This is a genomic window from Nocardioides sp. P4_G10, assembly GCF_056401175.1.
On sequence record NZ_JBFUJV010000001.1, the window covers coordinates 451,335 to 508,272 of the forward strand.

A 56,938-nucleotide genomic window follows, 5' to 3' on the forward strand; every position below is an offset into this window, starting at 1 on the left:
GACGTACGCCTCGACGTGGCCGTGGCGCTGGCCGACCGGGCGACACCCGGGCTGCTCACCGACTTCGTGGACCGGGTCTAGAACCAGGCGTCGCGCATCTCCAGCGTGGTGGTGTCACCGGAGGCGAGCAGGTCGAGCATCGGGCCCACCTTGGGCAGCTCCCAGCGGAAGAAGTAGCGCGCCGCGGCCCGCTTGCCGTCGTAGAAGTCCCCCGTCCGGTCCCCGACCGCGACGAGCTGCTCGAGCCACATCCACGCGACCACGACGTGGCCGGCTGCCTCGAGGTAGACGGTGGCGTTGGCCATCGTCCGCTCCGGGTCACCGAGCCCGGCCAGCGCGAGCGTCACCTCGCCCAGCCGGTCGACCGCCGACTGGAGCGCCTCGGCGTGGGCGGCGGGCTCCCCGCCCAGGTCGCGGGCCCGGGTGACGGTCTCACCGATCCGGGCGGCGAGCGCCATGAGCGAGGCGCCACCTCCGCCGAGGACCTTGCGCCCGAGGAGGTCGAGCGCCTGGATGCCGTGGGTGCCCTCGTGGATGGGGTTCAGCCGCTGGTCGCGCCAGTGCGCCTCGACGTCGTAGTCGCGGGTGTAGCCCGAGCCGCCGAGCACCTGGATCGCCAGGCTGTTGCTCTCCTGCCCCCACTGCGACGGCCAGGACTTCGCGATCGGCGTCAGCAGGTCGAGCAGCCGCCCGGTCTCGGTGCGCTCCTCCTCGTCGCGCGCGGTCGCCTGGACGTCGAGCAGGCGCGAGCAGTAGAGGTTGAGCGCCAGCGCGCCCTCGACGTACGACTTCTGCGCCAGCAGCATGCGGCGCACGTCGGCGTGCTCGATGATCGGCACCTGCGGCGCGCTCGGGTCGGCCGCCCCCAGCCGGCGGCCCTGCGGGCGGGAGCGGGCGTACTCCAGCGACTTGAGGTAGGCGGTGTAGGCCGTGGTGGTCGCGGACATCCCGACCCCGAGGCGCGCCGCGTTCATCATGTGGAACATGTAGGACAGGCCCTTGCCGGGCTCGCCGACGAGGTGGCCGACGGCACCCGCAGCGCCACCGGGCGTGAAGGCTCCGCCACCGAACACCGGTGCGGTGTTGACCGTCCCCCGGCTGCCGAGCTTGTGGTTGATGCCGGCGAGGGCGACGTCGTTGCGCTCGCCGATGGAGCCGTCCTCCCCGACGAGGTGCTTGGGGACGACGAACAGCGAGATGCCCCGCGTCCCGGGCGCCGCGTCGGGCAGCTTGGCCAGGACGAGGTGGACGATGTTGTCGCCCATCTCGTGGTCGCCGCCGGAGATCCACATCTTGCTGCCGAAGATCCGGTAGGTGCCGTCGTCGGCGGGGACGGCCCGCGTGACGACGTCGCCGAGACTGGAGCCGGCGTGCGGCTCGGAGAGCGTCATCGTCCCGAAGAAGCGCCCCTCGAGCATCGGCGTCACGAAGCGCTCGACCTGTTCGGGCGTGCCGTGGGCGAGCAGCAGCCCTGCGTTCGCGACGGTGAGGAACGAGTACGCCGCGGTGCCGATGTTGGCGGCGGTGAACCACGCCATGCACGCCGACGCCACCACGTGCGGGACCTGCTGCCCGCCGACCTCCTCGTCGAGGGTCAGCGTGAGCAGGTCGGCCTTGGCGAAGGCCTCCAGCGCCGTCGCGATCTCCGGGATGAGCAGCACCTTCTCACCGTCGAAGACCGGCTCCTCGGTGTCGCTGCGGCGGTAGTGCGGGGCGAAGTGCTCGGTGGCCAGCTGCTCGCACAGCGCCAGCAGCGCGTCGTACGTGTCGCGGTCGTGCTGGGCGAACCGGGGCCGCTCGGCCAGCTGCTCCACGTCGAGCCACTCGAAGAGCATGAACTGCAGGTCGCGCGCGGAGAGGATGGTCGACGGCGAGGCGGTGGTGGACACGCGCCGACGCTACCCGGACGCGACCGGGGATCCGGTGCGGCGGTCCGGACGGGCCGAACGCCCCCTCCGCTCGGGACGGAAGGGGCGCTCGGGGCTGTCACCAGCCTAGGCGATCAGGAGCCGTAGAGGGTGACTGCGCCCTGGCGGTCCGTCGCCGTCATGCTGAGGTTGCTCGAGGTGCCGTTGCACTGGGGGTAGTGCATGATCGAGGACGAGTCGTACGGCGTCAGCGGGCGCCAGTTGTTGTCCTCGAAGCAGGTGCCGGCCTCGGGCCGCGTGTGCTCGTGACGGAAGCCGAGCGTGTGGCCGAGCTCGTGGCCCAGGATGTTGCCCGGGGTCCACGACCCGGAGTTCATCAGCGACGAGGCGTTGACCAGGATGTTGCGGCTGCGCTTGCTGGTGCTCGGGAAGAACGCGCGGGCGATGTACTGCGTGGTGCTGGTGGGCTCGACGGAGAAGAGCACCGAGTTGTTGCGCACCGTGCAGCTGGCGTCCTGGGCGGGCACGTAGGTGAAGTTCACCTTCGAGGTGGCGCCCTCCCACAGCGCGGCGCCCTGGTTCATCGCGTTGACCACGTTGGTCTTCGACGTGCCGAACTTGTTGCTCACGCAGTAGGTCAGGTTGAGGGCCTGGCTGGCCGACCACTTGTCGTCGGCGCCGCCGACGGTGTTGACGATGAGGCCTTCCTGCATGGTCTCGGGCGCGACCATCGAGTCGTAGAACTCGCGGAGCTGGCCGGTGTCGGCGACGGGCTCGTCACCGTTGACGACGTACTGCTGGTCCGCGTCCTTGAACGTGGATGCGTGGAACTCCTGGAACGTCGGGATCTCCGAGTCCGTGGCGGCCAGTGCCGGTGAGGCGAGGGCCGCGCCGAGGAGTGCTGCGGAGCTGAGGGCGATCGCCCCGAGTCGACTGCGCTGCATGTGGGTTCTTCTCTCCTGATGGGGGATTTGGCACACGCCATCTCGGAGTCCTGAGCAGCGCCGGACGTGGCCTGGAGCTGATGTGGTCACGGTCCGACAAGGGTCCAGCAGGTTTGCACACGTTCCCGAGACAGGTGCGTGCCGATGAACTTCGCGCACGAGGCCCCGATCTGTAAAGACTTTCCTGCGCAAAGAGTTCCTCGCCCCACGGCATGCGCCACCAACTGCCTTCCTTAGGGTGGACGGGTGCGCATCGCGACCTGGAACGTCAACTCCCTCCGATCCCGCATCGACCGCGTCGAGGCGTTCGTGCAGCGACACGACATCGACGTGCTCGCCCTGCAGGAGACCAAGGCCCGTGAGGACCAGCTGCCGCTGATGGGCCTGCAGGCCCTCGGCTACGACATCGCCGTCGCCGGGCTGAACCAGTGGAACGGCGTCGCGCTGCTGTCGCGCGTCGGTCTCGAGGACGTCGAGGTCGGCTTCCCCGACATGCCCGGGTGGGGCGACCCCGTGGCCGCCGAGTCCCGCGCGATCGGCGCCACCTGCGGCGGGGTGCGCATCTGGTCGCTCTACATCCCCAACGGCCGCAAGCCCGACGACCCGCACTACGCCTACAAGCTCGACTGGCTGGCCCGCCTGCGCGCGACCGCGAGCGGCTGGCTCGACGGCGAGACGGCGCTCGTCGGCGACTGGAACATCTGCCCCACCGACGACGACGTCTTCGACGTCAAGCAGTTCGCGAAGTCGACCCACGTGACGCCGCCCGAGCGGGCCGCCTTCCAGGGGTTCCTCGACGACGGCTACGCCGAGGTGACCCGCGCCCACGACGCCGGCTACACCTACTGGGACTACTACCGCCAGCGCTTCGAGCGCGACCGCGGCCTCAAGATCGACTTCGTCCTCGCCTCCCCCACGCTCGCCTCGCGGGTCAGCGGCGCCTTCATCGACCGCGACGAGCGCGACCCCGCGCAGGGCGCGGGCTCGCCGTCGGACCACGCGCCGGTCGTCGTCGACCTCGACTGAGGGCTCACATCACGCCGGTGGTCGGCGCTGCCACGGCGGGCTGCGGCGTGCGTCGGATGGCGTACGACATCAGCGCGGCGAGGGCGCAGAGACCGGCCGCGGCGTAGAAGGCGGGGTCGTAGCCGCCGGTGACGTCGCGGACCACGCCGGCGGCCGTTGCCGCGACGGCCGCGCCCACCTGGTGGCTGGCGAAGACCCAGCCGAAGACGATCGGGCCGGACGCCGCGCCGAACCACTCCCGGCACAGCGCGACGGTGGGCGGCACGGTCGCGACCCAGTCGAGGCCGTAGACGATGATGAAGACCCACATGCTGGGCTCCACGTGCGGCGACATCAGCGCGGGCAGCGCCATCAGGCCGACCCCGCGCAGCACGTAGTAGGCCACCAGCAGCAGCCGCGGGTCGACCTTGTCGGTGAGCCAGCCCGAGGCGATCGTGCCGACGACGTCGAAGATGCCGACGACCGCGAGCAGCGAGGCGGCGGTGGTGGCCGGCATGCCGTGATCGTGGGCAGCCGGGACGAAGTGCGTCGCGATGAGGCCGTTGGTCGTCATCCCGCAGATGGCGAACCCGCCGGAGAGGAGCCAGAAGGTCCGACTGCGGGCGGCGTCGCGCAGCACCGCGAGGGCGCGCCCCGCGCTGGAGCCGACGTGCTGGTGGGGCGGCGGGCCGGGGTCCGCCTCGGTCGCGCCGAACGCCTGCAGCCCGAGGTCGGCCGGGTGGTTGCGGAGGAGCAGGAGCACCAGCGGTACGACGGCGAGGGCGGCCGCGGCGGCCAGCAGTGCCGCCGTACGCCAGCCGTGGTGGGTGGCCAGCCAGGCCACCACCGGCAGGAAGATCAGCTGGCCGGTGGCGTTGCCGGCGGTGAGGATGCCGCTGACCAGTCCGCGGCGGGCGACGAACCAGCGGCTGGTGATCGTCGCGACGAAGGCCATCGACATCGAGCCGGTGCCGATGCCGACGAGCAGGCCCCAGCACAGGATGAGCTGCCAGGGCTCGGTCATGAAGACCGTCAGGCCGCTGCCGACCGCGACCATCAGCAGCGCGAACGTGACGACCGGCCGGACGCCGAACCGGTCCATCAGGGCGGCTGCGAAGGGCGAGATCAACCCGAAGAGCATGAGGTTGAGCGAGACCGCGGAGCCGATCAGCCCGTGCGACCAGCCGAACTCCTCGTGCAGCGGCTCGATCAGCACGCCCGGCACGGACCGGAAGGCGGCCGCGCCGACGAGCGTCACGAAGGACACCGCGGCCACCACCCACGCCCAGTGCAGCCGCTGCGGCCGCGCGAGGGTCGGCTCGGAAGGAGTCGTCATCGTCACCGGGACAGTCTCCCGACAACCGGCGCCGTCCGACGAGTGGCCGAAATGCCAACATGTGCAAGAATCCGGCCATGTCGTCGCCCTACTCGTCGTCGTCGTCGTCGGCCGAGCCGCACCGCGTGGTCGTCCTCGCCGTCGCGCCGGTCATCGGCTACGACCTGACGATCCCGCCTCAGGTTCTCGGCGAGGCCCGCGACGCCGACGGGAGCCCGCTCTACGACGTGGCGGTGGTGACCCTCGACGGGCACCCCGTGGCGGCGACCCGCGGCTACGCCATCGCCCCGTCGACCGGGCCCGAGGCGCTCGCCAGGGCGCAGACCGTGATCGTGCCCGGCACCCAGGTCGCCGGTCCGCGACGTGACGGGACGATCGACGACGACCTCCGCGCCGCGCTGGCCTCCGTCCCCGCCGACGCGCGCTGGGTCTCGATCTGCACCGGGGCCTTCGTGCTGGCCGCGGCCGGGATCCTCGACGGCCACCGCGCCACGACGCACTGGAAGTACGCCGACGACTTCCGCCGCCTCTACCCCGACATCGCCGTCGACGAGGACGTCCTCTTCACCGACGACGGCCGGGTGCTCACCTCCGCCGGGCTCAGCGCCGGCATCGACCTCTGCCTCCACCTGGTGCGCAGCGACCACGGCACCGCTGTCGCCAACGCGGTCGCCCGCCACATGGTGGTGCCCCCGTGGCGCGACGGCGGGCAGGCGCAGTTCATCGAGCGGCACGTCCCGCGGCGCGCCGACGAGACCACCAGCGACGTACGCGCGTGGGCGCAGGCCCACCTGGACCGGACCCTCGACGTCGCGACCCTCGCCCGGCGGGCGTCGATGAGCGTGCGCACCTTCACCCGGCGCTTCCGGGAGGAGACCGGCCAGTCCCCCGGCGCGTGGGTCACCCAGCAGCGGGTCCGGCACGCCCAGCACCTCCTCGAGGCGACCGACCTGACCGTCGACGACGTCGCGACCCGTGCCGGGATGGGCACCGCCGCCTCGCTGCGCCAGCACCTGCACGCGTCCCTCGGCGTCTCGCCCTCGGCCTACCGGCGCACCTTCCGCGGTGACGCCGAACCGGGCCGAGTGCGCTCGCGGTAGTGCTCGACACGGGGCCGCGCACGCGACGCGGTTCGGATGTTCTGTCGGTGGGTCGGTCCATGCTGGATCCATGGACACCTTCCCCCTCGTGCTGACCCTGGCGGCCGTCCTCGCCGTCGGGCTGGCCCTCGGTGCCGTGATCGGCGTGCTGTGGGCACGCAGCCGGCCGGGCGACGACACCGCGATCGCCGCGCTGCAGCAGCGGGTCGCCGACCACGCGGTCGTCCAGGACGGGCTCGAGCGGTTGCAGGACCAGCTGAGCGACCTGGCCCACGACCGCACGGCCTGGCAGGCCCAGCTCCACCAGCAGGTGACCGACGTACGCCACTCGACCGACGTGCTGCGCCACGAGACCCACACGCTCGCGACCGCCCTGCGCAAGCCGCAGGTGCGCGGGCAGTGGGGCGAGCTCCACCTGCGCCGGACCGTCGAGCTCGCGGGGCTGGTCGACCACTGCGACTTCGCCGAGCAGACGCGCCTCGACGACGGCCGCCTGCGCCCCGACCTCGTCGTCACGCTCGCCGGCGGACGCACCATCGCGGTCGACGCGAAGGCGCCGCTCGCCGCCTTCCTCGACCTCACCGGGGCCGACGACCCCGCCGAGCACGAGCGGGCGCTGACCCGGCTCGGCGAGCACGTCCGCAAGCACGTCGCCGACCTGGGCTCCCGGCGCTACTGGGAGGCGTTGACCGGCACCCCGGAGTTCGTGGTGCTGTTCCTCCCGGGCGAGGCGATCCTCCAGGCCGCGCTGCAGGCCGTGCCCGACCTCGTCGAGCAGGCCGCCGCCCGCAACGTCGTGCTGGCCACCCCCTCCACGCTGATCGCGCTGCTGCGCACCGTCGCCCAGGGGTGGCAGCACGAGGTGCTCAACGCCCAGGCGCAGGAGGTGCAGCGCCTCGGGCAGGAGCTGCACGCCCGGCTGGGCTCGATGGCCGGCCACCTCGACAAGGTGGGTCGCTCGCTCAACGCCAGCGTCGTCGCCTACAACCAGGCGATGGGCTCGCTCGAGGGGCGGGTGCTGGTGTCCGCGCGCCGCTTCGCCGACCTCGGCGTCACCAACGACCAGCTCGAGGGCCCCCGCCAGGTGGAGACGGTGCCCCGCTCGGCTGCCGCGACCGAGCTCGACGTCCTCGACGACGTCCCGGGCGCGACGGGCGACCCGACGCTCGACGACCTGCTCGACCAGCACCCCGGCTCGGCGCCCGCCGCGGCGCGCCGCGCGCGGGGCGCCTGAGCCCGGCCCTAGGTTGAGCCTCGTGACACAGGCCGACACGCGGTGGCAGGCCGGGCGGGAGCCGGGCCTGCAGGTGGTGTCCCTGGGCGTCGCCCTCACGTTGACCGCCGTCGCCCTCGACGTGCTCCTGGTCGGCAGCCTCACGCTGTTCTTCGACCTGTGCTTCGTGGCGCTGTGCCTGGGACTGGCGGCGCTCGTGCGGCGCCAGGACTTCTACCTCGTCGCGCTGCTGCCGCCGGTCCTGATGGTCGTGGTCTTCGGCTTCGTCGCCGTCGTCGCACGCGACGCGATCGCCGACCCGCGCGACAGCCTGCTGCAGGCCGTCGTCTCCGGGGTGGCCACCCACGGCGTCGCCCTCTTCGTCGGCTACGCGCTGTGCCTGGGCTGGCTCGGCTGGCGCCTGCACCGCCAGGGCGACCTCGCCTCCGAGCTCGAGCGCGAGCTGGGTCAGCCGACCGGCTGACCCCGGTCGGTCACTCCTCGAAGCGCGACACGTCGCCCGCCCCACGGCGTACGACGACGGGCTCGGCGTCGGACCAGTCGATCACCGACGTGGGCTCGGCGGTGACCTCGCCCGACTCGACCACGATGTCGACGACGTGGTCGAGGTCCTCCTTGATCTCCCAGCCCATCGTCCTGGCCTCGGTCTCGCCGGGGAGGATCAGCGTGCTGGTGAGGATCGGCTCGCCGAGCTCCTCGAGCAGGGCACACACGAGCAGGTGGTCGGGGATCCGGACGCCGACGGTGCGCTTCTTCGGGTGCATCAGCCGCTTCGGCACCTCGCCGGTCGCGGGGAGGATGAACGTGTAGGGGCCCGGCGTCGTGGCCTTGATGGCGCGGAACGCGTTGTTGTCGACGTGGACGAACTGCCCGAGCTGCGAGAAGTCCTTGCACATCAGCGTGAAGTGGTGGCGGTCGTCGAGCTCGCGGATCTTGAGGATCCGGTCGCGGCCGTCCCGGTTGCCGAGCTGCGCGCCGAGGGCGTAGCCGGAGTCGGTCGGGTAGGCGATGAGCTGGTCGTCACGCAGCGCCTCGACGACCTGGGAGACGAGCCGCGGCTGCGGGTTGTCCGGGTGGATGTCGAGGTAGCGGGCCATCTCGCGCTCCCGTCAGGCCTTCTGCGCCGCGCGCAGGTCGCGTCGCAGCTCCGGCGGCAGCGCGAAGATCAGCGACTCCTCGGCCGAGTGCACCGCACGGGCGTCGGGGTAGCCGCGCTCGGAGAGGAAGGCGAGCACGCCCTCGACGAGATCCTCGGGCACCGACGCGCCGGAGGTGACCGACACGGTCTCGACGCCGTCGAGCCACGCCTCGTCGATCTCGGTGTGGTCGTCGACGAGGTACGACGCCTTGGCGCCGGCCTCGAGGGCCACCTCGACGAGCCGCACGGAGTTGGAGGAGTTGCGCGAGCCGACCACGATCACCAGGTCGGCGGCCGAGGAGATCTCCTTGACCGCGAGCTGGCGGTTCTGGGTGGCGTAGCAGATGTCGTCGCTCGGCGGGTCGAGCAGCAGCGGGAACTTCTCCCGGATCGCGGCGACCGTCTCGAGGGTCTCGTCGACGCTGAGCGTGGTCTGCGAGAGCCAGGCCACCTTCCCCGGGTCGCGGACCTCGATGCGCGCGACGTCGGCCGGGCTCTCGACGAGCTGGATGTGGTCGGGCGCCTCACCCGCCGTGCCCTCGACCTCCTCGTGGCCGGCGTGGCCGATGAGGAGGATGTCGTAGTCGTCGGAGGCGAACCGCTTCGCCTCGTGGTGGACCTTCGTCACCAGCGGGCAGGTGGCGTCGATGGTCTTGAGGCCGCGCTCGGCCGCCTGCTCGTGGACCGCCGGCGAGACGCCGTGGGCGGAGAAGACCACCGTCCGGCCCTCGGGCACCTCGTCGAGCTCCTCGACGAAGATCGCGCCGCGCGACTCGAGGTTGGCCACCACGTGCTTGTTGTGCACGATCTGCTTGCGGACGTAGACCGGGGCGCCGTAGAGGTCGAGTGCCTTCTCGACCGTGATCACGGCGCGGTCCACGCCGGCGCAGTAGCCGCGGGGGGCCGCGAGCAGGACGTTCTTGGCGGTCTCGGGGTCGAGGACCGGAGGAAGGCCGAGGTCGGTGCTCATGGGCCGAGTCTACGGTCCTGTCCGCGCCCTCCCCTATCCTCGCCGCGTGCCCTCACTCCGCGATGCCACGGCCGAGTCGCCGGCCCCGGTGCGGGCCGTCGCCAACGCCGTCTCGCAGTGGATCGACAAGCTCGGCGGCGTGTGGGTCGAGGGACAGATCGCGCAGGTCAACCGGCGCCCCGGCATGCAGACCGTCTTCATGACGCTCCGCGACACGGTCGCCGACATCTCGGTGACGCTGACGTGCTCCCGGTCGCTCGTCGACTCGATGAACCCGCCCCTCGTCGAGGGGGCCAGCGTCGTCGTGCACGCCCGGCCCAGCTTCTACGCCAACCGGGGGTCGTTCTCGCTGGCTGCCCGCGAGATCCGCATGGTCGGTCTCGGCGAGCTGCTCGCCCGGCTCGAGCGCCGCCGCCAGCTGCTCGCCGCAGAGGGCCTGTTCGCCCCCGAGCTCAAGCGCGACCTGCCGTTCCTCCCCGGCCGGGTCGGCCTGGTGACCGCGCCCAACAGCGCCGCCGAGCGCGACGTCCTCGAGAATGCGCGCCGCCGCTGGCCCGCCGTGCAGTTCGAGGTGGCCTACGCCGCCATGCAGGGCACCCGCTCGGCGAGCGAGGTGATGGAGGCCCTCGACAAGCTCGAGCGCAACGCCGACGTCGACGTCGTCGTGGTCGCACGTGGCGGCGGCTCGATCGAGGACCTGCTGCCGTTCTCCGACGAGGCGCTGGTCAGGGCGGTGCACCGGATGYGCACACCCGTCGTGTCCGCGATCGGCCACGAGCCCGACCAGCCGCTGCTCGACCTCGTCGCCGACGTGCGTGCCTCCACGCCCACCGACGCCGCCAAGCTCGTCGTCCCCGACATGGCCGAAGAGGTCCAGGGCGTCATGTGGGCGCGCGACCGGCTCCGCCAGGTCATCACGCAGCGCATCGCGCGCGAGCAGGACTGGCTGGCCCAGGTGCGCTCGCGCCCGGCCATGGCCGATCCCCGCAACCTGCTCGCCGCCCGCTCCGACGAGCTCGACGACCTGCTCGCGCGCGCCCGCCGTACGCTCTCGCACCGCCTCGACCGGGCCGCCGACGACATCGGCCACCAGCGCGCCCGGGCGCAGGCGCTCTCGCCGCTCGCCACGCTCCAGCGCGGCTACGCCGTGCTCCAGGACGCCGACGGCCACGTCGTGACGTCCGTCGCGCAGGCTGCGGTGGGCGCCGCCGTCTCCGTCCGGGTCGCGGACGGACGCATCCACGCCACGACAGACCGCATCGATGAAGCCACCCTGGTCGAGGAGGACCCCGATGAGTGACGCCACCACGGAGCAGCCCAGCTACGAAGAGGCCCGCGAGGAGCTCATCGAGGTCGTCCGCACCCTCGAGGCCGGCGGCACCACCCTCGAGGAGTCGCTCGCGCTCTGGGAGCGGGGCGAGGCGCTCGCCAAGGTCTGCCAGCAGTGGCTCGACGGCGCCCGCAAGCGCCTCGACGACGCGATGGGCCCCGACGCCGAGGACTGACGCCGACGACTGACCGCATCCGCTGGTCGAGGAGGGACGAAGTCCCGTCACGAGACCCCTCGGCGAATGCTGCTTCTCGGCTGTCCGGATCTCGACTCGCTCGTGCGACTTCGTTCCTCAGTCGCGTCGCTTGCTCGATCTGGCCGCCCCCACGCCGCGGCCTCGTGCCTCGGCCGCGACTGGGCGTCTCACCGGGTCAGCAGCCCGATGTAGGTCTCGATGTCCTCGGCCGGGGCCGAGCCGTAGACGAGGAGCGCCTCGTCRCCGAGCTCGGTGGAGTAGCCCACGTCGCCGCCCTCGTCGGACCAGGTCTGCCAGGTGTCGGTGATGTCGGACGGCACGGTGGCGTCGTCGCCGGCCGTGGCGTCCTCGTCGACGTAGAGCTCGACGAGGTCGGTGACCGACGTGTCCTGCTGCCGGATCCCGACGAAGCGACCGTCGTCGGTGAGCACGCCGAGGCTCCACCGCGGGTCGTCGCCGGCGGCGAGCTCGGTGCTGGTGGCCGTCCACCCGGCCGGCAGCTCGAGGGGGTGGACGACCCGGAGGTCTGCCTGCTGCGCGAGCTCGACGCGCGCCTGCCAGTCCACGGATTCCGGTTCGTTGTCCACGTCGCCGCGCCACAACCCACGCCACGCGACGAACGCCAGCACCGCGAGCACCGTGACGATCAGGGCGCCGGTCATCCCGTTGAACGAGCGCGTGTAACGACTCGGCTGTCCCTGCCCACTCACGCGGGCCATCCTCCCAGCCGGCCCGAAGCGGGTTGCACGGGGGCCGAGCCCGCGGCCACCACCCGCCGATAACATGCGCGGCATGAGCTCCAGCGCGCCGCAGCCCGAACGCAACCTCGCCCTCGAGCTGGTGCGCGTCACCGAGGCGGCCGCCATGGCGGCCGGGCGCTGGGTGGGTCGCGGCGACAAGAACGACGCCGACGGCGTCGCGGTCGAGGCGATGCGCTACATGATCTCGACCGTCGAGATGCGCGGCACCGTGGTGATCGGCGAGGGCGAGAAGGACAACGCGCCGATGCTCTTCAACGGCGAGGAGGTCGGCGACGGCTCCGGCCCCGAGTGCGACGTCGCCGTGGACCCGATCGACGGCACGACGCTGACCGCCAAGGGCATGAGCAACGCCGTCTCGGTGCTGGCGGTCTCACCGCGCGGCTCGATGTACGACCCGAGCGCGGTGTTCTACATGGACAAGCTCGCCACCGGTCCCGAGGCCGCCGACCACGTCGACATCCGGCTGCCGGTCAAGGAGAACATCGCCCGCGTCGCCAAGGCCAAGGGCATCTCCATCCACGACGTCACCGTGGTGCTCCTCGACCGGCCGCGCCACGCCCAGCTGGTCGAGGACATCCGCGCGACGGGCGCCCGCATCAAGTACATCACCGACGGCGACGTCGCCGGCGCGATCATGGCGGCCCGCCCCGACACCGGCGTCGACCTGATGCTCGGTGTCGGCGGCACCCCCGAGGGCATCATCGCGGCGTGCGCGATGAAGTGCATCGGCGGCAAGATCCAGGGCCAGCTCTGGCCGCAGGACGATGACGAGCGGCAGCGCGCCCTCGACGCCGGCCACGACCTCGACCGCGACTTCGTGCTCGGCACCGACGACCTGGTCACCGGTGACGACGCGTTCTTCGTCGCCACCGGCATCACCGACGGCGAGCTCATGCGGGGAGTGCGCTACCGCGGCGACGGCGTGACCACGCACTCGCTGGTGATGCGCTCGCGCAGCGGCACCGTCCGCTCGATCACCGCCGAGCACCGGCTCTCGAAGCTACGCAATCTCTCCACGATCGACTTCGACAACTGACGTCGGCACCGGCGGCCGCAGCGCGGCCGAGACTGCGGTGATGACGAGGGGGTCGAATGCCATCCCCACGTGCGACGAGCGCACCTCCACCGGCCGTGCGGCCGGATCGACGCATGCGCGCCAATCGACGATGCCGTCGCGCCGGGAGAAGATCGCGGTGAAGTCCATGCCCTCGGGGAGCGGCGCGCGCGCCTGGTCGAAGCTCTCCTTGGCGCAGTGGCCGGCGACGCAGTCCTCGGCCATCAGGCCGCGCATCCCGGCGCGGTTGAGCCGCACGAGCAGGTCGACGCTGCGGGCCAGCGAGACGTGGTGCGCTCCCGGCGCGAGCATCGGGCTGCCCATCGTGACGATGCCCGCGACGAGGTCGGGCCGTCGGGCTGCGACGCCGCGGGCCAGCATCCCGCCGAGGCTGTGGCCAACGATGCGCACGCGCGACCCGCGCCGCTGCGAGATCTCCTCGAGCCGCTCCTCGAGCTGCGCGGCGGCTGACAGCGTGCAGCCGACGTTGGCGCGGATGTCGGCGCGGTAGGTCCTGAAGCCCTGGTGGCGCAGCGTCCGGCTCATCGGCCCCAGCGACGAGTCACCGGCGAGGAACCCCGGCACCAGCAGCACCGGCTCGCCGACCCGCATCGGGCGCGCGCCCAGCGGCGTACGACGTCGCGCGCCGCGCGAGCCGAAGGCCGAGACGGCGTAGCGGCCGGCCTCGGTGAGGACCGACCCTTCGCGCAGCACCGCCACCACGGAGGGCTGTGAAAAGCCCTCCGGAGTCAGGAATGCGGCCATTGTGCGCTGCGTCACAATCATCGAACCTAGCCCAGAACCCGCTCCCCACCGGGGATGTGGGCCACTTTGCGTTTATTTGGGGACGACTGTCGTGTTCACTGGTGACATGCCCGCGCCCCACCGAGACAGCAGCCAGCCTCCCGTCGCGTCCGACGAGCTCCGCGCGCCGGTCGGCAACCAGGTCGAGCTCTGCTACCAGACCTTCGGCGACCCCGACGACGAGCCGTTGCTCCTCGTGATGGGGCTGAGCGGCCCGATGACGTGGTGGGACCAGGCGTTCTGCGAGCAGCTGGCAGGCGCCGGCTTCCACGTCGTGCGCTACGACAACCGCGACACCGGCCGGTCGTCCCGGGTCGCAGCACCGGTCCGCCGCGACCAGCTGGTGCGCGCCTTCGCGACCGGTCGCGCGCGGACGCCGTACACGATGTCCGACCTGGCCGGCGACGCCGTCGCGCTGCTCGACCACCTCGGCCTGGAGTCCGCGCACCTCGTCGGCGTGTCGATGGGCGGCATGATCGCCCAGACGATCGCCGTCGAGCACCCGACGCGGGTGCGGTCGCTGACCAGCATCAGCTCGACGACCGGACGACGCACCGTCGGCTGGCAGCACCCCTCCCTCCTCCCGCGGCTGATCGGGCCGCGCAAGGCCGGCCGGGACGCCTACATCGACAGCAGCGTCGCCATGTGGGCGCTGATCGGCTCCGCCGCCTACCCCTCCGCCCCCGACGCCCTGCGCACCCGCGCCGGCGAGACCTTCGACCGCGGCGTCAGCGCCAGCGGCGTCGTGCGCCAGATGCTCGCCATCCTCACGCAGGGCGACCGCACCCCGCGGCTGCGCAGCCTCCGCATCCCCGCGCTCGTCATCCACGGCAACGCCGACAAGATGGTCCACGTCAGCGGCGGGCGCTCGACCGCCGCCGCCATCCCCGGCGCCGAGCTGGTCACCATCGACGGCATGGGCCACGACCTGCCGCCCGAGCTCTTCGGCACCTTCGTCGAGGCGATCCGGCGGACGGCCGACCGGGCCTCCTAGCCCCTGGCCGGGCTGGTCAGCGGTCGACGGAGTGCGCGCCCTGCGACGGCTCGGCCGTGAAGAGGTCGGGCTCGCCGAAGCCGGCGTCCGCGAAGGCACGGCGTACGGCGTCACCCGCCGGGTCCACGGACTCCTCGGGCACCAGCCCGATGACGCAGCCGCCGAAGCCGCCGCCGGTCATCCGGGCACCCAGCGCACCCGCCTCCAGCAGCGCGTCGACGGCGGTGTCGACCTCGGGGACGGTGATCTGGAAGTCGTCGCGCATCGAGCGGTGCGACGCGGTCAGCAGTGGTCCGATGTCGGCGAGCCGGCTGTCGTCGAGCAGCCGCACCACCGAGAGCACGCGGTCGTCCTCGGTGACGACGTGCCGCACGTAGCGGCGCAGCTCCTCGTCGTCGAGGCGCTCGAGCGCGGCGTCGAGGTCGTCGGCGGTCACGTCGCGCAGCGCGGGAACGCCCAGGCGGCGAGCCGCCTCCTCGCAGCCGCGGCGCCGGGCGCCGTACTCGCCGTCGGAGTGACGGTGGGGGGCGCGGGTGTCGGCCACCAGCACCGCCAGCCCGCTGCCACCGAGGTCGAGCGGGACCGAGCGGGTCTCGTGGCTGCGCATGTCGCAGAACAGCGCGTGGCCGGCCTCGCCGCGCAGGCTGACCAGCTGGTCCATACCACCGGTCGGCGCGCCCACGGCGTCGTTCTCGATGTCGCGGGTCAGCGCGAAGAGGGCGTCGTCGTCGAGCCCGAGGCCGAGGTGGTCGTCGACGGCCCGCGCGACCGAGCAGACGAGCGCGGCTGACGACGACAGCCCGGCGCCCGACGGCACGTCGGAGTCGACCTCGACCTCGAGGGGCGGGACGTCGATCCCGCGGTCGGTGAGCAGCCAGAGCGCACCCAGCACGTAGCGCGACCACTCGGGAACGCCTTGCAGGTCCGCGGCCGCCAGCCCCGAGCGTCGTACGACGACCGGGTCGGGCTGCTGGACGGATCGCACCGTCCAGGCTGCGGAGCCCTCGGCGCTGCCGGCCGAGCCCGCCTCGACGGCCGAGACCGTCGCCGTGCACCCGACGGCCAGCGCGAACGGCAGGACGAAGCCGGCGTTGTAGTCGGTGTGCTCACCGATCAGGTTGATGCGACCGGGCGCGAACCAGCTCGTCACAGGGGCCTCTCTCGTCACGGTCTTCCTCTGGGTGAGGCGCTGTTGCCAAACATAGCCACAGCCGATAGACCAGTGATCCACGTCATATCTAGGAGGGGCGCATGGCACCACGTTCATCGACCCGCTCGCGCGGTCGCCCAGGGGCTCGTCGGGTCGCTGGCTCGTTCGCCAGTCTGGCCCTTGCCAGTGCCCTGCTGGCCGCGTGCAGCAGCGACAGCGGCACGACCGAGCTGACCTGGTACATCAACCCCGACACCGGGGGCCAGGCAGCCATCGCCGAGAAGTGCTCGACCGACGAGTACACCATTGCGACCCAGGTGCTCCCCCAGAGCTCGAGCGAGCAGCGCATCCAGCTGTCGCGACGTCTCGCGGCCGAGGATCCCGAGATCGACCTGATGTCGCTCGACCCGCCGTTCACCGCGGAGTTCGCCGCCGCCGGCTTCCTCGCCGAGGTCCCGCAGGACGCCAAGGCACAGCTCGAGAAGCAGGGCACCTTCAAGGGCGCGATGGACGCAGCGACATGGGAGGACAAGCTCGTCGTCTTCCCGTTCTGGTCCAACACCCAGGTCCTCTGGTACCGCAAGTCCTTCGTGGAGAAGGCCGGCATCGACATGTCCCAGCCGGTCACCTGGGACCAGATCATCCAGGCCGCTGCGGACAACGGCGGACAGATCGGGGTGCAGGCGAACAAGTACGAGGGCTACAGCGTCTGGATCAACGCGCTCATCGAGGGCGCGGGCGGGCAGCTGGTGGAGAACGCCGACAAGGGCGTCGACCTCGACCTGACCATCGACAGCCCGCAGGGCGAGGACGCGGCCAAGGTCATCGAGGAGCTCGCGACCTCCGAGGCCGCTCCCGCCGACCTCAGCGTGTCCAACGAGGGCACGGCCGGGTCGACCTTCGGAGGGGACAACGGCTCCTTCATGGTCAACTGGACCTACATCTTCCACAACTACGACGAGACGGCCCCCGACGTCGCCAAGGACATCGGCTACACCCGCTACCCCCAGACGGTCGAGGGCGAGGAGTCCCGACCGCCCTACGGCGGCATCGGCATCGCCGTCAGTGAGTTCTCCGACCACAAGGACCTCGCGCTGGAGGCCGCCGCCTGCCTGGTGGAGCCGGAGAACCAGGGCATCAACGCCGAGATGACCGGCAACATGCCGGCCAGCACTGCAGGCTACGAATATCCCGCACTTGCAGACATCTACCCCGCGGACCTCCTGAAGCTCTTCCAGGAGAGCGTCGACACCTCGGCCCCGCGCTCGGTCACTCCCTACTGGAGCGACATCTCCAGCTCGCTGCAGAACACCTGGCACCCGCCGGCCAACGTGAACCAGGACACGCCCCCGGAGTCCCAGGACTTCACCCAGCAGATCCTGGAAGGAGGGAGATTGCTGTGAGCACCACCCTGCAACGCCCACCCGCCGACGTGTCCACCAAGGCTGTGGCGAGCGATCGGTCCAAGGCCGAGAACAGGCTCGGCCTCAAGCTGGTGGCACCCGCCGTGGTGATGATGCTGCTGGTCACCGCCTGGCCGATGATCCAGGCGCTCTACCTGTCGCTCTTCCGGTACCGGCTGACGGCACCTGACGACCGCGAGTTCATCGGCATCGACAACTACGTCACCGTCCTCACCGACAGCCTCTTCTGGAAGGACACGTGGAACACCGTCCTGATCATGATCGTGACGGTCGCGGTCGAGCTGGTCATCGGCTTCGCGTTCGCGATGGTGATGCACCGCATCGTGTTCGCCCGCGGAGTGATGCGGACCTCGATCCTCATCCCCTACGGCATCATCACCGTGGTCTCCGCCTTCGCCTGGCAGTTCGCGTTCTCGCTCAACAACGGCTTCGTCAACGCGTGGTTCCACTGGCTGCCGTGGATCGCCGAGGACACCAACTGGTTCGGCGACCACTGGCACGCGATGTTCGCGATCATGGTCTCCGAGATCTGGAAGACCACGCCCTTCATGGCCCTGCTGTTGCTGGCCGGCCTCTCCCAGGTCAGCGAGGACATGCTGGAGGCGGCCCAGGTCGACGGTGCCACCTGGTGGCAGCGGCTGTGGAAGGTGATCCTGCCCAACATGCGGGCCGCCATCATGGTCGCGGTCCTCTTCCGGGCCCTCGACGCCTACCGCATCTTCGACAACATCTACATCATGACCAGGGGCGCCCAGGACACCGAGTCGATCTCGTTCCTCACCTACCGGCAGGTGATCGAGCAGATGCAACTGGGGCTCGGGTCGGCACTCTCGGTGGTGCTGTTCATCTCGGTGCTGCTGCTGGCGTGGCTGATCGTGAAGCTGTTCAAGGTGGACCTGGCGTCTGCGAGAGGTGAGGGCTGATGAAGGGCAAGACCAAGATCGGCACCTGGATCGGCTTCCTGCTGATCCTGGTGTGGTGCCTGTTCCCCGTGGCGTGGATCCTCTCGCTCTCGTTCAAGTCCGAGGGCGAGACGGYGGTCGGCAGTCCGCAGTTCCTGCCCAAGGACCCCACGTTCGACAACTACAAGGCGCTGTGGGACTGGCCCTTTGTCGGCGCCGACCCCACCGGGGTGGAGAAGGACTTCCAGAAGGCCCTCTTCAACTCGTTCGGCATCTCCATCATCGCCACCGTGCTCTCGGTGATCCTCGCGACCCTCGCGGCCTACGCCATCGCCCGGCTGGAGTTCAGGGGCAAGCGCCTGGTGCTCTCGCTGGCGCTGGCGATCGCGATGTTCCCGGTGGTCGCACTGGTGGGTCCACTGTTCGACCTGTGGACCAGGTTCGGCCTGTTCAACACCTGGCCCGGCCTGATCATCCCCTACATGTCGTTCACGTTGCCGCTGGCGATCTGGACCCTGTCGGCGTTCTTCCGCGAGATCCCGTGGGAGATGGAGCAGGCGGCCCAGGTGGACGGCGCCACGTCGTGGCAGGCGTTCCGCAAGGTGATCGTCCCGCTCGCCGCCCCGGGTGTGTTCACCGCGGCGATCCTGACGTTCTTCTTCGCGTGGAACGAGTTCGTGCTCGCGATCTCGCTGACCTCGACGACCGCGTCGCGCACCGTGCCCGCACAGATGTCGTTCTTCGTCGGACCAGACCCGTTCAACCCACCGTACGCACAGCTGTCGACCGCCTCGGTCATCGTCACGCTGCCGGTGATCATCATCGTCCTGTTGTTCCAGCGCAAGATCGTCGCCGGCCTGACCTCCGGCGCAGTGAAGGGGTGAGGCCGCCATGGCTGCCATCGAGATGAAGAACATCGTCAAGCAGTACGGCGACGGCTTCCCTGCCGTCAACGACATCAGCATCGACGTCGCCGACGGGGAGTTCCTGATCCTGGTCGGGCCCTCCGGCTGCGGGAAGTCGACGCTGCTCCGGATGATCGTGGGGCTGGAGGACATCACCAGCGGCGACATGGTGATCGGCGGGAAGAAGGTCAACGACCTCGCCCCGCGCGACCGCAACCTGGCCATGGTCTTCCAGAACTACGCGCTCTACCCCCACCTCACCGTCTACGAGAACATCGCCTTCCCGCTCCGGCTGGCCGGCGCGTCGGACTCCGAGGTGGACGAGAAGGTGCGCAACGCGTCGAAGACCCTCGAGCTCGACGAGCACCTCGAGCGCAAGCCGGGCAACCTCTCGGGAGGCCAGCGCCAGCGGGTCGCCATGGGGCGTGCGATCGTCCGCCAGGCCGAGGCGTTCCTGTTCGACGAGCCGCTGTCCAACCTCGACGCCAAGCTGCGCGGACAGATGCGCACGGAGATCTCCCGTCTGCAGAAGCGGCTCGGCATCACCACGGTCTACGTCACCCACGACCAGACCGAGGCCATGACGCTCGGCGACCGGGTCGCGGTGCTGAAGCGGGGAATCCTGCAGCAGCTCGCCACCCCCCGCGAGCTCTACGAGAACCCGGCCAACCTCTTCGTCGCCGGATTCATCGGCTCCCCGCCGATGAACTTCCTGCCGGCGGAGGTCAAGGGCAACCAGGTGGAGCTGCCGTTCGGGACCGTCACGATCCCGGAGGACAGGGCGGCGAAGGCACAGGGCAAGGGTCTGCTGATGGCGGGGATCCGACCCGAGCACTTCGAGGACGCCAGCGTCGTCGACGAGGACAAGGTGACCGACGAGGCGACGTTCAACGCCACGGTCGACGTCGTGGAGTGGCTGGGCAACGAGGCCTACGCCTACATCCCCTTCGAGGCGCCGCCCGAGGTCGCCGAGCAGCTCCACCAGCTGGAGCGCGACCTCGACGGCGAGTCGCTGCGCACCCAGCTGGTGATCAGCCTCGACGGTGCGAGCCGGATCAGCGAGGGCGACGACGCCACCATCTGGGTCGACGCCCGCAAGATCCACCTCTTCGACCCGGCCACGGGCGAGAACCTCACGATGGACGCCTCCAAGGCCGGAGTCATCCCCGGTGGCAACGCCATGGCGAAGGCCGAGGAGGTCGGGCGCGAGCAGGACGAGGTCCAGCCGGGCTCGGACACGGCCACCACCTGACCCACGGTCGTCCGGCGCTGCACGTCGGCGTGGAACGAGGCCCCGGGAGCTTCAGCTCCCGGGGCCTCGCCACGTCCGGAGCATCCTCGCGACGGCCTCAGCCGGGCGACGGGGACGACGCGTGCAGCCACACCGACGCGTAGGGCTCGAGCCGCACCGCGCCGTCGCGGAGGTCCGGCGCGGCGCCGGTGAGGGCGTCGACCAGGTCGTCGGAGTGCAGGCCCAGCCAGTGCAGGACGTCGGCGGCCACCCACGCCTCCCGGTCGGTGACGTTGGCGGCGGCGAGGAGCGGGCCGTCGGGGTGCCGCCGGACGACGAGCAGCGCGCCGGGGTCGCGCGGGTCCCACACCTCGGTGGGCGAGGCCGCGTGCAGGTGCGGCAGTGATCGTCGTACGTCGATCAGGTGCCGCAGGCCCGACGTGATGCCGTGCGGGTCGGGGTCGGCCTCGACGTCGTCCCAGGGCATCCGCGGCCGGTGCACCCACCGGTTGTCGGCGGCGTGGTCGGGGTCGTCGGCCCAACAGTGGTCGTTGAGCAACCCGACCTCGTCGCCCATCCAGATCACCGGCAGGCCGCCGAAGGACAGGATGATCGCGTGCGCGAGCAGGATGCGCGCGGCGGCGTGCGGGTCGCCCACCTCGAGACCGGCGAGCGAGGCGAGCGAGCCGGAGATCCGCCGGTCCCCCGTCTGCTCGTTGTGCTGGAAGACCAGCCCCCGCGCCCACGAGCCGGGGAAGGACCCGGCGTAGAAGTCGGACAGGAACCGCCGGTGAGCCGCCGCGTCGAGACCCACCGCACGGGCGTCCTCGTCGGAGATGGCCCACCCGATGTCGTCGTGGCAGCGCACGTAGGTGATCCAGGCCGTCGTCGACGGCGGCTGCGGCAGCTGTTGGAGGGCGTACGTCGCCAGGCGGGCGTCGCGCGAGGCGAGCATCGACCAGACCTGCACCATCAGCCCGTTGTGGTAGGCGAGGTCGCTGACCCGGCCCGCCTGCTCACCCACGCCGAGGTAGGCCGGGAGGTCCGCCGGGCCGACGATCGCCTCGGCCTTGAACAGGACCGCGGGGGCCGCGATGCGGGCGACGGTGCGGAGGGCGCGGGTGAGGTCGTGCACCTCGGGCTGGTTCTGACAGTCGGTGCCGAGGCGCTTCCAGATGAACGCGATCGCGTCGAGGCGGAACACCTCCACGCCCAGGTTGGCCAGCGACAGGATGATGTCGGCGAACTCGCGGAGGACGGCGGGGTTCGACCAGTCGAGGTCCCACTGGTAGTCGTTGAACGTCGTCCAGACCCAGCCCGACAGCTCGTCGTCCCAGGTGAAGCTGCCCGGCGCGAAGTCGGGGAACACCTCCGGCAGCGTCGCCTCGTAGGCGTCGGGCACCTCGCGGTCGCGATGCACGTGGAAGAAGGCCCGCCGGTCCGGGTCGCCCGCGCGCGCCGCGAGGGCCCACTCGTGCTCGCGCGCGACGTGGTTGAGCACGAGGTCGAGGCAGAGGCTGATGCCCTCGCCGCGCAGGGTGGTCGCGAGGTCGCGCAGGTCGTCGACCGTGCCGAGGTCGGGCCGCACGGAGCGGTAGTCCATGACCGCGTAGCCGCCGTCGTTGGGCGCCGGCCGCGGCGTCAGGAGCGGCATCAGGTGGAGGTAGCCGACCCCCAGCTCACGCAGGTACGCCCCGCGCTCCCCCACCCCGCGCAGCGTCCCGGCGAAGCGGTCCGCGTAGGCGGCGTAGCCCACCATCGAGGACCGCTGGAACCAGTCGGGCTCGCGCAGCCTCCGCTCGTCGAGCGCGCGCAGCTCGGCCGGCCGGGCCGCGTGCGCCGCCCGGGCGACCGCGACCAGGGACCGGGTGACCTCGGACGCCGCGTCGGCGCCGTAGACCCGCGACACGGTGTCGCGCAGGTCGGGCTCCAGGGCGGCCAGCCGCTGCTCGAAACCGGTGTCGGACCTCACGCGCCCAGTATGGCGAATGACGCCGGGGACGGCTGAGCCCCCGGGAGCAGGGCTCCCGGGGGCTCATGCCGTGCTGGGCGGTGCGGTCGGWGGACTCAGTCGGAGAGGCGCTCGCCCGTCTCGGTGTCGAAGACGTGGACGTTCTGCGGGTCGGTGGTGACGTGGAGCGTCTCGCCCTTCTGCGGGTGCTGGCGTCCGGCGACGCGGACGATCACGTTGGAGGGCGTGCCCTCCACGTCGCAGGTGCCGTAGACGAAGCTGTCGGCGCCGAGCTCCTCGACGACCGTGACCTTGACGGGCAGGCCACCCTCCTCGGCGGTGACGATGCGCCAGCTCTCCGGACGCACGCCGACGGTGACCCGGCCCGACATCTTGCGCTCGGCGGTGGGGTCGACCGGCACCGTGTACTTGCCGACCTTGACGTCGCCGTCGACCGCCGTGCCCTCCATGAGGTTCATCTGCGGCGACCCGATGAAGCCGGCGACGAAGAGGTTGGCGGGCTTGTCGTAGAGCTTGAGCGGGGTGTCGACCTGCTGCAGCACGCCGAGCTTCATCACCGCGACCCGGTCGCCCATCGTCATCGCCTCGACCTGGTCGTGCGTGACGTAGACGGTCGTGACGCCGAGGTCCTGCTGCAGGCGCGCGATGTCGGTGCGGGTCTGCACCCGCATCTTGGCGTCGAGGTTGGACAGCGGCTCGTCCATGCAGAAGACCTGCGGGTTGCGGACGATCGCGCGACCCATCGCCACGCGCTGACGCTGACCGCCCGAGAGCGCCTTGGGCTTGCGCTCCAGGAACTCCTCGAGGCCGAGGATGCGAGCCGCCTCGGCGACGCGCTTCTTCCGCTCCTCGGTGGGTACCTTGGCCATCTTGAGCGAGAAGGCCATGTTCTCCTCGACCGACATGTGCGGGTAGAGCGCGTAGTTCTGGAAGACCATCGCGATGTCGCGGTCCTTGGGGGGCACGTTGGTGACCTCCCGGTCACCGATGAAGATGCGCCCGTCGTTGACCTCCTCGAGCCCTGCGAGCATCCGCAGGGTCGTGGACTTGCCGCAGCCGGAGGGGCCGACGAGCACCATGAACTCGCCGTCCTTGATCTCCAGGTCGATGCCGGGCACGGCCGGCTCGTCGGTGCCGGGATACCACCGCTGCGCCTTCTCGAAAGTCACTGATGCCATGTTCTGCTCCTTCACCGGCAGGTACGTGCCGGACGATCCGTAGTGAAGTGACCCGGGTCACAGTAGGGCCCCGGGGTGGGTGCAGCAATCAGCGCCCGACCCGTGGTCGCGCCACGGCGGCGCGGGGTCGAGCGGAGCGGCAGGTCGCGCGTCTCGTCAGTAGGTGCCGAGGTACTTCTTCGGCGTGCCGGGCGCGGGCTGGCGCTGCACCGTGACCGACCCCATCAGGGCCATCCCGCGGATGCGCACGACCGGGGAGCCGGGGCCGACCTCGGCGGGCACCTTGTCCTTCGCCTGGCTGAACTCGCCCATGATCGGGGTGCCGTCCATGACCACGTGCATGTCGGCCGGGACGATCACCTTCACCTCGCCCATGATCGCGCTGGCGTTGAGGAGGGTCTCGTGGGCCGAGAGCTGCGCCTGGCGGAGGTCGATGACCACTCCACCCATCATCGCGAAGGCGCTGTGGTGCTCGGGCACCGACCAGACGCCCTGGCGCTTGCACTCGCTCATGATCGCGACGGACGAGTTGTGCCCGACCGCGGGCACCGCTGACGGCGTACGACGCACCGGCGGGCCGGTGGGTGGGGCGGCAGGGCCCGGCGCCTGCAGGTCGAGCGTGATCGGCACCAGCTCGCCGTAGGTCTTGGCCTGCCAGGTCAGCTCCAGCCGCTCCTCGAGCTCGTCGAGGTCGATGCGGCCGTCCCCGGCAGCGTCGCGCAGCACGTCGGCGACGCGCTGGCGGTCTGCGTCGGAGATGCGCATCTGCGACGGGTCGTGCGGGCGGTTCTCGATCTCCCCCATGGCTCCAGCCTAGCGAGGAGCGGGAGTCCCCGCCCGTGACGGGCGTCAGGGGCGTGGACCGCGGGACGGGACGCCGCCCGGCCAGCGAAATTGCATGGACACGACGGGTCGCGCGGCGGATGGTGGGGAACGACGTCTCGGGCACTGCACCAGCGGCTGTCGGAGGTGACATGGGCGCACTACCCAGTCCGGTCCTGCCGCCGGGCGCCCACCACGACCTGGTCCGAGCCCTGCACGAGCTGCACCACCGGGCCGGCTGGCCCAGCCTCCGTTCGCTCGCGCGCGACACCGGGGTCTCCCACACCACGGTCTCGAAGGCGCTCTCCAGCAGCGTCCTCCCACCGTGGGGGACCGTGGAGCTCCTCGTGGAGGCGATGGGCGGCAGCCGGCCGGAGTTCCACGCCCTCTGGCTCGCCGCGTCGTCGGCGGACGACGACGCGGCTCCCGCGCCGTCTCCCGAGATCGCCGGTCGTCGGGACGAGCTCGCCGTCGTGCGCGACCACCTGGACGGGCACGGCGGCCTCCTGGTGGTGACCGGCGAGGCCGGCATCGGCAAGTCGACGCTCGTCGACGCGGCGGCGGTCCTCACCGAGACCCGCGTGGCTGTCGGGCGCTGCCTCCCGCTCTCCACCGACGTCCCGCTCATGCCTGTGGTGGAGCTGCTCCGGTCGATCCACGACGCGGACGAGGGCCGGTGGATCGGCGAGGCGTTGTCCGACTGCCCGGCCTACGCGCGTGAGGCGCTCGCCCGGCTCCTGCCCGAGCTGGGTGCCGCCGCGGCGTCGACCGACGACGTCGACTTCGCCCAGCAACACCTCTACGCCGCCGTCGCGGCAGTGCTCGCCAGGCTCGCGGCGACGCGCCCCCTCGCCGTGGTGGTGGAGGACCTGCACGTGTCGGACGCGACCACCCTCGACCTGCTCGAGTACGTCCTGTCGCGTGACGTGGACGTGCCCGTCACGGTGACGTGGCGCCTGGACCACCAGAGGGTCCAGCGGTGGCGCAGCGAGTGGCTCGCACGCGTGCAGGCACTGCCCGGAGTCCGCACGATGAGCCTGGGTCCGCTCACCCTGGAGGAGACGCGCGACCAGCTGCGACTGGCCGGTTGGCTCGACGGCACCACCAGCGACCGCGCCCGGCGGATCCACGAGCGGTCACGCGGGCACCCCCTCTTCACCGCGCACCTCGCCATCCAGGGGGACGACCCGACCCTCCCACCGGTGCTGGCCGACCTCCTGGACCGGCGCCTCGGCGACCTCTCACCCGACCAGGGCCGGGTGGCCACCGCGCTCGGCGTGGCCGACGGGCCGGTCGGCGTCGAGCTGGTGACCGCCGCCACCGGCCTCGACGACCACGCTGTGCTCGACGCGTTGAGACACCTCGCAGCGCGGCACCTGGTGAGCGTGGGCGCCACGGACACGGTGCGACTGGCGCACCCCCTCCTCGCCGACGCCGCTCGCCGACGGCTGCTCCCGGGCGAGGTACGCCGGCTCCACCGCACGTTCGCCGAGCTGCTCGGGCGCGACGGCGGCGCGGACCCGGCCGTGGTCGCCGAGCACTGGCGGCTCGCCGGTGGGACCACGGAGGAGGCCCGGTGGCGGGCCGCCGCTGCCCGTCAGGCACGCCGTCGCACCGACCCGCGCTCGGAGGCCGAGCACTGGTTGCGGATCCTCGAGCTGGGTCGCCAGCACGCCGTTTCGCCCGAGGGCCTCGTCACGGCGTGGCTGTCCGCGTTCGACGCCTTGCAGCTGTCGGGCCGGCTCGAGGCCTGCGCGGCCCTGGTCGACGAGGAGCAGCCCGACGTGGACGCGCTGCCCGACGAGCAGGCAGCGAGGGTGATCCGCCGCGCGGCGCAGGTCGCCTGGCTGGTCAAGGACGACCCCGAGGGGTCCGTCGTGCTGGCCGACCGCGCGCTCGACCGCCTGGCCGAGCACGCTGTCGGCCCCGACCTCGTCCGCGTCCTGGACCAGCGCGCGGACGCGTTGATGGACCTGGCCCGCTACGACGAGGCGACACGCGACCTGCAGAGCGCTCTCGACGCGTGCGCGGAGCTCGACGACGACGCGTTGTACCTCGAGACGGCCGCCACCCTGGGCTGGCTCGTGGGTCACCTCGGCGACCTCGCCGCGGCGCTCGACCTGTTCCGCCGGGCGCGCAGCCGGGTGTCCGGAACGGCCGGACCGTGGCGGGAGGCCAACCTGGCGATGATGCACACCGACGTGCTCCTGCAGCACCACCGCCCGCCCCACGAGGTCGAGGAGGCCGCCCGGCGGGTGCTCGACCTCGGGCGGGAGTGGCAGCTCGACTTCCACCTCCTCACGCTGGTCAAGGCCAACGTGGTCGAGGCCTACCTCGACGCGGGCCGGACCGGCGACGCGGCCGCCCGCCTGGTCGACGTGCCCCGGTCGTACAGCTACGACGACTGGCCGGGGCAGTGGGTCTCGGCGCGCCTCGACATCGTCCAGGGCCGTACGGACGACGCGATCAGGACCATGCGCGGACTGGTGAAGACCGGCGGGAGCACGCGCAACCGGCTGAACCGTGCGGTGTGGGAGGCCACGGCCCTGTTGTGGCAGGAGGAGCCGACAGAGGCGTGGGTCGCCCTGCGCGACCCGCTCGAGGCGTTCCTCGACTCCCCCGGGATCGTCGACTACTGGATGGCGTTCCTGGTGCTCGCCCGTGCTGTGGCCGACATGCGGACCCCTCCGGGAGATCGCCCGTCCGACGAGGACACCGCGGCGCTCGAGGACCTGGAGGACCTGCGCCGAGGGGCCCGGCTCGACCCGCTCGACCCGCAGCGGTCCTCGGCAGGGGTCGCTGCCGGCGTGACCTGGGAGGCCGAGCTCGTCCGGGCCAGCGGCACCGACACGGTGGACCAGTGGTCACGCGCCGCGGTCGCCTGGGGCCACCTCGGCCGACCCCACGCGGCGGCGTACTGCCGCTGGCGCGCGGCGCAGGTCGCGCTCCGCGAGGGCCGCGGAGCCGTCGCCGAGCGGCTGCTCCGGCGGGCCGCCGCCGACGCCCGTGAGCACGTCCCCCTGTCCCGGGTGATCGCGGAGTCGTCAGGGCGACGGGTGGGGAGCGACTGACCCAAAGATGGATCCCTGCTCCGGGAGGGGCAGGGATCCATCGGGCGGGCGCGGCCAAGGGACGAGGACCGGACGCCCCCCGCCGGCGTCCGACCCAGCCCTCACAGGCCGTTGTCCCGGAAGTTCATCCGGTTGAGGCTTCGCCCCTGGTCCGGGCTGGGCTTGGGCGTTGCCCGCTTGCCGTACTCGTCACCGAACTCCTTGCGGTTGCCCGAGGCGTGGTCGGGGACGGTGGTCGTCTTGTCGGTCTTGTGCCGGTTGATGTTCTGGGCCGGCGGGTCGAGGTCGGCTCCACAGGCGGCGAACGTGGGCAGGACGACGGCCGCGACCGCACAGGCGGCGATGCGCCGGCGGACGGAATGGGTGTTGGTGTTCATGGTGTGTCCCTTCGTGGTGCCGGACCCGGATGGACCGGCCGTTCCTCCACGGTGGGACCGCCGCCACGACGGTTGACAAGGGTTGACAGACGCTGACACCCCGACCTCGAGCGGTCTGGACCACCCGCGGGTCGCACACCGGATCGGCGATCCTTGTGCGATGGGCGCGCTCCCGCGACCCGAGGTGCCTCCCGGTCCCCACCGGGAGCTCGTCGACGTGCTCCACGACCTGCACCACCGAGCGGGCTGGCCCAGCCTGCGGAGGCTCGCCGAGCAGACGGGGGTCTCGCACACCACCGTCTCGAAGGCGCTGTCGTCGACGGCTCTCCCCAGCTGGGGGACGGTCGAGCTGTTGGTCGAGGTGATGGGCGGCGACGTCCCGGAGGCGCGCGAGCTGTGGCTGGCTGCCTCGGCACCGTCGGGTGATCGCCTCACCGGGCGCGGCGCCACCCGGATCGCAGGTCGCGTCGCCGAGCTGAGGGTCGTACGACACCACCTCACGTCGGGCACCGGCCTGCTGCTGGTCACGGGCGAGGCGGGCATCGGCAAGTCGGCCCTCGTGGGCGCGGCCGTGGCCTCGACGGACGTCTTCGTCGCCGTCGGTCGCTGCCTGCACCTCTCACGCGAGATGCCCCTCATGCCGGTGGCCGATGCCCTCCGGGCGGTGCTCGATCACGACGGGGGTCGGTGGATTGCGGACGCGCTCGCGACCTGCCCCCGCTACGTCGCCACGTCTCTCGCGCGGTTGCTGCCCGAGCTGGAGGACGGCTCGGGAGCCCCGGCGAGCGACGACCTCTGGGGCCTCGAGAGGCTCTTCGCGTCGGTGGTCAGCACGCTGCGCGCGCTGGACGGCGTGCGTCCCCTCGCGGTGCACCTCGAGGACTGTCACTGGGCCGACCGGAGCACCCTCGACCTGCTCACCCGCGTCACCAGCGGTCCGTCGCGTCCACCGGTCATCGCGACATGGCGCTCGGACGACCCCGACGTGTCGGACGCGCACACGGACTGGCTCAGCCGCGCTCGCTGGACGCCCGGGGTCGCTGCCGTCGACCTGCCACCGCTCACCCCGGCCGAGACGGTCGAGCAGTTGCGCCTGCTCACGGGCACCGGGGCGACCCACGACCTCGCCCGGCGGATCCACCCCCGCAGTCGGGGTCTGCCGCTGTACACGGCGCAGCTCGCCGCGAGCCCGGACGACGACGCGCTACCCCGCGCCCTCGCCGACCTCCTCGACCGGCGCATCGGGGACCTCGACGACGTCTCGTGGCGAGTCGTGCGGGTGCTGGGGGTCGCTCAACGAGCGATGCCGCCCGCCATGCTCCGGGGCGCGACGGGACTGCCGCAGGACGCGATGGACGAGGCGTTGCACCTGCTGGCCGAGCGTCGCCTCCTCCGACCGGGCACGGCTGACGACGTCGAGCTCGCCCACCCCCTCTTCGTCGAGGCCGTCGCGCGACGGCTGGTGCCGGGAGAGGCCGCGGAGGTGCACGCACGCCTCGCCGAGACGATGGACGGGGCGCCCACCGCCGAGCCGGCCGAGGTCGCCGATCACTGGATGGCTGCCGGACGCTCCGACCAGGAGGTCTCCGCGCGGGTAGATGCGGCCATCGCGGCAGCCGCCCGCTTCGCCTACGAGAAGGAGCTCGCCACGTGGCTGCGCGTCCTGGCCCTGTGGGACGAGGGCCACCAGCCCGGCGACGTCGACCTGTGGGAGGTGCTGGTGAGGGCGATCGACGCCGCCGTCGAGGCGGGTGACGTCGAGACGGGCCACGACCTGGCCGGCCGCGCCGGTCGGCTGCGGCTCGAGGAGCTCCCCGTTCGGGCACGTGCGCAGGTCCTGCACCGGATCGGGTCCCAGCGCTACGAGGAGGGCGACGGCGCCGGGGCGGAGGAGCTGATGGAGCAAGCGATGCGGCTGCTCGACCCGCTGACGCCCTCGCCGGAGCTCTTCCGGCTGCTCGAGGACCGCACGGGACTCCTCTTGCAGATGGGGAGGGACAACGAGGCACTCGCCGCGCTCCGGCGGTCGGCCGAGCTCCTCGACGTCGCGGACGCCCGGTTCCGCCGGCGTCATCGGGCGTGGCTGGTCGCGCACGCCCGCCAGGCCGCGGGGGACGCCGGGGACGCCGAGGCGGTGGTCGAGGAGGTGGTCGAGGAGGCCCTCCGGGCACTGCAGGACGAGGAGGACCCGGACCCTGTCGCCGACCTGATGATCGCCGCCAACGCGACGGACGTGCTGCTCGGCACCTCTGCCTCGGCGGCGCGCGCCGAGGAGATCGCGCAGGCACCTCTCGCCACAGCAGCCGCCTGGGACCTCGAGCAGTCCTACCCGGGCGCCCTCGTCCGCACCAACGTGTGCTGGGCGCACCTGCTCGAGGGCAACACCCGTTCGGCTCGCGCGTGGATCGAGCCGATCACACGCTCGGGCCCGACCACCAACACCGCGTTCGCCCACGTCATGCTGGCGGCCGTCGAGCTGCGCGAGGGGCAGGTGTCCGCCGCCCTCCACCGCAGTCGGGCAGCCGACGAGCACATCCGCATCCACGACCAGAACTGGACGCAGTGCCTGCGCTGGGCGGCGGAGATCGAGCTCTGGGCGGGCCGGGCGTCCGACACGTGCACACGTCTCGCGGACGTGGTGACGCGCGACCTCGACGGCGAGCAGGTCGCCGCGACTGCCCCGCTGCTCGTCGCGCTGGCCCGGGCCCATGCAGACGCCGCGGACGAGACTGCGGCACCCCCGGGGCTCCGACGAGCGGAGTCGACCTCCCTCCGCGCGATGCGGGCCAGTGCCTCGATCGACCCGTTCGGTCCGGGCGTCCCAGACGTCGCCACGACGGCCAACGCGCTGCGGTGGGAGGCAGAGCTGCGGCGGCTGGAGGATCGCGCCACCGTGGACTGCTGGGCACGTGCTGCCGCCCCGTGGGACCGCCTGGGACGTCCGCACGAGTCCGCCTACTGCCGGTGGCGCGGCGCGCAGGTCGCTCTTCGCGACGGCCGCGGCACCGTGGCGATCCGGCTGGCCGGCCGGGCCCGCACGGACGCCCGGCAGCACGTGCCACTCGCCGACGCGGCCGCCGCGACGCTCGACCGCGCCGGGACCGCCTGACGGGATCTGGACAACCCCACACCGCGGGTCGATCCTGAGAAGGAACCCTGGGAGGGTAGATGGGCCTGCTGCACCAGCCCGAGCTCGAGCCCGGACCGCACCGCGACCTCGTCGACGCGCTGCACCGCCTGCACGACGAGGCAGGACGGCCCAGCCTCCGCGCCATCGCCCGCCGGGCGGGGTGCTCGCACACCAGCGTGTTCCACCTCTTCACGCACCCACGGCTGCCCGCGTGGTCGCTCGTCGAGATGGTCGTGCCGGCGGTCGGGGGCGATCCGGCGGACTTCCGGGACCTCTGGCTCGCCGCGACGGCGGACGGCGCCCGGCACCTGCCCCCTCCGGCACGGACCATCGCCGGCCGGCGCGCCGAGCTCCTCGTCGTACGCCGCCACCTCGAGGCAGGCGGCGGGCTGCTGGTCGTCACCGGCGAGCCCGGCATCGGCAAGACGACGCTGCTGGCCGCAGCGTCGCAGCAGGTGTCGACCTTCGTGGCCCGGGCCGGCGGGCTGCCGATCCTCGCCGACGCGCCCTTCGCGCTCGTGTCGGACGTGCTGCGCCAGGTCTGGCTCGACGACGGGGGCCGGTGGTTCGGGGAGGCGCTGGGCCGCTGCCCCGGGTTCGTCGCACCAGCGCTGTCCCGGATCCTGCCGGAGATCGGACTGGCGGGTCGCGACGTCGAGGATCGCTTCGCGGCCGCCCGCCTGTTCGCAGCCATCGAGTCCACCCTTGCCGCGCTGTCGTCGCTCCGTCCGCTGGCGCTCGTGCTCGAGGACCTGCACTGCTCCGACCCCAGCTCGCGCGGCTTCATCGAGCGGCACGTCGTCGGTGGCCGGGGCGTCCCGATCGTCGCCAGCCTGCGCAGCGGCGAGTCCGCGGCGGCCGACGGCTGGCTGACGCGCGTGCGTCGCGAGGCCGCGCTGGTGCTCAACCTCGCGCCGCTGACCCACAAGGAGACCCGGGAGCAGCTGCGGCTGCTGATCGGTCCCCGGCTGCGACGCGGCGACGCCGAGCGCGTCCACGCGCAGGGCCGCGGGGTGCCGCTGTTCACCGAGGAGCTGGCGCGCTCGATGACCGCGGGCACGGAGCCGGAGCCGCTGGCCGACCTGCTCGCCCGGCAGCTCGACCACCTGAGCCCGAGCGCCAGATCGGTGCTCCTCGTCGCGGCACTCGCCGACCGTCCCCTCCCCCCACAGGTCGTCGCGGACGCGACGTCCATGGGCCGCGCCGAGCTCACCGACGCCCGGCGCGAGCTGGTGGCCCGGCACCTGCTCGCCGACCCCTACGCCGCGACCGACGTCACCGTCGGCCATGCGCTGACGTCCGCCGCGGTGCGGGCCAGGGCCGTGCCGGGAGAGGCCGTACCGACCCACCGGAGGCTGGCTGCCGTCCTGGCCGCGATGGCGCACCCGACGCCGGCCGAGGTCGCGGAGCACTGGCGCGGAGCCGGAGATGCTCGTGAGGAGCTGCCCTGGCGGGTCGCTGCCGGACGGGCGGCCTGCGACGGGCTGTCCCGCGACGAGGAGGCCGTCCACTGGGAGCGCGCCCTGGCCCTCTGGCCCGCCGACGGGCCGCCCCCGGTCGACGCCGGGATCACCAGGTGCGAGCTCTTGCTGGAGCTCGTCCACGCCGCGATCGGCTCGGGGCGCCGAGAGCAGGCGAGGTCGTGGGTGGACGAGGCCCTGGCCCTCACCCCCGCATCGCCCGCGCACGACCACGCCCGTGCGCTGCGCCGGGCCGGCCAGGCGCTCGCGCAGGTCGACCCGGAGACGTCCGTGCGCCTCGCCGACGAGGCGATCGCCGTGCTCGACGCGCTCGACGACCGCGACTCCCTGGTCCGGGTCATGGGCGACAAGTCGGGCGCCCTGCGAGGAGCCGGGCGCAACGACGAGGCCGACCTCGTCATCGACCGGATGCTCGAGATCAGCGCCCGGCTCGACGATCCGGCGCTGCACCGCGACGCCCTGGTCGAGCGTGCCTGGCACGACATCGTCCTGGGGCGCACGGCCCACGGGCTGCGCGCGGCCCGGCAGGCGAGGACCATCCTCGTCGAGGGCAACCCCTTCAGCGACGTCTGGCTCGGGACCTACCACACCGACCTGCTGCTGATGCTGTGCGCGCGGGCCGACGACGTGGCCGACGCCGCGGACCCCGGGCTGGCCGCCGTGCGCGATGCCGGGATCGACTCGTTCGTCCTCAGCACGATGCTCCTCTGCAACGTCGCCGAGGCCCGCCTGCACGCCGGAGCCACCGGAGCCGCGTCCCGCCTGGTCCGTCCGCGCACCAAGGACGAGCCCCGGCAGTCGACCCGCTTCCTGCACCTCACCCGCGCGTGGGTCCAGGTGGTGCACGGCGACCTGGAGGCGGCCGACCGCCGCCTGGAGGCGATCGCGGCCCTCGACTTCGGGGTCAGCGCGCACCGGCAGGCGGTGGTGACCGTCCAGGCGCTGTGCGACCTGTGGCGCGGCCTGCCGGCGCAGGCCCTCGACCGGATCGGCGACGGCATCGCCGGCGAGACGGCCACCTCCTGGTCGCCCTACACCGGATCGCTGCTGTGCCTCGCCGCCCGCGCGGGGGCCGACGTGGCCGAGGCCGATCCCGCCCGCCGTGCCGTCCTCGCCGCCCGACTCTCGGACTGGCAGCGCCAGTGGTCCACCGACCCGTTGGCCCCGGAGGCAGCCCACGCCGCCGCCCCGGCGACCCGCAGCACGTGGCGCGCCGAGCTCGCCCGGCTCCACGGCGTCGCGCAGCTCCAGCACTGGATCGGGGCGGCCGAGCAGTGGGACCTCGTCGGTCGCCCGCACGAGGCGGCGTACTCCCGCTGGCGCGCGGGAGAGCTCGCGCTGCACGAGGGCCGCGACACGCTCGCCCGCCGGCTGCTGCGCCGTGCCCACGCACAGGCGCGCGGGCACGTGCCGCTCCTCGGCGTGGTCGACCGGTCCCGCGCAGGGATGCCGGCCCCGTCCTCCGCACCCATGCCCGGGCGTTCGGCCCCGGGGCGCCGGGCGACCGTGCGCGAACACGGCTGAGTCCCTGGCTCAGCGTCCCCGCGGCGCGGCGACGTGCTGGTAGTCCTTCGTCGACACCCAGGCGCCGCCCCACTCCCAGCCGATGCGCGAGAACGCCGCCACCGGGATGTCGCCGGCGCGGACGACTCCGGGCCGCGCGGGTGCCGACCGGTCCCGGTCGATCCCGACGAACGGCAGGCCGGCCGGAGGCGCGGTGCGTCCCGGCATGACGTAGGGGTTCTGCACGGGGTTGATGTCGATCGCCGCGCCGTAGGCGTGCTGCGACCAGCTGCGATGTCCCGCGACCCGGCGACAGTTGAAGCCGGAGGTGTTGTTGGCCGCCATGGAGCGGTCGTCGTCGGCCCCGTAGTCGTCCACGAGCCGCATCCGGGCGATCGGGAAGCCGGCGTCGTACAGGCGGCCGAACGCGTCGGCCACCGGCCGCGCCCACCGCCGGTGGACGACCAGCTCGCCGGTCCGCGCCCGGCCGTCGAAGTCGCGGTGGGTCAACCGCAGGTGTCGCAGGTCGCGCAGCAGGACGGGACAGCCGGGTCGGTGGCTGCGGCGCATCCGGTCGGCGAGGCTCGCGTCGATGCTGCTCACCGACGAGCCGTACGCCGGGTCGTCGGCCTGCGCGCCACCGCGGTCGGCGGCCAGTCCGGTGCAGCGCTGCCGGGCGCGCCAGTCGGCCACGGCGCGGCTGCGCGCGGCTCCCGTGACCGGGACCGGCCGCCCGTCGGCCGGCGAGATCCTGGCCGGCGTCCACGACTTCCGGACGGCTCCCCCGGCGTCGAGCGTGACCGACAGGACCCCCGTCCGGGACTGGCGGGCGTGGTACCAGACGAAGTTGCCCAGCCCGTAGGCCACCACCGCGTCGCCGGCCCATCCCCCGCCACCGAGGACGTGGGAGTGGCTGCCCACCACGACGTCCGCCCCGGCGTCGGCGAGGTCACGCGCGAGCAGTCGCTGCGACTGCGTCGGGCAGGACTGGTACTCGCGGCCCCAGTGCACGTAGACCACGACGAGCTGGTCGCGCGACGACGCCTCTTCGACCGCGGCGACCAGCCCCGCGGCCTTGCTGCCCCGCGAAGACGCCGTACCGACGGTCCCGGTGCTCGCGGACCACACGTCGCTGGCGCCCTCGCGCTGGACGCCGTCGGCGGCGAGGAAGGCGACCTCGAGGTCGCCGACCTCGACCACGTGGGGGTCGTACGCCGCCTCGCCGCGGCCCGCGCCGACCATCGCGACGCCACGCTCCTGACCGGCGGCCAGCGTGTCCTGCAGGCCGGCTGCGCCGTAGTCGCCCGCGTGGTTGTTGGCCACGCTCACCACGTCGACGCCGGCGTCGGCCAGCACGTCGACGGCGGCGGGTCGGGTGCGGAACCAGTAGCGGTCGCCGGCGTTCTCGAGCTCCTTGGGGTCGCGCTGCTCGCTCCGTGTCACCGGCGTCTCGAGGTTGACCATCGCGACGTCGGCGGCGCGCAGCGTGCGGGCGATGGGCCCCAGCCCGCCGGGACGGTCCAGCAGCCGACCCGCGCGGCCCTCGAAGTGCACGTCGCCGCCGAAGGCCAGGGTCACCTGCCCGTCCCGGGCCGGCGGTGTCGTCGAGGTGCTGCCGACACCCGGGTCGGCCGGCGGCTCGTCGGTGGGTGAGGGCGAGGTGCAGGCGGACGCGACCAGCGCGCAGGCGACGAGTGCCGCGAGGTGCCGAGCCCGTCCCTCCATCCCCCGATTGTGCCGTGGGAGACGAAAGGGGCGGTCCGGACCAGCGAGGCATGACCGAAGAAGTCCGTGGACACGACGATGGGCCGGGACGATCCTGAAGACCGGACCACGGCCGAGGGAGGGATCCCGGTGTGAGCGCACTCCCCCGCCCAGACCTGCCGCCAGGGCCCCATCGGGACCTGGTCGCCGCGCTGCACGAGCTCCACCACCGCGACGGGTGGCGGAGCCTGCGCGTGCTCGCTCGCGAGACCGGCGTCTCCCACACCACCGTGTCCAAGGCCTTCTCCTCGACCACGCTGCCGACCTGGGGTGTCCTCGAGCTCCTCGTCGAGGCGATGGGTGGTGACCCGCGCGAGTTCCACGCGTGGTGGCTGACGGCATCGGCGCCCCAGACCGGCACGCACAGCCCGGGCGTCGGGATCGTCGGCCGCCGCTCCGAGCTCGACGTCGTACGCCGCCACCTCGAGGGCGGCCAGGGGCTGCTCCTGGTCACAGGCGAGGCCGGGATGGGAAAGACCACCCTGGTCGAGACGGCGTGTGCGCAGGTGCAGGACATCGTGCTGGTCGCCGCCGGCCGGTGCCTGCCGCTGTCCGCGGAGGTCCCCCTCCTCCCCATGGCCGAGGCCTTGCGCCAGGTGGTGCGCGCCGAGGGCGGGAGGGTGGTGGCAGCGGCGCTCCAGCGGTGTTCGGCCTACGTCCGCGAGGCGCTGGCCACCGTGCTCCCCGAGTGGTCGACGGACGACTCAGCGCCTGAGTCGGACGACCGGTGGCTGCGCCAGCGGCTGTTCGCGGGTGTCGCCGAGCTGTGCCGGGCTCTGTCGACCGAGCAGCCCTTCGCGCTCGCGCTGGAGGACCTCCACTGGGCCGACGACCTGACCCTGGACGTCGTCGAGCACCTGGTCCGGCACACGGGCGCGAGCGTCCTCGGCTCCTGGCGCACCGACGACCCTGACGTCTCCGCGGGGCACAGGGAGTGGTTCAGACGGGTGCGGCGGGATGCCGTGGTCCTGCCACTCGGGCCTCTGACCGAGGACGAGACCGTGGAGCAGGTCCGGTTGATCCGACCCCGCGCAACGACCGCGGACGCCGTCCGCATCTACACGCGCAGCCTGGGACAGCCTCTCTTCACCGAGCAGCTCGCCCACGCTGACGCGGGTGAGCCGACCTTCCTGGGCGACCTGCTCGACGGCCGGGTGGCTCCACTCGGCGGACCGGACTGGGCTGTCGTGTCCGTTCTGGGAATCGCGGACCGACCCTTGACGGAGGGCGAGATCGCCCGCGCCGCTGGTCTGGAGACCGGCCCGCTCTCCGACGCCCTGCGCAGGCTGCTGGCCCAGCGGATCCTCGACGTGAACCGCGGTGACGTCCAGCTCCGCCACCCGCTCCTCGCTGAGGCCGTGCGGCGCCGGATGATGCCCGGTGAGGCCGCTGCGGCGCACCGGTCGGTGGCCGGCGTGCTCGCGGCCGGCGATGACGCCGAGCCCGCCGAGGTTGCCCGGCACTGGCAGGGCGCCGGTGACGCTGACGAGGAGCGCGGCTGGCAGGTGCGGGCCGCGCGTTCGGCGTCCGAGCGGTACGCGGGAATGCAGGCGGCCGAGCACTGGCGGCGCGCGCTTGCGCTCTGGCCGCCGGGCGTGGCGGAGGTGGACGATCCACCCACCCGCAGGCACGAGGTGGTTGCCGGCATCGCCGGCCAGTGCGACCTCTCCGGACGGCCGCGTGACGCCGTGCCCGTGCTCGAGTCCGAGCTGGCGCTGCCCGACCCGCCCCACCTGTACGACACCGCCGAACGCGCGGACCTGCTGCTCCACCTGGCCCGCTTCAACTCCTCGCAGTTCGTCTCCGGCGACCTCGGCATGCGGCTGATCGAGCAGGCCATCGTGCTCTACCGGACGCTGCCGCCCTCCCCGGGCCTTGCTGCGGCGCTGACGTGGCGGGGATCCGAGCTCGAGTGGCACGGCCGACGCATCGACGCGACGCTCGTCCTGGCCGAGGCCGCCCAGGTGGCGGCGGAGGCGGGGGACCGCCAGCTCGAACGCACGGTCCGCGCTCAGTGGGCCTGGCAGCTCGGGGCACTGGGTCACCTCGGGAGTGTCGACGAGATCGAGCGCGTGGTCCGCGAGTTCGGCCCCGACAGCAGCCTGCCGCGCAACCTGACCGTCGCCGTCCGCCACACGGACATCCTCCTGATGGCGTGCCGGCCTGCGGACGACGTGCTGCGGGCGGCGGGGCCGGCGCTCGAGCAGGCCGCCAGGTGGCAGATCACCACCAGCCACGCCAACGTCCTCATGACCAACGTGGCGCAGGCGCTCCGCCAGGCCGGACGGATCGGTGATGCCATGGAGGGTCTCCGGGTCGAGACCCAGGACGAGGAGCCGGCACCCCTGCCGCTCCTCCACCTCGAGCGCGCCATCCTGGAGGTGCTGCTCGGCCACGACGATGCCGCCGGCCGGCGGCTCGCCTGCTTCGAGCTGGGCGCGCACGAGGTGGTCGACACCGTCATCCTGGGCGCGCGGCTGCACCACACCGTCTGGACGGGCCGCCCCGCGGAGGGACTCGAGCTTGCGAAGAGGGTGCTGGTGTCGCGCCACGACGAGGTCGCCCCGGGCACCGCGGGCGAGCTCCTCGCGTTGACGGCCCGGGCGGCAGTCGATGCGACGATCGTCGCCCCCGCGCTCGACCGGCGGGACGTCGACCGCAGCCTCGACGAGCTGTGGGTGGGGCTGCACCACGACCCGTTCGAGGGGCAGGCGGTCCTCGCCGACCGGTCGTACCGACTCCAGTGGAACGCGGAGAAGCGGCGCCTGTTCGGCCGGGACACCGTCGAGGGATGGGTGAGGGCGGCCCAGACGTGGCACGACCTCGAGCGACCGCACGACGAGGCGTACTGCCAGTGGCGAGCCGCCCAGGCGGCGCTCCGGGAGGGCCACGGCACGATCGCCGCGCAGCTTCTGGCACAGGCCGCCACCCGGACGCGCGAGCACGTGCCGCTCGCACGGGCCATCGCCGTCACTGCCGGCGGCGCCTAGCAGGTCGGGTCAGGCGGCCAGCGCGGCGAGGTGCCGCGACACCGCGAGGGCGGCCTGTCGACCCGCGCGCGAGGCACCGACCGTGCTGGCCGAGGGGCCGTAGCCCACGAGCTGCACACGCGGGTCGGCCACGGCCGTGGTCGCGCCCTGCACGTTGCCGGGCACCGGGACGAGGGCGATGCCGCCCTGCGGGGAGCGCAGGCCGAGTGGCGCGAGGTGCTCGACGGCGGGACGGAAGCCGGTGGCCCAGAGGATCACGTCGACCGGTTCGAAGCGTCCGTCGGACCACCGCACGCCGTGGGGCTCGATGCGTTCGAACATCGGGAGGCGCCGCTCGTAGGCGCCCAGCCGGGCCGCCTCCTGCTCCTGGGGACGCAGCGCCAGGCCGGTGACGCTGACGACGCTCGCCGGCGGCWGCCCCTGTCGTACGCGCTCCTCGACGGCGGTGACCGCGGCGAGGCCGGCGGCGGAGTCGAAGTCGTCGTCGCGCCACACCGGCGGGCGGCGGGTCACCCACAGCGTGTCGGTGACGGGGGCGAGCTCGCCGATGAACTGCACCGCGGAGGCGCCGCCGCCGACGACGAGCACGCGCTTGCCGCGGAAGTGCTCGGCGCCCGGGTAGCCAGCCGTGTGCAGCTGTTCGCCGACGAACGACGCGATGCCCGGGTAGTGCGGCACGAACGGGCGCGTCCAGGTGCCGGTCGCGTTCACCAACGTCCGGGTGCGCCAGACCCGGTCGCCCGCGCGCACGACGAGGAGGTCGCCCTCGCTCTCGACGCGGTCGACCTGCACCGGGCGCACGACGGGGAGGTGGTGCCACCGCTCGTAGCCGTCGAAGTAGTCGGGCACGACCAGGTTGGCCGCCCGGTCGCTGCCGTCGGGGGCGGTGGACGCCGGCAGGTCGGCCACCCCGTGGACGTCGCCCATGCTGAGTGACGCCCACCGGTGCTGCCACGCCCCGCCGGGACCGGGATTGGCGTCGAGGACGAGGTGGTCGATTCCCCGCTGGCGCAGGAAGTACGACGCCGCGAGACCGGCCTGCCCCGCGCCGATCACGACCGAGTCGAGCACGGAATCGAGGACGGAGTCCAGCACGGGGTCGGGCGCTGCCTCGTGGACCTTCACGTCGCCTGCAACACCCGAGCGCGGGGTCCTATGCCCGCTGGCCCCTGTGCTCCGCGCCTCGCGCGTGGCAGCCTCGACGCATGACCACCTCCGTCGCCACCCTCGCCACCCGTCTCCTCGAGCTCCACCACACCGGCTCCACGCTGGTCCTGCCGAACGTCTGGGACGCCTGGTCCGCGAAGGTCGTCGCCGAGGCCGGCTTCGGAGCGCTCAGCATCGGCAGCCACCCGCTGGCCGACTCCCGCGGCCAGGGCGACAACGAGGACATGACGCTCGACGACGCCCTCGACGGCGTACGACGGATCTGTTCGGCCGTGCCGGAGGTCCCGGTGACCGCCGACATGGAGGCCGGCTACGGCGCCACGCCCCAGGAGCTCGTCGAGCGGCTGCTCGAGGCCGGCGCCGTCGGCCTCAACATCGAGGACACCGTGCACTCCGAGGGCGGCCGGATGCGCTCGGCGGCGGAGCACGCCGACTACATCGGCGCGATCCGCCAGGCGGCGGACGCGGCCGGCGTCGACCTGGTGGTCAACGCGCGCACCGACGTCTTCCTCAAGAAGGACCAGTTCGCGGACCCGGTCGGCGAGGCCGCCACCCGCCTGCAGGCGTGCGAGGAGGCGGGTGCGCGCTGCGTCTACCCCGTCGGCGTACCGGACGCGGCTGCGCTGCAGGCCCTCCTCGACGCGCTGTCCGGGCCGGTCAACATCATCGCCAACCCGCGCACGGGCAGCGCCGCCGGGTCGCTGGAGGACCTGCAGGTGATGGGCGTGCACCGGGTGACCTTCGGCCCCAAGCTGATGCAGGAGCTCGCACCCGACCTCACCGCCCTGGTCACGCCCTGGCGCTGACGGCTCAGGCCACCACCAGCACCGGCACCGCGTCGACGGTCAGCCGGACCCGCGTGCCGGGCTCGAGGCGCAGGGCCTCGGAGCTCGCCAGCTGGGCGACGACGTCGGTGCCGTCGTCGAGCGTGCAGGTGACCCGCGAGAGTGGACCGAGGAACATCACCGTCGTGACGGTGGCGTGGCCCCCCTCGTCCGCGACGACCGAGACGGCCTCCGGGCGCACGAGCGCGAAGCCGTCACCCGGGGCAGAACCGTCGAGGGCCGGCACCTCGCGGCCCAGCACCGAGGCGACACCGCCCGCGACCGTCGCAGGGAGCCGGTTGCTGAGGCCGACGAACTCGCCGACGAACCGGGTCGCCGGGGCCGAGTAGAGCTCCGCAGGCGGCGCGAGCTGCTCGAGGCGACCGGCGTTCATCACGCCGACCCGGTCGGCGACGGCGAGCGCCTCCTCCTGGTCGTGGGTGACGAACAACGTCGTGGTGCCGACCTCGAGCTGCACCCGACGGATCTCGTCGCGCAGCTGCACGCGCACCTTGGCGTCGAGCGCCGAGAGCGGCTCGTCGAGCAGCAGCACCGACGGCTCGACGGCCAGCGCCCGCGCCAGCGCGACGCGCTGCTGCTGGCCACCGGACAGCTGGTGGGCGTAGCGGTCGGCGTGCTCGCTGAGGCCGACCAGGTCCAGCATGTCGCCGGCCCGCCTGCGGCGTCCTGCGCTGTCGCTCCCCCGCAGCTTGAGGCCGAAGGCGACGTTGTCGATCACCGTCATGTGAGGGAACAGGCTGTAGGCCTGGAACACCATGCCCATGTCGCGCTTGTTGGCCGGCACCCTGGTCAGGTCCTTGCCTCCCACCGACACCGAGCCGGAGGTCGCCCGGTCGAGCCCCGCGAGGATGCGGAGGGCGGTGGTCTTGCCACAGCCCGACGGGCCGAGCAGCGCGACCAGCTCGCCGGGCTCGAGGTGGAGGGTCAGCCCGTCGAGGGCGCGGACCTCTCCGTAGATGCGGGTGAGGTCGGAGAGGTCGACGGCCAGCCCGCGCTCGGTCGAGAGGTCGGTCATGCGGACGCTCCTTGCTTGTGCCGGTCGCGGCTGAGGAAGGTGAGGCCGACGAGCAGCACGGCCACGAGGATCATCGAGGCGAGAGCGGCGGCCATCGCGGCGGGACCGTTGCTCTTGTAGAGCGCCGCCATCGCCACGGGCAGGGTGTCGAAGTGCAGCAAGGAGGCGAACACGTACTCGCCGAGCACGAGCGCCACCGCGATGAACGCGGCTCCGAGGATGCCGCCGGTGATGTTGGGCATGATGATGCGCACGATCACGGTGAACCACCCGGCGCCCAGCGAGCGGGCGGCCTCCGAGAGCGTCGCAGCGTCGATCGCAGACAACGAGGCGTCGATCGCGCGGTACGCGTAGGGCAGCACCAGGACGACGTAGGCGAAGGTCAGCACCAGCGCGCTGTCCCCCAGCAGGTAGGTCACCCACGAGTAGACGTTGCTGATCCCCACCACGATCACCAGCGCGGGGATCGTCAGCGGGAGCAGGCAGAGGAACTCGATCAGCCCGCGCGCCCGCGGGACCCGCAGCCGCACCCACACCATCGTCGGCACCAGCAGCGCCACCATCAGCACGACGGTGAAGAGCGCCAGCAGCAGCGACGCGACGATCGATGAGCGGAGGTCCTCGTCGGTGACCATGAGGGCCCAGTTGTCCCAGGTGCGGCCGGGAGCGCTCCCCCGGACCTGGGTGGAGAAGTCGAACATCGCCAGCAGCGGCACGAAGAAGTAGGCCGCGAACAGCAGGAGGCCGACGGCTCGGAAGACCTTGAAGCCCCGGGACTGCGTCATCGCATCCACCTCGCCGTACGCCGGAGGAGCAGGTTGTAGCCCACCATCACGACCGTCACCACCACGATCATCTCGAGCGCCAGCGCGAAGCCGACGTTGGCCTGCCCGAGCAGGACCTCGCTGGTGATGGCCTGCCGGATCATGAGCGGCACGATCGGCTGGCCCTGGCTGACCAGCACGGCCGCGGTGGCGTACGCAGCGAACGCGTTGGCGAACAGCAGCAGCAACGCGCCGAGGAAGGGCGGCGTGAGCAGCGGCAGGGCTACGTAGCGCCAGTAGGTCCAGGTGTTCGCGCCGAGGTTGACCGCGGCCTCGCGCCACTGCGGCCGAAGGCCGTCGAAGGCCGGGGCGAAGACGATCACCATCAGCGGGACCTGGAAGTAGGAATAGACGACGACCAGGCCGGGCAGGCCGAACAGCCAGCCGCTGCCGTAGACGTCAGCCCCGAAGAAGTCGGACATCGCCAGGGTGACGACACCGACCGGGCCGATGGTCGCGATCCACGCGAAGGCGAGCACGACGCCGCCGAACTGGGCGAGCACGCCGCTGATGGCGAGCGACGAGCGACGCAGCAGGTTGTGCGCCGGCAGCGAGACGATGAGGTACGCCAGCACCGCGCCGAGCACCGCGCCGATCAGGGCGGTCGAGGCCGAGAGGATCAGCGACCCCCTGAGCGCGGTGAGCGCGGCCTCGCTTCGCAACGCGTCGAGGTTGCCCAGCGTCGGGCGACCGTCCTCGTCCTGGAAGGCGCCCAGCACCACGGTCAGCGTGGGGACGACCAGGAAGACGAGGACGAAGAGCAGGAACGGCAGGAGCGGGAGGGCCGGGCCGACGGCGAACCGCCGGCCCGTGCCCCCGCTCACGCGGGTCGGCGTGCTCAGCGGATGGCCTTGGACCAGTTCGCTGCGAGGTACTCGCCGGCGGTCACCGTCTGGTCGTCGGTCGGGATGACCGGGTCGCCGGTGACCTCGGGCAGGGCTCCCCAGAGCTCCTCGTCGATGGTGCCGGCCTCGGCCATCGCCTCGCCGCGGACCGGACGGGCGCCACCCTTGAGCCAGAGGTTCTGGCCCTCGTCGCTGTAGAGGAACTCCTGCCACAGCCGCGCGGCCGCCGGGTGCGGCGCGTCGGCGTTGATCGCCTGGAAGTAGTAGCCCGCGACGACGGCCTCCTCGGGGACGACCGTCTTCCACGTGTCGACATTGGCCGCCGCGGCCGCGCCGAGATAGTCCCAGTCGATGACGACGGGCGTGGTGCCCTGCTCGATCGTCGTGGAGTCGGGGTCGACGGTGAGGAAGTTGCCGGCCTTCTTCAGGTCGGCGAAGAAGTCGACGCCGGGCGCGACGTCGTCGGCCGACCCGCCGTTGGCGATCGCGGCCATCATGACGCCGCTGAACGCCGCACCGGCCTGCGTCGGGTCACCGTTGAGCGCCACCTTGCCCTTGAACTCGGGCTTCATCAGGTCGGCGACCGAGGTGACGTCGGGGACGACGGACGAGTCGTAGCCGATCGACATGTAGCCGCCGTAGTCGTTGACCCAGGTGCCGTCGGGGTCCTTGAACTCGTCGGGGATGTCGTCCCAGGTCTCGACCTGGTAGGGCGCGAACAGGTCGGTGTTGGCGAGGGCCACGGACTGGCCGAGGTCGAAGACGTCGGGCGCGCGGTCGGTGCCCTTGAGGTCGTTGGCCGCGTTGATCTCGTCCTGGGAGGCAGCATCGGGCTGGTCGGAGCTGACCGTGATGTCGTACTTGTCCTCGAAGGTGGAGATGACCTCGCCGTAGTTGGCCCAGTCCGGCGGCAGGGCGATGACGTTGAGGGTGCCCTCGTCCTGGGCAGCCTTCACGAGCTCGTCCATCCCGCCGAAGTCCTCCGCGGACGTGGCGGACGCGGCGTCCACGCCGCTCTCAGTGGTGGTGTCGGACTCCTTCTCCGGAGCCGCGCAGCCTGCGGCGGCTGCGAGGGTCGCCATCGCGGCGAGGGACACGAGTGTGGTGCGGAGCTTCAACTTCGACCTCCAGGGTGCTGGCCGGCCGCAGCCGGTGGAATGTTCCGCGCGGAGCCTCGTCGGGCGCGTCTGCTCGGAGGCTACTCCCGCGTGACGTGTCTGGGTACGACCGATGAACGCGCGGTCTGGCCCGGAGGTCGGCGCCCACGACGTCATGGCGGGTGGTCGCCGGGGCAACCACCCGCCATGACGTCCCGGCTCAGCGGGCCGCGGCCCGGCAGACGTCCGGCTGGCAGCCGTCCCACAGCTCGAGGCGACGCCTGAGGTCGCGCGCCCACGGCTGGGTGTGGTCGGTGGCGAAGACGTTGACGTCCTCCCACGGCCGGTCGTAGCGGTAGAGCTCCCACGCGTGGTCGGTCGCGCCCCAGGCGGGGTCGAGGTCGAGCCGCACCAGCAGTCCCTGCTCTCCGCGCACGGCGACGTACGACGGGATGATGTCGATCGTGCCGCCCGATCCCTCGTCGGTGTCGACCTCGCCCGGCACGGACTTGGCGAAGGTGTGCTCGTAGAAGGCGTACCGCGCGCCGGGTGCCTCGGCCCTCGACAGCGAGTCGGCGAAGGAGCGTCCGTCGCGCACCCGGTCGGGCCGCCGTCCGGCCAACTCCTCGAAGGTGGGCGCGAGGTCGATGTTGTTGACGAACTGCGTGCGCTCCCCCTGCACGACACCGGGTCCGACCACCACCAGCGGCACGCGGGCGTCGGAGTCGTACGGCGTGCCCTTGCCGCCGTTGAGCTGGTGCTGCCCGAGGTGGAATCCGTTGTCGGCGGTCAGGACGACATAGGTGTCCGGACCGACGGCCGCGCGGATCTCGGTCAGCATCCGGTCGATCGACTGCACCATGCGGGCCCGGTCGCGGTAGCGGGCAAGCGCCTGCTCCTCGGTCAGGGTGATCTCGTTGGTCCGCCACGCCGGGGCCGTCTCGACGGTCCCGTCGGGACGCAGGTAGGTCGGCACGTTGTCCTCGCGCGGGTCGCCGTACCCGACGAGGTCGGCGACCGTCAGGTCGCCGCACGCCAGCGCGCCGCAGTTGCCCCCGGTGGGACTGCCGTCGGCTGCGCGGTCGGCGTACGCCGGCGGGAACTGTGGGCTGTCGGGGTAGGCCTTCTGGAGCTGCGAGTGCGGGCCGTAGGTCGCGACCTCCAGGAAGTACGGCTCGTCGGCGGACTCCGCCTCCTCGATGAAGGCGAGCGCCTTGTCGCGCGTGACGGTCTGCATGTAGGCCTTGTCGAGGACCTCGACAGGCGAGGTGCGGGGCGGCTTCGGGTGGTTCTCGAGCTGCGGGTCACCGTTGTCGTCGAGGTAGACGCTCTTGTAGCCCCACCCGTTGTAGCCGCCGCCGAGGATCGGGTTCCAGACGTCCCAGCCCGGAACCCGCGGCGGGGGCACCACCTGTCCGTCGACGGTGCGCGCCTCGTAGCCGTTCATGAACTTGCCGACGAACCCGGTGGTGTAGCCGGACTCCTGCAGGGCGAGGGAGAACTGGCGCTCCTGGTTGCCGCGCTGGACGAACGCCTTGTAGCCCCCGATGGGCTGGTCGGGGTCGTTGGCGGTGTTGGTCAGGACGCCGGTGTGGTGCGGCGCCTGCCCCGTGAGCAGGGACGCTCGGGACGGACAGCACAACGAGTCGACCACGAAGGCGTTGCGGTAGGACGCGCCCTCCGTGACCATCCGCTGCGCCTCCGGCATCGTGGCCAGCAGCTCGAGGGAGAAGTCGTCCATCAGGACGAGCACGATGTTGGGTCGGGCACCCGGCGGGGCCGGCGCGGTCGCCGCCACAGGGGTCGCGAGCGTCGGGGGCAGGACGGTCGTCGTCGCGATGATCGTGGTCCCGAGCGCCACGAGCAGTCGCGTGAGCAGTGTGCGCATGCATCACTTCCTATTGTTTAGTGGATTACTTTAGTTTCAGGCCACGGAGACACTCGCGCAACTCGCCACGCCCGGGCGCCGGGCACGGTAGCCTGCCGCCACGCCGGGGCGTTCTCCAGCGTCCGCGGCCCCGGCAGGGCCGACCTGCGGGGGTCGTTCGTGATTCGCCTGCTCTTCTTCCTGGTCCCTCTGGTCCTCAGCATCTACTGCATCGTCGAGGCCATCTCGTCCCGCGACGACGAGGTCCGCAACCTGTCCAAGGTCTGGTGGATCCTGCTCGTCCTGTTCTTCCCGTTCGTCGGGTCGATCGCCTGGCTCGTCGCGGGCCGGCCGCAGCGCGCCCGACGGCACGGCCCCCACGAGCGCAGCGCGGCGCGTTCCCCGAGTACGACCGTCCCGGCCGGTTCGCGGCCGCCGACCCCGCCGCCGACGAGGCGTTCCTGAAGAAGGTGCGCGAGCGCGCCGAGGAGCAGCGACGCAGGGCGCGCGAGCAGCAGGCGCGCGAGGCGCAGCGGGACGCGCGTCCCGAGCCCCGTCCGGACCCGGAGGGCGAGTCCGGCGCGGAGCCCGGCCCGGCGTAGCATCGGCAGCCGTGACGACCGCTGCCACTGGCCCTGAGTTCCACTACTCCGACCTCCTCCCGACCGCCGGTTCCAACGGCGCCCCAGAGACCCCCTACCGCCTCGTCACGACCGAGGGCGTGTCGACCGTGGAGGTCGGCGGTCGCACCTTCCTGCAGGTCGAGCCCGAGGCGATCCGGCGGCTCACCGAGGAGGCGATGCACGACATCAGCCACTACCTCCGCCCCGGTCACCTCGCGCAGCTGCGCCGGATCATCGACGACCCCGAGGCCTCCGGCAACGACCGCTTCGTCGCGCTCGACCTGCTCAAGAACGTCAACATCTCCGCCGGCGGGGTGCTGCCGATGTGCCAGGACACCGGCACCGCGATCGTGATGGGCAAGAAGTCCGAGGGCGTCCTCACCGGCACCGACGACGGCGAGGCGATCAGCCGCGGGGTGTACGACGCCTACACCCGCCTCAACCTCCGCTACTCGCAGCTCGCGCCGCTGACGACGTTCGAGGAGAAGAACACCGGCACCAACCTGCCCGCGCAGATCGAGCTCTACTCGACGCCCGCGAAGGACGTCCCGGAGTACAAGTTCCTGTTCATGGCCAAGGGCGGCGGGTCGGCCAACAAGTCGTTCCTGTTCCAGGAGACCAAGGCCGTCCTGAACCCGACGCGGCTGATGGAGTTCCTCGACGAGAAGATCCGCTCCCTCGGCACCGCTGCCTGCCCGCCGTACCACCTCGCCGTCGTCATCGGCGGCACCAGCGCGGAGTTCGCCCTCAAGACCGCGAAGTACGCCTCGGCGCACTACCTCGACGACCTGCCGACGGAGGGCTCGATGGCCGCCCACGGCATCCGCGACGTCGAGCTGGAGGAGCAGGTCTTCGAGCTCACGCAGTCCTTCGGGATCGGCGCGCAGTTCGGCGGCAAGTACTTCTGCCACGACGTGCGCGTCGTCCGCCTCCCCCGCCACGGAGCGTCGTGCCCCGTCGCGATCGCCGTCTCCTGCTCGGCGGACCGGCAGGCGCTCGGCAAGATCACGCCGGAGGGCGTCTTCCTCGAGCAGCTCGAGACCGACCCGGCCCACTACATGCCCGACGCCGGCATGGCCCACGACATCGAGGGCGGCGCGGTCGTCCCGATCGACCTCAACCAGCCGATGGCCGACATCCTCGCCGAGCTCTCGAAGCACCCGGTCAAGACGCGGCTCTCCCTCACCGGACCGCTCGTCGTGGCCCGCGACATCGCGCACGCCAAGATCAAGGAGCGCCTCGACGCCGGCGAGGAGATGCCCGACTACCTGCGCAACCACCCGGTCTACTACGCCGGTCCGGCCAAGACCCCCGAGGGCATGCCGTCCGGGTCGTTCGGTCCCACGACGGCCGGTCGCATGGACTCCTACGTCGAGCAGTTCCAGGCCGCGGGCGGATCGATGGTCATGCTCGCCAAGGGCAACCGCTCGAAGGCCGTCACCGAGGCCTGCGACTCCCACGGCGGGTTCTACCTCGGCTCGATCGGCGGCCCGGCCGCTCGCCTCGCGCAGGACTGCATCAGGTCCGTCGAGGTCGTCGAGTACGAGGAGCTCGGCATGGAGGCCGTCTGGAAGATCGAGGTCGAGGACTTCCCGGCGTTCATCGTCGTCGACGACAAGGGCAACGACTTCTTCACCGACCCTTCGGGCGCGGTGACGGTCCCGATCTCASGCATCCGGGTCCGCTCGGCGCAGTAGCGGCAGCAGCCGCAGGAGCCGCCGTCAGGCGGCGGCGGTGAGGCGCGCGGCGAGGTCGGCTGCCGCCTCGCCGATCTGGTGGCCGAGGGGTTCGGCCCCCTCCACCCGGCCCTGGTGGGCGCCGCCGAGGTGGACGGTGGCGATCGGCGTGATCGCCTGCACGGCCTCGCGCACCGCCGGGAGGTCCTCGACGGTCGGGACCGCGAGCACCACGGCCTCGGGCAGCAGCGCCCGGACGGTGTCGACCCAGCTCTCCACGGGCAGGTCGGCGCCGAGGTAGGTGACGTTGATGCCGCGGCTGCGCAGCACCATCGCGAAGGCCATGACGCCCAGCTCGTGGCGCGAGCCACGAGCCAGCCCGACCATCACCTGGGGTGCCCCGGGCTGGGCGTGCGGGAGCTGGTGGAACGCCTGCGCGAGCCGGCGCAGGACGGCGGCGCTGACGAAGTGCTCGCCCGCGACGCTCACGGTCCCCTGCTGCCAGGCCTCGCCGAGGCGTACGAGGGACGGCATCAGCCACTCGTCGACCGCAACCGCGAGGTCGGCCTCGGCGAACGCCTTGTCGAGCATGCCCTCCAGGCGCACGACGTCGAAGTCCTCGCCGCAGCCCGCGAGGTCGTCGAGCCGCTCCAGCGGCGACCCCGGCCGGGGCAGGTCGGCTGACCGGGTCGGCTCGTCCAGCACCTTCCGCGCCGCCTCGCGCGGCGCCCACCCGGAGTCGACGAGGTCGCGCATCACGGAGAGGCGTCTGACCGCCTCGTCGTCGTAGAGCCGGTAGTTGCCCTCGGTGCGGGCCGGCGACACCACGCCATACCTCTGCTCCCACTTGCGCAGGGTCTCGCGCGGCACTCCGGTGAGCTGTGCGGTGCGTCCGACGGTGTACACACCCACAAGGGTAGCGAACTTTGGACAAAGTGTGGACAACAGCCCTACTGTCCCGTTTGTCCACCAACGGTGGACAAACTGTGGACAAGCCGCAGGAACGCTTCCGAGGAGGACCCATGTCGATCACGGCGCAGCCGTTCATGGCAGTGACGGCACAGCCGGTGGCGGACCTCGAGGAGCGCACCAACCGCCGGCTCCGGGTGGCCGGCGTCGCGGTCCTCGTCGCGGCCGCGCTGGGCTCGGTGCTGGGCGCGTCGCCGGCGATGACGGACACGCCGTCCACCGACAACCACTGCCGCGTGGACATCGTCGGCGGCTACTGGTTCAGCAGCGGGTGCACCGAGGAGCAGACCGCGCCGACCGCCCGCTGAGCACCTGCGACCGGGTGCCTGGGTGCTAGCTGACGGCGCCGAGGCGGGTGGCGAGGGCGTCGGCCGCCGCACCGGCGTGGTGACCGAGGCGCGCGGGACCCTCGACGCGGTCCTGGTGGGCGCCGCCGAGCAGCACCTCGGTGAGCGGCATGAGCGCCTCGGTCACCTCGCGCACCGCCGGCAGGTCCTCGATCGTCGGAGCGGCGAGCACCACGGCGCGGGGCTCGATGAGACGCACGGCTCCGACCCAGGCCTCGAGCGGCAGGTCGCCACCGAGGTAGGTCACCGCGACCCCGCGTGACCTCAGCACCAGCGCGAACGCCAGCACGCCGATCTCGTGGCGCGAGCCGCGCGCGAGGCCCACGACGACGCGCGGGCCGCCGCTCGGGGCGGGTGGCAGCGACTGGAACGTCAGGGCGAGCCTGCGGTGCACCGCGCCGGTCACGAAGTGCTCGCCCGCCACCGAGACGAGCCCGCGCTGCCAGGCCTTGCCGAGGTGGACCATGGACGGCAGGAGCCAGTCGTCGATCACCGACACCACGTCGATGTCGCCGAACCCCTCGCCCAGCAGGCGCTCGAGCTGGGGGACGTCGAAGTCCTGGGCGCAGGCGACGAGGGTCTCGAAGCGTGCCTCGTGGGCCGGCTCCTCCGGTCGCGCGACCTGGGCCTCGGCGGCCGCGACGTCCTCAGCGACGTGGCGAGCCGCCTCCTGCGCCGTCCAGCCCGCCTCGACCAGGCTGCGCATCACGACGAGCCGGCGCACCGCCTCGTCGTCGTACAGCCGGTAGTTGCCCGGTGAGCGCTGCGGGACGACCACGCCGTAGCGCTGCTCCCACTTGCGGAGTGTCCCGGAGGGCACGCCGGTGAGCTCAGCTGTGCGGCCGACGGTGTACACGAGTTCACGGTAGTCGGACGCGCCGGGTCTGGGCAGCCTTTTCGCACCACCATCCGTCGGCGCGGCGACCTTGGACGAAGACTGCCCAGCGACGCCGGCGTGGGCAGCGTGCCGTCCGGCAGCGGCGGTTGGCAGGATGGCGCCATGGTGATCCCCGAGAGCGTCCAGAGCGTGGAGATCGCCCGGGCCGAGAGCCCCCGCGGCGAGGTGGTGCTGCGGCGGCGTGCGAATGGCACCGGCGCCGACGTGCTCGAGCTCAGGGTCAACGGGGTGTTCGTGATGGACACCCTCGAGACGACGAGCGAGATCGAGCTGGCCGCGCAGGCGCTCGAGCTGGTCGAGGAGCCGTCCACGGTGCTCGTCGGCGGGCTCGGACTCGGCTTCACCCTGCAGCGGGTGCTCGCCGACCCGCGCGTCGAGCGGGCGGTCGTGGTCGAGATCGAGGAGACGCTGGTGCAGTGGATGCGCGACGGGACGGTGCCGCACGGCCCCGCCCTGCTGGCCAACACGCGCGCCACCGTCGTCAACGCCGACATCGCCATGGCGATCGCCGAGGCACGCTCGACCTACGACCTGGTGCTCCTCGACGTCGACAACGGGCCCGGCTACCTGGTGCACCAGCGCAACGAGGCGGTCTACGAGGAGGAGTTCCTCGGCCGGTGCCGCGACGTCCTCGGCCCGGGTGGCGTGCTCGTGGTGTGGTCGGCCAACGCCGCGCCGGACCTGCTCGCCTCGCTCCGCACGGTGTTCGGTGCCGCGGAGGAGCAGGCCCACGACGTGCTGCTCCAGGACCGGCCGGAGGAGTACTTCCTCTACCTCGCCCGTCGCTGAGGGGCCTCGGCCCTCAGCGCAGGAACGCCTCCAGCACCGGGCCCGCGGTCTGCGACCCCGAGACGCCGGTCTCGACGAACACCGCGACGGCCAGGTCGCCCCGCGCCGCGATCATCCACGTGTGCGTCGGGAGCGCCCCGGAGGCGTCGGGCTGGCCGAACTCCGCGGTGCCGGTCTTCGCGCCCACCTCGCCCGGCACGTCCTGGAGGAAGCGGCCCGACCCGGTGGTGACCACGGCGCGCATCAGCCCGCGGAGGGTGCCCGACTCGGGACCGGTGAGCGGCTCCGGCGGGGGCACCTGCTCGACCTGGTGGTCCGGCAGCAGCACCGGCAGCACGGCCCGGCCGGCCCGCACCGACGCGGCTACGGTGGCCATCGCGAAGGGGCTGGCGAGCACGGTGCCCTGGCCGATCATGTCGGCGGCGGCCCCGGTCGCCGTCTCCGGCGGCGGGACCTGGCCGAAGTAGACCGGGAAGCCGAGGTCGTGGTCGGTTCCGAGCCCGAGGGCCTGGGCGGCCGCTGCCAGGTCGCCGTCACCGAGGCGGTCGGCGTTGCCGATGAGGGCCGTGTTGCAGGACTGGGCGACGGCCTGGGTCAGGGTGATGTCGCCGAGCGCGGCGGCCGGGTAGTCGTCGTAGTTCTTGAACGACCGGCCGTCGACGACCGTGGTGGCGGGGCACGACACGACGTCGTCCACCCCCATCCCGCTGCGCAGCAGCGCGAGCGACGTGACCACCTTGAACGTCGAGCCGGGGGCGTACTGCCCCGTCATGGCGAGGTCGGCGCCCGCCGCCCCGGCACCGTTGGCGCTCGCCAGGACCGCGCCGTCGGAGGGCCGGATCGCCACGAGGGCAGCCGCCGGCGCACCCTCGCCGAGGGTGGCCAGCGCGTCCTCGCCCTTCTGCTGCAGCGCCGGGTCGAGGGTCGTCACCAGGTCGGCCCCGTCTGTGGCCGGGACCTCTGCGAGGGTGCGCAGCTGGTCGTCGGCGTCGCGGGCGACGACCGACGCACCGGGCACCCCCCGCAGCTGCTCGTCGTAGCGGGCCTGCAGTCCGGAGAGGCCGACCTCGTCGCCGGCGACGATGCGACCCTCCGAGGCCTCGACGACCTCGAGCGTGGCGGGGCCGACGCGGCCGAGCAGCGCCGCGGCGAACTCGCGCGTCGAGGCGAGCGGCATGGTGTCGCGCACGGCGAGGGCGCCGCGGATCTTCGCGAAGCCGGGCAGCACGTCGAGCGCGTCGTCCTCGCGCAGCACGAGCGCCTCGACGAAGGCCTCGGCGCCCATCACCTCCGCGCGCTCGACGTACGACGCCACGTCGACGTCGAGGACGCGAGCGATCCGCCGGGCGCTCCGGGCGACCTGCGGCCCCTGGACCTTGGTCTTGTCGAGCCCGTAGCGCAGCACCGGCCGCTCGGTCACCAGCACCGCACCGTCGGCCCCGGTGATGTCGCCGCGCACCGGCGGGACCGTGCGCAGCCCGAGGGTGTCGCCGTCGGCGAGGTCGGGCGCCAGCGCCTCGGGCGCCCAGTCGACCTGCCAGCCGGGCCCGGCCGGCACGAGGGCCACCGTCGTGTCGTACTCCCAGGGTGCCGCGTCGGTCAGCTGCCACCGCCAGGCCAGCGTCGCCGTCGCGGAGCCGGGCTCGTCGCCGGTGCCCTCGACCTCGTCGACCGAGGTGACCTCGACGGCGACCGGCACCTCCTCCAACGGGGCGACGAGGTCGGCGAACGCGGCGCGGTCGGCGTCGTCGACCAGGGGCACGTCGGCGAGCGAGTGGGCTGACAGGGCGGCGGCGAGGTCGTCGGCCACTCCGGACGGCGGGTCGGCGTCGTCTCCACCGAGCACGGAGCACGCCGAGCTCACCCCCACCAGCAGAGCGGCCGTCCCGACGTGCATCCCGAGTCGCAGTGGTCGCATGCGCCCCATGCTCCCCAACGGGTCGTGACCGCACCAAGCGGCCACGCCGCGACCCCTCAGCCGAGCTGTTCCCGGTAGTGGTCCTTGAACGCCGGGTAGTAGTCGTCGAAGTCGACGACGGCGAGGTCGCCGCCGGTCTCGGCGAGGACCATCCGGTCGAGGTAGTAGTCCCATCCGGGACCGACGCTCTCGGCCAGCTCGACGTCGGTGACGCCCTGCGCGAACGTCAGCGTCGTGGTGCCGTCGGCCTCGGCCAGGTCGATCTCCCACGCCCAGAGCAGGTCGGGCTCGACGGGCTGCGCGGACCGCATGACGACCCGGCGGGGCGGGTCGCACTCGTCGACCCAGATGGTCTCGTCGGCGACGTCGTCGCCCTCGGCGGTCATCCGGAAGGTGACCGACCCGGTCGATGGATCACCGGTCCACTCCCCGATCCACCGGGCGAGGCGGTCGGACTCGGTCACGGCCGCCCACACGTCCTCGATCGGTGCGCGGAAGGTGCGCTCGAAGACGAGGAAGGTCTCGCCGTGCCGCTGCTCGCGTCGTCCGGTGGGGCGGGGCTGATGCGTCGTGGTCATGCGGTCTCCTGGGCGGTGTCGGGCTGGTCGGGCTGGTCGGCGGACCGGTCGCGGGTCGTGCGGCGCACCTCGAGGTCGAGGCCGTCGAGGACCGACTCGTCGAACCGGGGGCGTGGCTCCAGTGCCGCGAGCCAGTCGGCGATCACGGCCACACCGGTGCGTTCGAGCCGGTAGTGGCGCTCGCGGCCCCGGTCGTCGGCCGTCACCAGTCCGGCCTCGGACAGCAGGCGCAAGTGGCGGCTGATGGCCGGTCGGCTGACGGCGTGGTCGGCGGCCAGGTCGACCACCCGGGCCGGGCCGCTCGCCAGCCGCGCGACGAGGTCGCGTCGCACGGGGTCACCGAGGGCTGCGAACGGGTCCACCGACTATTGGTAACTGTTTGGTTACCGGTTGTCAAGGCTGGCCGAACGCAAGCCGTCTCCGCCACCACACTGGACAATCCTTGGACAAACATTGGACAAACCCTCGACATCGCCGCACGGCCGTGGTTCGGTGGGACTCCGACCTTGACCCCCCCGCAAGGAGAACCGACATGAACCGCACCTCCAGCGGCCTCGCCGCCCTCTCGCTCGCCGCCGCGACCGTCGTCCTGGCGCCAGCCGCCGCCCAGGCCAAGCCCGACACGGACTGCATGCGAGCCGGGATGAACACCCTCAAGTCCGCCGGTCTCTTCTCGTCGGTCGCCCGCGACGGGTTGCCGATCGCCACCGCCGTCTCGGTCGGAGTCCGGCCGCGCGCCGGCACCGACGTCGCGTCCCTCCCGGACCCGCTCCCCCTCAGCGTCGTGCTGGCCGACCACCGCGCAGGCGACGACAGCCTGTTCATCTACCCCTGGTGCTGATCCCCACCCGCGACGCCCCGCCGACCCTCCCCCGTGGTCAGCGGGGCGTTCGCCGTTCCCGCTCACTGGCCCAACGCGCCCAGGCGTAGGAGCCCCGACAGTGGGTACGGTCGTCGGGTGACCGAGACACGCACCGAGCACGACTCCATGGGCGAGGTCGACGTACCTCGCGACGCCCTGTGGCGGGCCCAGACCCAGCGCGCGATCGAGAACTTCCCGATCAGCGGCCTCACGTTGCAGCCCCGGCACGTCCAGGCGCTCGCCCACGTCAAGGCCGCAGCCGCGACCGCCAACGCCGCGCTGGGCGTCGTGCGCCACGAGCAGGCGCAGGCCATCGTCTCCGCCGCCGACGCCATCGTCGAGGGGTCGCACGACGGGGAGTTCCCCATCGACGTCTTCCAGACGGGGTCCGGCACCAGCTCCAACATGAACGCCAACGAGGTCATCGCGACCCTGGCCGCGCAGGCCGGCGTCGAGGTCCACCCCAACGACCACGTCAACGCCTCGCAGAGCAGCAACGACACCTTCCCGACCAGCATCCACGTCGCGGCGACGCTCGCCGTCGTCGACGACCTCCTGCCCGCGCTCGACCGGCTCGCGACGTCGTTCGAGGGCAAGGCAGAGGAGTTCGCCGACACGGTGAAGTCGGGGCGCACCCACCTGATGGACGCCACGCCCGTGACCCTCGGGCAGGAGATGGGGGCGTACGCCGCCATGCTGCGGCTCGGCGTCGAGCGGCTGGAGTCGGTGCTGCCGCGCGTGCGCGAGCTGCCCCTGGGCGGGACCGCCGTCGGCACCGGCATCAACACCCCGGACGCCTTCGCGGAGCGGGCGATCGCCGCGCTCTCCGAGCGGACCGGACAGCCCTTCACCGAGGCGCGCAACCACTTCGAGGCGCAGGGCACCCGCGACTCGCTGGTCGAGCTGTCCGGCGTCCTGCGCACCATCGCCGTCGGGCTCACCAAGGCGTGCAACGACCTGCGCTGGATGTCGTCGGGACCCACGACCGGGCTCGCCGAGATCCACCTGCCCGACCTGCAGCCGGGGTCGAGCATCATGCCCGGGAAGGTCAACCCGGTGCTGCCCGAGGCGACGCTGATGGTGTGCGCCCGGGTCGTCGGCAACGACGCGACGATCGCCTGGGCCGGCGCGTCCGGCAGCTTCGAGCTCAACGTGATGATGCCGGTCATGGCGCACGCCCTGCTCGAGTCGATCCACGTGCTGTCCACCTCCACGGTCCTGCTCGCCGAGAGGTGCGTGGACGGGATCACCGCCGACGCCGAGCGGATGCGGCGTTACGCCGAGTCCTCCCCGTCGGTGGTCACCCCGCTCAACGCCCACATCGGCTACGAGCAGGCCGCCAAGGTCGCCAAGAAGGCCCTCGCCGACGGGGCCACGATCCGCGAGACCGTGATCGACATGGGCTACGTCGAGCGCGGCGACCTGACCGAGGAGCAGCTCGACGCCGCCCTCGACGTCGACTCGATGACGGGTCACCGGACCTCGGGGTAAGCGGTAGCCGCTCGTCCGGTTCCGGTCGTACGGTCACCGCATGAGCGAGACGTCGTACGACATCAAGCCCCTCACGTCCGAGACGTGGCCCGCCTTCGACGACCTCGTCATCCGGCACAACGGGATCTTCGGCGGCTGCTACTGCATCTGGTTCCACCCCGACGGCCCCGAGCGGGGCCAGGGCAGGGAGGGCAACCGCGCACTCAAGAAGTCCTACGTCGAGAGGGGCGAGGCGCACGCCGCGCTGGTCCTCGACGGCGACGAGGCGATCGCGTGGGCGGAGTACGGCACGCCCGTCGAGCTCCCGTCGCTCCACCACCGCAAGCAGTACGACGCCGAGAAGGACGCCGACCCCGACTGGCGGATCACCTGCGTGTTCGTCGACAAGCGCTACCGCCGCCGCGGGGTCACCGAGCTCGCGATCCGCGGCGCGCTCGACCTGATCGCGGAGTCGGGTGGCGGGGTGGTCGAGTCCTACCCGCACGACCTCACC

The 56,938-nt window shown here is 72.4% G+C and carries 50 protein-coding genes (2 of these 50 only partly in view); 26 read left to right on the top strand and 24 right to left on the bottom strand.

Features of this window, described 5'->3' with window-relative positions; translation table 11 throughout:
- Positions 1 to 81 carry the 3' end of a PH domain-containing protein gene (locus AC1DP1_RS02160; RefSeq protein WP_477505441.1) on the top strand. The gene continues 1,485 nt to the left of window position 1, outside the view, so 81 of the gene's 1,566 nt are visible here — the last part of the coding sequence; its start codon lies off the left edge, out of view; the stop codon is at positions 79 to 81.
- Here AC1DP1_RS02160 and AC1DP1_RS02165 read toward each other — a convergent pair.
- A complete protein-coding gene (locus AC1DP1_RS02165) occupies positions 78 to 1,889 on the bottom strand; it encodes an acyl-CoA dehydrogenase (RefSeq protein ID WP_477505442.1) in 1,812 nt (603 codons plus the stop codon). The two genes, AC1DP1_RS02160 and AC1DP1_RS02165, sit on opposite strands and share 4 nt — an antisense overlap.
- Positions 1,890 to 2,002: 113 nt before the next feature.
- Positions 2,003 to 2,812, bottom strand: coding sequence for a M57 family metalloprotease (locus tag AC1DP1_RS02170; RefSeq protein ID WP_477505443.1), 810 nt, complete (start codon positions 2,810 to 2,812; stop codon positions 2,003 to 2,005).
- Positions 2,813 to 3,058: 246 nt separating this feature from the next.
- Here AC1DP1_RS02170 and AC1DP1_RS02175 point away from each other — a divergent pair, with 246 nt between their 5' ends.
- Entirely contained in the window at positions 3,059 to 3,838 is a 780-nt protein-coding gene (locus tag AC1DP1_RS02175; protein WP_477505444.1) for an exodeoxyribonuclease III, read from the top strand.
- A gap of 4 nt (positions 3,839 to 3,842) precedes the next feature.
- On the opposite strand, the gene AC1DP1_RS02180 is transcribed toward AC1DP1_RS02175, so the two are convergent.
- The gene (locus AC1DP1_RS02180; RefSeq protein WP_477505445.1) at positions 3,843 to 5,153 is read right to left on the bottom strand and encodes an MFS transporter; all 1,311 of its coding nucleotides are present in this window, start codon (positions 5,151 to 5,153) and stop codon (positions 3,843 to 3,845) included.
- A gap of 77 nt (positions 5,154 to 5,230) precedes the next feature.
- Between AC1DP1_RS02180 and AC1DP1_RS02185 the strand changes: the two genes are divergently transcribed.
- From AC1DP1_RS02185 to AC1DP1_RS02195, 3 genes are all read left to right on the top strand, one after another.
- The gene (locus AC1DP1_RS02185) at positions 5,231 to 6,253 is read left to right on the top strand and encodes a GlxA family transcriptional regulator (RefSeq protein WP_477505446.1); all 1,023 of its coding nucleotides are present in this window, start codon (positions 5,231 to 5,233) and stop codon (positions 6,251 to 6,253) included.
- Between the two features lie 70 nt (positions 6,254 to 6,323).
- Positions 6,324 to 7,487 (top strand): DNA recombination protein RmuC, encoded by a 1,164-nt coding sequence (locus AC1DP1_RS02190; RefSeq protein ID WP_477505447.1) that lies wholly within the window; start codon positions 6,324 to 6,326, stop codon positions 7,485 to 7,487.
- A 22-nt stretch (positions 7,488 to 7,509) separates the two neighbouring features.
- Positions 7,510 to 7,950 carry a DUF6542 domain-containing protein gene (locus tag AC1DP1_RS02195; protein ID WP_457184762.1) on the top strand — a complete coding sequence of 147 codons (441 nt, stop codon included), beginning with the start codon at positions 7,510 to 7,512 and terminating at the stop codon, positions 7,948 to 7,950.
- A 10-nt stretch (positions 7,951 to 7,960) separates the two neighbouring features.
- Here AC1DP1_RS02195 and AC1DP1_RS02200 read toward each other — a convergent pair whose 3' ends face one another.
- Both AC1DP1_RS02200 and AC1DP1_RS02205 read right to left on the bottom strand, forming a co-directional pair.
- Positions 7,961 to 8,584, bottom strand: coding sequence for an L-threonylcarbamoyladenylate synthase (locus AC1DP1_RS02200; protein ID WP_457184764.1), 624 nt, complete (start codon positions 8,582 to 8,584; stop codon positions 7,961 to 7,963).
- A gap of 12 nt (positions 8,585 to 8,596) precedes the next feature.
- On the bottom strand, positions 8,597 to 9,595 hold the full coding sequence (locus tag AC1DP1_RS02205) for a 4-hydroxy-3-methylbut-2-enyl diphosphate reductase (protein WP_477505448.1): 999 nt from the start codon (positions 9,593 to 9,595) through the stop codon (positions 8,597 to 8,599).
- A gap of 46 nt (positions 9,596 to 9,641) precedes the next feature.
- On the opposite strand from AC1DP1_RS02205, the gene xseA reads away from it, so the two are divergent.
- Positions 9,642 to 10,895, top strand: a complete 1,254-nt coding sequence (xseA, locus tag AC1DP1_RS02210) for an exodeoxyribonuclease VII large subunit (RefSeq protein ID WP_477505449.1) — start codon at positions 9,642 to 9,644, stop codon at positions 10,893 to 10,895.
- Positions 10,888 to 11,100: an exodeoxyribonuclease VII small subunit gene (locus tag AC1DP1_RS02215; RefSeq protein WP_477505450.1), complete on the top strand. Its 213-nt coding sequence runs from the start codon at positions 10,888 to 10,890 to the stop codon at positions 11,098 to 11,100. Before xseA ends, AC1DP1_RS02215 begins: the two co-directional genes overlap by 8 nt.
- Before the next feature lie 188 nt (positions 11,101 to 11,288).
- On the opposite strand, the gene AC1DP1_RS02220 is transcribed toward AC1DP1_RS02215, so the two are convergent.
- Complete coding sequence (locus AC1DP1_RS02220; RefSeq protein ID WP_477505451.1) at positions 11,289 to 11,831, bottom strand: DUF4245 domain-containing protein; 543 nt, start codon at positions 11,829 to 11,831, stop codon at positions 11,289 to 11,291.
- Between the two features lie 73 nt (positions 11,832 to 11,904).
- Between AC1DP1_RS02220 and glpX the strand changes: the two genes are divergently transcribed.
- Complete coding sequence (glpX, locus tag AC1DP1_RS02225; protein WP_378540679.1) at positions 11,905 to 12,918, top strand: class II fructose-bisphosphatase; 1,014 nt, start codon at positions 11,905 to 11,907, stop codon at positions 12,916 to 12,918.
- On the opposite strand, the gene AC1DP1_RS02230 is transcribed toward glpX, so the two are convergent.
- The gene (locus AC1DP1_RS02230; protein ID WP_457184773.1) at positions 12,883 to 13,716 is read right to left on the bottom strand and encodes an esterase/lipase family protein; all 834 of its coding nucleotides are present in this window, start codon (positions 13,714 to 13,716) and stop codon (positions 12,883 to 12,885) included. The genes glpX and AC1DP1_RS02230 overlap by 36 nt on opposite strands.
- 91 nt (positions 13,717 to 13,807) lie before the next feature.
- Here AC1DP1_RS02230 and AC1DP1_RS02235 point away from each other — a divergent pair, with 91 nt between their 5' ends.
- Positions 13,808 to 14,734: an alpha/beta fold hydrolase gene (locus AC1DP1_RS02235; RefSeq protein ID WP_477505452.1), complete on the top strand. Its 927-nt coding sequence runs from the start codon at positions 13,808 to 13,810 to the stop codon at positions 14,732 to 14,734.
- 16 nt (positions 14,735 to 14,750) lie between these two features.
- Here the strand turns inward: AC1DP1_RS02235 and galK are convergent, their stop codons facing one another.
- Positions 14,751 to 15,884: a galactokinase gene (galK, locus tag AC1DP1_RS02240; protein ID WP_477505453.1), complete on the bottom strand. Its 1,134-nt coding sequence runs from the start codon at positions 15,882 to 15,884 to the stop codon at positions 14,751 to 14,753.
- A gap of 101 nt (positions 15,885 to 15,985) precedes the next feature.
- Here galK and AC1DP1_RS02245 point away from each other — a divergent pair, with 101 nt between their 5' ends.
- Genes AC1DP1_RS02245 through AC1DP1_RS02260 form a run of 4 tightly spaced genes read left to right on the top strand, consistent with a single transcriptional unit; the run spans position 15,986 to position 20,367 of the window.
- Entirely contained in the window at positions 15,986 to 17,287 is a 1,302-nt protein-coding gene (locus AC1DP1_RS02245) for an extracellular solute-binding protein (protein WP_457184779.1), read from the top strand.
- Positions 17,284 to 18,231: a carbohydrate ABC transporter permease gene (locus AC1DP1_RS02250; protein ID WP_477505454.1), complete on the top strand. Its 948-nt coding sequence runs from the start codon at positions 17,284 to 17,286 to the stop codon at positions 18,229 to 18,231. The genes AC1DP1_RS02245 and AC1DP1_RS02250 overlap by 4 nt, the downstream gene beginning before the upstream one ends.
- Positions 18,231 to 19,094, top strand: coding sequence for a carbohydrate ABC transporter permease (locus AC1DP1_RS02255; protein ID WP_477505455.1), 864 nt, complete (start codon positions 18,231 to 18,233; stop codon positions 19,092 to 19,094). The genes AC1DP1_RS02250 and AC1DP1_RS02255 overlap by 1 nt, the downstream gene beginning before the upstream one ends.
- Positions 19,095 to 19,101: 7 nt before the next feature.
- The gene (locus AC1DP1_RS02260; protein ID WP_477505456.1) at positions 19,102 to 20,367 is read left to right on the top strand and encodes an ABC transporter ATP-binding protein; all 1,266 of its coding nucleotides are present in this window, start codon (positions 19,102 to 19,104) and stop codon (positions 20,365 to 20,367) included.
- Positions 20,368 to 20,464: 97 nt separating this feature from the next.
- On the opposite strand, the gene AC1DP1_RS02265 is transcribed toward AC1DP1_RS02260, so the two are convergent.
- The 3 genes from AC1DP1_RS02265 to AC1DP1_RS02275 form a co-directional block, all read right to left on the bottom strand.
- Positions 20,465 to 22,318, bottom strand: a complete 1,854-nt coding sequence (locus AC1DP1_RS02265; RefSeq protein ID WP_477505457.1) for an amylosucrase — start codon at positions 22,316 to 22,318, stop codon at positions 20,465 to 20,467.
- 95 nt (positions 22,319 to 22,413) lie between these two features.
- Positions 22,414 to 23,496 carry an ABC transporter ATP-binding protein gene (locus AC1DP1_RS02270; RefSeq protein WP_457184790.1) on the bottom strand — a complete coding sequence of 361 codons (1,083 nt, stop codon included), beginning with the start codon at positions 23,494 to 23,496 and terminating at the stop codon, positions 22,414 to 22,416.
- Positions 23,497 to 23,652: 156 nt separating this feature from the next.
- Positions 23,653 to 24,300: a DUF1707 SHOCT-like domain-containing protein gene (locus tag AC1DP1_RS02275; protein ID WP_477505458.1), complete on the bottom strand. Its 648-nt coding sequence runs from the start codon at positions 24,298 to 24,300 to the stop codon at positions 23,653 to 23,655.
- A gap of 170 nt (positions 24,301 to 24,470) precedes the next feature.
- On the opposite strand from AC1DP1_RS02275, the gene AC1DP1_RS02280 reads away from it, so the two are divergent.
- Positions 24,471 to 27,389, top strand: a complete 2,919-nt coding sequence (locus AC1DP1_RS02280; protein ID WP_477505459.1) for an ATP-binding protein — start codon at positions 24,471 to 24,473, stop codon at positions 27,387 to 27,389.
- A gap of 101 nt (positions 27,390 to 27,490) precedes the next feature.
- Here AC1DP1_RS02280 and AC1DP1_RS02285 read toward each other — a convergent pair whose 3' ends face one another.
- Positions 27,491 to 27,766, bottom strand: coding sequence for a hypothetical protein (locus AC1DP1_RS02285; RefSeq protein ID WP_457184796.1), 276 nt, complete (start codon positions 27,764 to 27,766; stop codon positions 27,491 to 27,493).
- Positions 27,767 to 27,926: 160 nt separating this feature from the next.
- Between AC1DP1_RS02285 and AC1DP1_RS02290 the strand changes: the two genes are divergently transcribed.
- Both AC1DP1_RS02290 and AC1DP1_RS02295 read left to right on the top strand, forming a co-directional pair.
- Positions 27,927 to 30,875, top strand: coding sequence for an ATP-binding protein (locus AC1DP1_RS02290; protein WP_477505460.1), 2,949 nt, complete (start codon positions 27,927 to 27,929; stop codon positions 30,873 to 30,875).
- Between the two features lie 59 nt (positions 30,876 to 30,934).
- Complete coding sequence (locus tag AC1DP1_RS02295) at positions 30,935 to 33,901, top strand: ATP-binding protein (RefSeq protein ID WP_477505461.1); 2,967 nt, start codon at positions 30,935 to 30,937, stop codon at positions 33,899 to 33,901.
- Between the two features lie 9 nt (positions 33,902 to 33,910).
- Here AC1DP1_RS02295 and AC1DP1_RS02300 read toward each other — a convergent pair whose 3' ends face one another.
- Positions 33,911 to 35,605 (bottom strand): CapA family protein, encoded by a 1,695-nt coding sequence (locus AC1DP1_RS02300; RefSeq protein ID WP_477505462.1) that lies wholly within the window; start codon positions 35,603 to 35,605, stop codon positions 33,911 to 33,913.
- Positions 35,606 to 35,736: 131 nt separating this feature from the next.
- On the opposite strand from AC1DP1_RS02300, the gene AC1DP1_RS02305 reads away from it, so the two are divergent.
- Positions 35,737 to 38,634 (top strand): ATP-binding protein, encoded by a 2,898-nt coding sequence (locus tag AC1DP1_RS02305; protein ID WP_477505463.1) that lies wholly within the window; start codon positions 35,737 to 35,739, stop codon positions 38,632 to 38,634.
- Positions 38,635 to 38,643: 9 nt separating this feature from the next.
- Here AC1DP1_RS02305 and AC1DP1_RS02310 read toward each other — a convergent pair whose 3' ends face one another.
- Positions 38,644 to 39,759, bottom strand: coding sequence for an NAD(P)-binding domain-containing protein (locus tag AC1DP1_RS02310; protein ID WP_477505464.1), 1,116 nt, complete (start codon positions 39,757 to 39,759; stop codon positions 38,644 to 38,646).
- 80 nt (positions 39,760 to 39,839) lie between these two features.
- Between AC1DP1_RS02310 and AC1DP1_RS02315 the strand changes: the two genes are divergently transcribed.
- Positions 39,840 to 40,607: an isocitrate lyase/PEP mutase family protein gene (locus AC1DP1_RS02315; protein ID WP_477505465.1), complete on the top strand. Its 768-nt coding sequence runs from the start codon at positions 39,840 to 39,842 to the stop codon at positions 40,605 to 40,607.
- A 4-nt stretch (positions 40,608 to 40,611) separates the two neighbouring features.
- Here AC1DP1_RS02315 and AC1DP1_RS02320 read toward each other — a convergent pair whose 3' ends face one another.
- The 5 genes from AC1DP1_RS02320 to AC1DP1_RS02340 form a co-directional block, all read right to left on the bottom strand.
- Positions 40,612 to 41,661 (bottom strand): ABC transporter ATP-binding protein, encoded by a 1,050-nt coding sequence (locus tag AC1DP1_RS02320; RefSeq protein WP_457184810.1) that lies wholly within the window; start codon positions 41,659 to 41,661, stop codon positions 40,612 to 40,614.
- Complete coding sequence (locus tag AC1DP1_RS02325) at positions 41,658 to 42,446, bottom strand: ABC transporter permease (RefSeq protein ID WP_477505466.1); 789 nt, start codon at positions 42,444 to 42,446, stop codon at positions 41,658 to 41,660. Before AC1DP1_RS02325 ends, AC1DP1_RS02320 begins: the two co-directional genes overlap by 4 nt.
- Complete coding sequence (locus AC1DP1_RS02330) at positions 42,443 to 43,309, bottom strand: ABC transporter permease (RefSeq protein WP_477505467.1); 867 nt, start codon at positions 43,307 to 43,309, stop codon at positions 42,443 to 42,445. Before AC1DP1_RS02330 ends, AC1DP1_RS02325 begins: the two co-directional genes overlap by 4 nt.
- A gap of 14 nt (positions 43,310 to 43,323) precedes the next feature.
- On the bottom strand, positions 43,324 to 44,448 hold the full coding sequence (locus tag AC1DP1_RS02335; protein WP_477505468.1) for an ABC transporter substrate-binding protein: 1,125 nt from the start codon (positions 44,446 to 44,448) through the stop codon (positions 43,324 to 43,326).
- Positions 44,449 to 44,647: 199 nt separating this feature from the next.
- Positions 44,648 to 46,315, bottom strand: coding sequence for a sulfatase-like hydrolase/transferase (locus AC1DP1_RS02340; RefSeq protein WP_477505469.1), 1,668 nt, complete (start codon positions 46,313 to 46,315; stop codon positions 44,648 to 44,650).
- 159 nt (positions 46,316 to 46,474) lie between these two features.
- On the opposite strand from AC1DP1_RS02340, the gene AC1DP1_RS02345 reads away from it, so the two are divergent.
- Genes AC1DP1_RS02345 through AC1DP1_RS02355 form a run of 3 tightly spaced genes read left to right on the top strand, consistent with a single transcriptional unit; the run spans position 46,475 to position 48,614 of the window.
- A complete protein-coding gene (locus tag AC1DP1_RS02345) occupies positions 46,475 to 46,759 on the top strand; it encodes a PLD nuclease N-terminal domain-containing protein (protein WP_477505470.1) in 285 nt (94 codons plus the stop codon).
- A 5-nt stretch (positions 46,760 to 46,764) separates the two neighbouring features.
- Positions 46,765 to 46,896, top strand: coding sequence for a hypothetical protein (locus AC1DP1_RS02350; RefSeq protein ID WP_477505471.1), 132 nt, complete (start codon positions 46,765 to 46,767; stop codon positions 46,894 to 46,896).
- Between the two features lie 11 nt (positions 46,897 to 46,907).
- Complete coding sequence (locus AC1DP1_RS02355) at positions 46,908 to 48,614, top strand: fumarate hydratase (protein WP_477505472.1); 1,707 nt, start codon at positions 46,908 to 46,910, stop codon at positions 48,612 to 48,614.
- Between the two features lie 24 nt (positions 48,615 to 48,638).
- On the opposite strand, the gene AC1DP1_RS02360 is transcribed toward AC1DP1_RS02355, so the two are convergent.
- Entirely contained in the window at positions 48,639 to 49,499 is an 861-nt protein-coding gene (locus tag AC1DP1_RS02360) for a MerR family transcriptional regulator (protein WP_477505473.1), read from the bottom strand.
- A 116-nt stretch (positions 49,500 to 49,615) separates the two neighbouring features.
- On the opposite strand from AC1DP1_RS02360, the gene AC1DP1_RS02365 reads away from it, so the two are divergent.
- A complete protein-coding gene (locus AC1DP1_RS02365) occupies positions 49,616 to 49,870 on the top strand; it encodes a hypothetical protein (protein WP_477505474.1) in 255 nt (84 codons plus the stop codon).
- Between the two features lie 25 nt (positions 49,871 to 49,895).
- On the opposite strand, the gene AC1DP1_RS02370 is transcribed toward AC1DP1_RS02365, so the two are convergent.
- Positions 49,896 to 50,765, bottom strand: a complete 870-nt coding sequence (locus AC1DP1_RS02370; RefSeq protein WP_477505475.1) for a MerR family transcriptional regulator — start codon at positions 50,763 to 50,765, stop codon at positions 49,896 to 49,898.
- A 144-nt stretch (positions 50,766 to 50,909) separates the two neighbouring features.
- On the opposite strand from AC1DP1_RS02370, the gene AC1DP1_RS02375 reads away from it, so the two are divergent.
- On the top strand, positions 50,910 to 51,596 hold the full coding sequence (locus AC1DP1_RS02375; protein ID WP_477505476.1) for a spermidine synthase: 687 nt from the start codon (positions 50,910 to 50,912) through the stop codon (positions 51,594 to 51,596).
- A 13-nt stretch (positions 51,597 to 51,609) separates the two neighbouring features.
- Here AC1DP1_RS02375 and AC1DP1_RS02380 read toward each other — a convergent pair whose 3' ends face one another.
- The 3 genes from AC1DP1_RS02380 to AC1DP1_RS02390 are packed head-to-tail and all read right to left on the bottom strand — an operon-like array spanning position 51,610 to position 54,454.
- Positions 51,610 to 53,514, bottom strand: a complete 1,905-nt coding sequence (locus tag AC1DP1_RS02380; RefSeq protein WP_477505477.1) for a penicillin-binding transpeptidase domain-containing protein — start codon at positions 53,512 to 53,514, stop codon at positions 51,610 to 51,612.
- 56 nt (positions 53,515 to 53,570) lie between these two features.
- A complete protein-coding gene (locus tag AC1DP1_RS02385) occupies positions 53,571 to 54,092 on the bottom strand; it encodes an SRPBCC family protein (protein WP_477505478.1) in 522 nt (173 codons plus the stop codon).
- Positions 54,089 to 54,454: an ArsR/SmtB family transcription factor gene (locus tag AC1DP1_RS02390; RefSeq protein ID WP_477505479.1), complete on the bottom strand. Its 366-nt coding sequence runs from the start codon at positions 54,452 to 54,454 to the stop codon at positions 54,089 to 54,091. Before AC1DP1_RS02390 ends, AC1DP1_RS02385 begins: the two co-directional genes overlap by 4 nt.
- A gap of 170 nt (positions 54,455 to 54,624) precedes the next feature.
- Between AC1DP1_RS02390 and AC1DP1_RS02395 the strand changes: the two genes are divergently transcribed.
- The 3 genes from AC1DP1_RS02395 to AC1DP1_RS02405 form a co-directional block, all read left to right on the top strand.
- Positions 54,625 to 54,933, top strand: coding sequence for a hypothetical protein (locus tag AC1DP1_RS02395; RefSeq protein ID WP_477505480.1), 309 nt, complete (start codon positions 54,625 to 54,627; stop codon positions 54,931 to 54,933).
- A gap of 117 nt (positions 54,934 to 55,050) precedes the next feature.
- Complete coding sequence (locus AC1DP1_RS02400) at positions 55,051 to 56,445, top strand: class II fumarate hydratase (protein WP_477505481.1); 1,395 nt, start codon at positions 55,051 to 55,053, stop codon at positions 56,443 to 56,445.
- A 40-nt stretch (positions 56,446 to 56,485) separates the two neighbouring features.
- On the top strand, positions 56,486 to 56,938 hold the 5' portion of the coding sequence (locus AC1DP1_RS02405; RefSeq protein ID WP_477505482.1) for a GNAT family N-acetyltransferase. Its footprint extends 135 nt past the window's final position; the window shows 453 of its 588 coding nt (coding positions 1–453); the start codon lies at positions 56,486 to 56,488; its stop codon lies beyond the right edge, outside the window.

Excerpts from the sequence above, each read along its gene's own strand:
- AC1DP1_RS02170 (WP_477505443.1), bottom strand. The coding sequence starts at position 2,812 with ATGCAGCGCAGTCGACTCGGGGCGATCGCCCTCAGCTCCGCAGCACTC.
- AC1DP1_RS02180 (WP_477505445.1), bottom strand. The coding sequence starts at position 5,153 with ATGACGACTCCTTCCGAGCCGACCCTCGCGCGGCCGCAGCGGCTGCAC.
- AC1DP1_RS02185 (WP_477505446.1), top strand. The coding sequence starts at position 5,231 with ATGTCGTCGCCCTACTCGTCGTCGTCGTCGTCGGCCGAGCCGCACCGC.
- AC1DP1_RS02190 (WP_477505447.1), top strand. The coding sequence starts at position 6,324 with ATGGACACCTTCCCCCTCGTGCTGACCCTGGCGGCCGTCCTCGCCGTC.
- AC1DP1_RS02200 (WP_457184764.1), bottom strand. The coding sequence starts at position 8,584 with ATGGCCCGCTACCTCGACATCCACCCGGACAACCCGCAGCCGCGGCTC.
- AC1DP1_RS02205 (WP_477505448.1), bottom strand. The coding sequence starts at position 9,595 with ATGAGCACCGACCTCGGCCTTCCTCCGGTCCTCGACCCCGAGACCGCC.
- AC1DP1_RS02215 (WP_477505450.1), top strand. The coding sequence starts at position 10,888 with ATGAGTGACGCCACCACGGAGCAGCCCAGCTACGAAGAGGCCCGCGAG.
- glpX (WP_378540679.1), top strand. The coding sequence starts at position 11,905 with ATGCGCGGCATGAGCTCCAGCGCGCCGCAGCCCGAACGCAACCTCGCC.
- AC1DP1_RS02235 (WP_477505452.1), top strand. The coding sequence starts at position 13,808 with ATGCCCGCGCCCCACCGAGACAGCAGCCAGCCTCCCGTCGCGTCCGAC.
- AC1DP1_RS02245 (WP_457184779.1), top strand. The coding sequence starts at position 15,986 with ATGGCACCACGTTCATCGACCCGCTCGCGCGGTCGCCCAGGGGCTCGT.
- AC1DP1_RS02260 (WP_477505456.1), top strand. The coding sequence starts at position 19,102 with ATGGCTGCCATCGAGATGAAGAACATCGTCAAGCAGTACGGCGACGGC.
- AC1DP1_RS02270 (WP_457184790.1), bottom strand. The coding sequence starts at position 23,496 with ATGGCATCAGTGACTTTCGAGAAGGCGCAGCGGTGGTATCCCGGCACC.
- AC1DP1_RS02275 (WP_477505458.1), bottom strand. The coding sequence starts at position 24,300 with ATGGGGGAGATCGAGAACCGCCCGCACGACCCGTCGCAGATGCGCATC.
- AC1DP1_RS02280 (WP_477505459.1), top strand. The coding sequence starts at position 24,471 with ATGGGCGCACTACCCAGTCCGGTCCTGCCGCCGGGCGCCCACCACGAC.
- AC1DP1_RS02285 (WP_457184796.1), bottom strand. The coding sequence starts at position 27,766 with ATGAACACCAACACCCATTCCGTCCGCCGGCGCATCGCCGCCTGTGCG.
- AC1DP1_RS02290 (WP_477505460.1), top strand. The coding sequence starts at position 27,927 with ATGGGCGCGCTCCCGCGACCCGAGGTGCCTCCCGGTCCCCACCGGGAG.
- AC1DP1_RS02295 (WP_477505461.1), top strand. The coding sequence starts at position 30,935 with ATGGGCCTGCTGCACCAGCCCGAGCTCGAGCCCGGACCGCACCGCGAC.
- AC1DP1_RS02300 (WP_477505462.1), bottom strand. The coding sequence starts at position 35,605 with ATGGAGGGACGGGCTCGGCACCTCGCGGCACTCGTCGCCTGCGCGCTG.
- AC1DP1_RS02315 (WP_477505465.1), top strand. The coding sequence starts at position 39,840 with ATGACCACCTCCGTCGCCACCCTCGCCACCCGTCTCCTCGAGCTCCAC.
- AC1DP1_RS02320 (WP_457184810.1), bottom strand. The coding sequence starts at position 41,661 with ATGACCGACCTCTCGACCGAGCGCGGGCTGGCCGTCGACCTCTCCGAC.
- AC1DP1_RS02325 (WP_477505466.1), bottom strand. The coding sequence starts at position 42,446 with ATGACGCAGTCCCGGGGCTTCAAGGTCTTCCGAGCCGTCGGCCTCCTG.
- AC1DP1_RS02340 (WP_477505469.1), bottom strand. The coding sequence starts at position 46,315 with ATGCGCACACTGCTCACGCGACTGCTCGTGGCGCTCGGGACCACGATC.
- AC1DP1_RS02365 (WP_477505474.1), top strand. The coding sequence starts at position 49,616 with ATGTCGATCACGGCGCAGCCGTTCATGGCAGTGACGGCACAGCCGGTG.
- AC1DP1_RS02375 (WP_477505476.1), top strand. The coding sequence starts at position 50,910 with ATGGTGATCCCCGAGAGCGTCCAGAGCGTGGAGATCGCCCGGGCCGAG.
- AC1DP1_RS02380 (WP_477505477.1), bottom strand. The coding sequence starts at position 53,514 with ATGCGACCACTGCGACTCGGGATGCACGTCGGGACGGCCGCTCTGCTG.
- AC1DP1_RS02385 (WP_477505478.1), bottom strand. The coding sequence starts at position 54,092 with ATGACCACGACGCATCAGCCCCGCCCCACCGGACGACGCGAGCAGCGG.
- AC1DP1_RS02395 (WP_477505480.1), top strand. The coding sequence starts at position 54,625 with ATGAACCGCACCTCCAGCGGCCTCGCCGCCCTCTCGCTCGCCGCCGCG.